Raw genomic sequence first — 41867 nt, 5'->3', positions numbered from 1 at the left:
CCTGTTCCCTGTTCCCTGTTCCCTGTTCCCTCCCTACGTAAATAATTTCAGTAATCAAATTGGATTGCTATATATATACTGCTTTATCCTTCATCCTTTCTATAAAGAACGTCGCCAACCTAATTTATTCTGAACAGACATCTGGATATTACATGCAGCTGGACTGATATTAAAATTACAGGTATAGGTTCCTAATAGTTCTTGCTGATAATTAAATACTCGAACGTTATAATTGTCTCTCCGAGCAGCAGTACCCAAGCGATTTATAAAGTCGTAGCGTTCTAGATAATCTAATAAGCTCCAAATTTGCTGATTCACTAATAAGTCTACCCGCGCAGGTTCTTCCTTAGAAGCTGGATATGCTATCCAGTTATCTAACAGCTTTTTCTCAGCGCTGTCTTGTGCCCACCATAATCTAGGAATGGTCAAGTTTCCTTGGTTAATAGTAGTAGCTGTAATCACTGAGCTTTTTGGCTTGGTTAACAAACTGAGTTCCAAAAGCGCATCAGACGGCTGTGGTATAGAGGAAGTTTGCGCTAATAAAGGTTTGAATGGCACTAGAGAAATCGTCACCACGCTAATAGTTAGTAATAGTGAAAGCGATGTCTTACGACAAGATGTTTTTTTGTTAAGCATAAATTTTATGAATTTGAATTATTAATCTATTCTCTGTTTACAGTAAGTTTCACCTATTTAGGTTAGTGGTCTATTGGATTAACCTTGCTTGGTTGTCAGATTCCCGACTTTTTCAAAAAGTCGGGAATCTGAATTTTTAGCAAATTCTCAGAACCAATGTGCCCTAAAACAAGGATTGGGCTAATAGCTTAATTGCATTTAAACGCAGTTAAGCTCAAGGAATAATTCTACTACCCAAAGCTTAAGCGTGCATCTACAAATACCTATGTTTCAAACAATTGAAAACCTCTGTAAGTAATGAGACATAATTCAAGGCAAATATGTTCTAATCGTGCCAGATTTTGATGATTGAAATTTATCTAAACTTTGATAGCTAAGATGCGAATTCGTCGATAGTCTGCTATCCAAGTTCCATCTTGATAGAGAGTTGGCTTCAGGCACTCTTCTACATTGCGAATTACTTGGATTTTTTGCTCAGCAGTCATTCCTACTAGGAAAGCACCGGCAAACATCTTAATCCAGTTGGCTATGCCTGCTTCTTTCTCAGCCAGAGGAGTGGGACGCGCAAACAGGGTGGCATAGATGACTTCAAAACCTTGCTGTTCCAGTAGAGTAGCATACTCACCAATACTAGGAAAGTACCAAGGATTTAGTGTTTGTGGTTGAGAAATCCCAATAGACTCCATTGCGCTGAACAAAGCTTGAGATAGCACCTGTATATTCCCCTTACCACCAAATTCTGCAACAATTCGCCCACCGGGTTTGAGTGCTTGATGTATACAGGCGATCGCTTTATCTGCTTCTTTAACCCAATGCAATACGGCGTTGGAAAACACCGCATCTAATGGCTGTTCTACTTGAAAGTTCTTAGCATCAGCAACATCAAATCGAATATGGGGATAGTTTTGTCTAGCCTTCTCGATCATCGTGGCGGCGCTATCAATTCCCATCACCTTAGCGCCAGTTTGGGCTATTTTTTCTGTGAGTTGCCCAGTACCACAACCAAGATCTAAAATTAACTCCCCTGCCTTGGGGTTGAGTAATTGCAACAAATCCTCGCCATATTGCCACACGAAAGCGTGTTTGTTCTGATACAAACTACTATCCCAATTATGCTTGGGAATCGAAATACTATTCATAAACAGTGAAATTACAAAATATGGGCTTGTCAGTCCTCAACCTTGCGCTTTTAGTTAATGACCGCTTAATCATCACAGTAAAAGAGATTTTTAATCGTGTCCAATATATTTTTATGCTGTAACTAATATTTAAAATATATTAGTTGCTGTACACGATGGAACTACGACACCTGCGCTACTTTGTTACCTTGGCAGAAGAACTGCATTTTGGAAAAGCAGCAGAAAAATTGCATATTGCTCAACCTCCCCTTAGTCAACAAATTCGCCAACTAGAGCAAGAATTAGGCTTTGAACTATTTCACCGCACAAAACGCAATGTGCAGTTAACAGAAGCGGGGCAAGTATTTCTGGGTGAAGTGCAGCAAATTCTTCAGCAATTACAGCAAGCAATTCAAATTGGGCAACAAACAAATCGGGGTGAAATTGGACAGTTAGTGGTTGGCTTCGTTAGTACAGCAGCGTATAACATTCTGCCAATAATTTTAAAAGATTTTCGCAGCCGTGTTCCTGGGGTAAGTCTAGAGTTGCATGAACTAACGACAGATCAGCAGCTAGAGTGGTTGCAGGAAGGACGTATGGATGTAGGCTTCATCCGTCCGCCTATTGAAGATAATACATTTAGCTGGGAAATCATTTTTCAAGAGTCGCTAATAGTAGCGCTTCCTGAGACACATTGGCTAGTAAATAAATCTGATGTGAGTTTGACATCCCTAGCCAATGAACCGTTCATTTTATTTCCCAGAAAATTAGCACCCGGACTCTACGATTTAATTATCAGTCTTTGCCAGCAAGCAGGTTTTAGTCCATACGTTGCTCAAGAAGCAATCCAAATGCAGACTATTGTCAGTTTAGTGGCTGGAGAAATGGGAGTGGCGATCGCCCCTGAATCTTTGCAAAACTTACAACGAACTGGTGTAGTTTACAAAAATATCCAAGAATCTACCCCAAAAGCGGCCATTGCTATGATTTGCCGCAGAAATGAGAAATCCCCAATTGTGCAGAGATTTTTAGAGACAGTTAGACAAACTGCTCAGTTATAGTCAATTTAGCTTAAAAATATTAGTTTACCAACACTAATTTCAAAGCTTGTAATTACCGCTTTAACGCTTTTAAAAACACTAAACTCATGACTGTATGAATTAGTCTTTGAAGAGTTGACAGAAAAGATAAACTCATTGATTTTTACTTGGATTATTAAGTTTGAGCCTCACGCATTACTTAATCCAATTGATGTATGAATTGTATTTGTAAACTTCACATAACAATATACAAAGTTTTCTATCCAATATTACGAACTTTTGTGTCAAATATTACAAATTAAAAACTACACGGGAATATTAAAAATACTTAGTTAGCAAAAGAAAATAATGATACCTACTTTAACTGGTTACCAACTCCTGGAAACCATTCATTCCGGCAATAAAACCGTCATTTATCGGGGACGGCGAGAAACCGATAACGCCTCCGTAATTGTCAAAACCCTCTTAGACGAACATCCACTCTTGGAAGACATTGCACGACTGCGCCACGAATATCAAATCATTGAGCCTCTACAAATTCCTGGAATTGTTAAACCTTATGAGTTAAAGAATTATCAGCATGGATTGGCTTTAGTTTTGGAAGACATTCCGGGTTGCTTGCTCAAAGAAGTGATTGCGGCTCAAACAACGACCTTGATTACTTTCCTCAAGGTGGCGATTAATCTGGCACACACTTTAGGAGAATTGCACGCCCAACAGATTATTCATAAAGATATTAAGCCGCACAATATTCTAATTGACCCAAACTCTGGGGAAGTTAAACTGATTGACTTTAGTATCTCCTCGCGGCTTGATAAAGAAAATCTCACTCTAAGCAATCCTAATTTGCTCGAAGGTACACTTGCCTATATGTCACCTGAGCAAACGGGCAGAATGAACCGAGCGATCGACTATCGCACCGATTTCTACTCGTTAGGTGTCACCTTGTATGAAATGCTGACGGGTACTTTGCCATTTCGTAGTACCGACCCGATGGAGTTGGTACACTGTCACATTGCCAAAACCCCAGCTACACCCTGTAAAGAAACTGTATGTAGCATCTTGGAAGATATTCCAGAGGCGATTAGTGCGATTATTTTGAAGCTGTTAGCGAAAACAGCAGAGGAGCGGTATCAAAGTGCTTGGGGGCTAAAAGCAGATTTAGAGGAATGCTTGTTTCAATTGCAAGCGACTGGAAAGATTGAAAACTTTGTACCGGGAAGACAAGATAAATCTGGACATTTTTTGATTCCACAAAGGCTATACGGACGCGAAGCAGAAGTAGCAACATTGATGGCTGCGTTTGAGCGTGTGGCAGGTGGTAGCAGCGAAATGATGCTTGTTTCCGGTTATTCAGGGATTGGCAAGACAAGTGTCGTCAATGAAGTTCATAAACCGATTGTCAGAGCAAGGGGTTATTTTATTGCAGGCAAGTTTGACCAATTCAAGCGCAATATTCCCCATGCATCGTTGATTCAGGCGTTCCAATCCTTAATTCAGCAATTACTCACCGAAAGCGAAGCCCAAATCCAAGCATGGAAAGAAAAACTATTAACTGCGTTGGGGGAGAATGGGCAAGTCATTATTGATGTGATTCCGGAGGTCGAATTAATTATTGGGACTCAGCCACCTGTGACACAACTGGGTGCTACCGAATCTCAAAATCGTTTTAATCGCGTCTTTGGGCAATTCATTAGCGTATTTACCAACCAAGACCATCCTTTGGTAGTCTTTCTTGATGATTTACAGTGGGCAGATTCGGCATCGCTGAACTTAATTGACCTATTGATGACGGATAGCGATGCCTACGGCGGCAAGCCACGCCAATATTTATTATTAATTGGAGCATACCGTGATAACGAAGTTTCGCCCACCCATCCACTGATGATGAGTTTGGAGAAAATTCAAAAAGCAGATGCAGTGGTAAATAATATTGTTCTGTCACCGTTGCAGTTAACAGATGTGGCAGTTTTAATTAGCGATACATTAAATGATACAGAACGCTGCCAGCAACTTGCAGAATTACTATTCTACAAAACTGGCGGAAATCCATTCTTCTTAACGCAACTGCTGAAAACTCTGTATCAAGAAGACTTATTAACATACAATTTCCATTCAGGGATCTGGGAGTGGGATATTCAAGATATTCAAGTGATTGGTATTACTGACTTGAATGTTGTTGAACTCACTGCAAGAAACATTCGCAAACTATCAATAGAGACCCAGGAAATACTTAAATTAGCCGCTTGTATTGGTAATACGTTTAATTTAGATGTCTTGGCGATCGTCAATCAAGCATCACCTCTAACAACGGCAGCACAATTATGGTCGGCGCTGCAAGCTGGATTAATTCTGCCATTAAGTCAAGATTACAAAATTCCTTTAGTATTTGGTCAGGAAGAATCAAGCAGTATTACCTTAACCGATGTCAAGGTTGATTACAAATTTTTACATGACAGAGTACAGCAAGCAGCTTATTCTTTAATTCCCGATGGCAAGAAGAAAGAAACTCACTTAAAAATCGGTCAATTACTGCTACAAAGTACTACTCCAGAAGAACGAAAAGAAAATGTCTTTGCTCTAGTTAACCAATTCAATTACGGTACAGAATTACTAACAACTGAAACAGAAAGATATGAACTAGCCCAACTTAACCTCATAGCAGGCCAGAAAGCTAAAGCAGCAACAGCGCACGATGCCGCTATTAAATATTTGCAAGTAGGTTTAGAACTGTTAGCAGTTGATAGCTGGGAAAGTCATTATGAACTGACATTAGCACTGTATGAGGAAGCAGCAGAGGCAGCTTTTCTGAGCGTTGACTTTGAGCGAATGCAGAGATTCGTTAAATTAGTGCAAAACCGCGCTAAAACCCTACTGGACAAAGTGAAAGTTTATGAAGTTCAGATGCAAGCTTACATGGGCCAGAACAAGCTAATTGATGCGCTCTCTACGGGGCTGCAAGTCTTAAAGCTGTTGGGCGTAGAATTTCCCTCCCAGCCTACAGGGTCAGATATTGAACGGGGGCTAGAGGAAACGGCATCAATTTTGAGTGGGAAGGAAGTTTCGGACTTACTCGACTTACCTCAAATGACTGACCCAAATAAACTGGCAGCTTTGAGGCTGATGTCAAATCTATTTGCTGTTGCCTACTTTGTTTCACCAGAACTGGTTCCCATACTTGTGTGCAAACAGGTTAATTTATGCGTCCTATATGGTAATGCTTCTGGGTCTCCCTTGGCTTATACCAATTATGGTTTTCTTCTATGCGGAGTAGTAGGAGATATCGAGCGAGGCTACCAGTTCGGTCAATTAGCTTTGAGCCTCGGAGTGAAATTGAATGCCAAAGAAGTTAAAACCCGCCACCTAGCAAATGTCCTAGTCCTACCTTGGAAAGAACACATCAAAAATCTTTTAGAATCTTATGGTTTGGTTTATTTGAGTGGACTAGAAATTGGAGATTTAGAATATGCTGGCTACGGTGCATTTCAATACTCTTATCAGTCCTATATAGTTGGTAAGCAACTAACTTATCTGGAAGGAGAAATAGCAACTTATTGGGATGCCATTAATAAAATCAAGCAAGAAACAGCACTTCATCATCAAGAAATGGCTTGGCAAGCCGTCTTAAACCTGATGGGTCAAACCCAAAATCCATGCTTGCTTAAGGGTAAAGCCTATGATGAAGAACAAATGTTACCACTTCACAAGTCAAGCAATGACCTGTTGGCACTTGCATTCTTATACACGCACAAAATTCAGCTTTGTTATCGGTTTGATGATTACTCCCAAGCGCTGGAAAATCTCGCGCAGATGGAAAATTATCTGGCTACAACTACAGGACAAATAGAGTTTGTGCTATTCCATTTGTACGATTCTCTAGTGCGCTTGGCAGCGTATGACAATACTACACAATTAGAGCAACAGCAAATTCTCGATCGCGTCCAAGCTAATCAAGAAAAAATGCAAAAATGGGCGCATCATGCCCCAATGAATCATCTGCATAAATTCTATTTGGTAGAGGCAGAACGGCATCGAGTTTTAGGCGAAAAAGTAGAAGCAATCGAGATGTACGATCGCGCGATCGCACTTGCTAAAGAAAACGAGTACATCAACGAAGAAGCCATTGCCCACGAACTTGCTGCTAAATTTTATCAGTCATGGGGTAAACACAGCATTGCCCAAACTTACATGACCAATGCCTACTATGCCTATGTCCGTTGGGGGGCAACGGCTAAAGTTAAAGATTTAGAATCAAAATATCCACAATTAATTACGCGAGCATCAAACACACAAAACCTACAAACAAATTACAAAGAACTAACTCAAACCAGTTCCACAACCACCGGAGGCTCTCACCTTCTCGACTTGATGACAGTGATGAAAGCTTCACAAGTGCTGTCAGAAGAAATGGTGCTGAGCCGCTTGCTCGAAAAAATGATGAAAAATGTTATTGAAAATGCTGGCGCTCAAAAAGGTTACTTTATTGCCAAGCAGGATAATCAATGGATGCTAGAAGCAACGGGAACTGTTGAAGGTCAGGACGTTAGCGTTGTTGTCAACTCAGAGGATAAAACAGATTCACCCTTACTCCCGGTTGCCCTATTCAACTATGTCGAAAGAACCAGAGACAACTTGGTTTTAGAAAATGCTGTTAAAGACTCTCGCTTTGCGGCTGATAGTTATATCGTCGCTCACCAATCTAAGTCGATTTTGTGTCTACCGCTGATTTACTCGGGCAAGTTTACAGGTATTCTTTACCTAGAAAATAATCTTATTCCTGGTACTTTTACCTCAGAACGGGTGAACGTACTGAGTCTATTGAGCGCACAAATTTCGATTGCGATTGATAACGCCCGTCTCTATAGCAACCTGCAAATTTACTCACAAGAACTGGAAAATAAAAACGCAGCTTTGCAAGCATCTGAAATGCGAGAGCGAGAAAAAGCCGAACAACTTCAACAATCCCTACACAAACTACAACAAGCCCAGTCTCAACTTGTGCAGACCGAAAAAATGTCGAGCTTAGGACAACTAGTAGCGGGTGTTGCTCACGAAATCAACAATCCGGTCAATTTTATCTATGGCAACCTCAACCATGCCAACGAGTATACCCAAGAGGTATTGGGGCTGCTGGAACTTTACCAGAAACATTATCCATCTCCCCATCCAGAGATTGAGGAAGAAGCTCTTGCTATTGATCTGGAATTTCTGCTAGAAGATTTGCCCAAGCTACTGTCTTCCATGCGAGTTGGAGCAGATCGGATTCGCAAAATTGTCGCTTCTCTGCGAATCTTCTCGCGTATGGACGAAGCTGAGAGAAAAGCGGTGAATATTCATGACGGCATTGATAGTACGTTGATGATTCTGCAACATCGCTTGAAAGCGAAGCCAGAGCATCCTGGTATTGAGGTCGTCAAACATTATGGCAACCTGCCCCAAGTGGAATGCTATGCAGGAGAACTCAATCAAGTGTTTATGAATGTGTTGAGTAATGCGATCGATGTTTTAGAAGACTCATTAGTGAATCATCAAGGACAAATCACTAATCCAATTATTACCATTCATACTCAACAGGTTGATGCTAATCAAGTCGAAATCCACATTGCAGATAATGGTTTGGGTATGCCAGAGTCAGTTAGACAACGCCTGTTCGATCCCTTCTTCACTACAAAACCTGTAGGCAAAGGGACGGGTATGGGGTTGTCGATTAGCTACCAAATTGTCACCGAAAAACATGGTGGTTCACTTTCTTGCATCTCAGCACTGGGAGAGGGAGCGGAGTTTATCATCCGCCTTCCAGTTCGCCAGTAACTCAGTAAAAACGTTACTGTTGTTACCTAGAGGCAGTTTCCGCCTGCCTCTACCTGATTACCTGACTGGAGACAGCCCCATAGGACCACGAGTTACACCTAGCTGATTTTGCAGTTTTAACTCGCGCCAGAGTTGGGAACCTGTAATCTCGCCTTGCAGTAGTTGTTGGTAGCAATGTATCGTTTTACTCACTTGCTCTGGTGACTCATTCACAAATTCGATGCGGAAGTTTCTCAATCCCAAAGCTATTAGGCGCTGTACGTATTCTGCTCCTGTTTGGGCAGTGCCGTTAAATACAGTATTGCGACAACCTACATCTGCTTTGAGGACGTGTTCGCTACCAACGCGATCGCGCAATTTTACTTCCTGTTTTTCACAGGGTCTTCCACAGTTAGTGTAGTCTGTCCCAGTAGAGAGAAAGGCACAAAATACACAATGCAGCATGTGGAACATTGGCATATGTTGGTGGATGGTCACTTCAAACCACTGGGGTGGACAACTGGTGAGCAGGTCTTCCAGTTGGGTAATATTTAGGTCGTAGGATGCAGTTAATCGTTCTAAACCATAGCGCTGTTGAAAGTAATCTGCGGTTAAAGCGTTAGCAACATTGAGTGAAAAATCTCCGATACAGGGGTCTGAAGAAAAGAATTGTAGCTGATCGTAGTTCCGCACCAGATAACCATCTGCATTACAGTCACGCACTTGTTGCAATATCCAGTTTTCCCCTGGTTTGGTAATCCGAGGAGGTGCAACCCAGATAGTTTGATTAGCAATAGTTTGCCCTTGACGTACCATCTGGACTGCTTCTCGATAGAAGCGGGGGTCTTCAAATTCACAGTACAGTGTTTGGATTCTCGCTTTGATTGCAGCTTGGAGTTGCTTGAGGTTGCGTACTAGGACGATGAGTAAGGGGGATGAGGTAGATGAGGTAGATAAGGTAGATGGCGAAGGGAGTAAGTCTTGGAAAGAAACTTCAGAACGTAGTTCCCAGCGTTGTGGTTGACTGCGTAACTCTGCTAACTGAGATACTATATCTCGCCGCATTTTATTCAACTCACTCACGGGTATCATCACCGCGCCACTGAGTTGATTGGTTAGCTTTCCTAAACAGAAGGGAGTATTACCCAGACGACCAAATTGTTCTTGTAACCGTTCTGTAGTTAAGGGTTTGGTGTGTGCTTCCACCAGGGATATTGTAGAATCCACCTGGACGACATGACCTTGTTGATCGCGAGCGATCGCAGTTAGTGGTTGATCAACTTCGCCATAAATTTCAAGATCAATGGGACGCTGAAATTGGGGATTATCTCCAGCAAAACTCTGACGCAATTGCTTATCAAGTTCTGGATCGCTAGTTTTCCAAACGCGATCGCCCACATGCACCCGACGGAAATTGAGGTCACTGCGACCAAAAGTCAGTAATGTTTCCCTACCCTTGGGCGTGACAGCATAAACTCGACCACCTTCTTCCTTCGCTTCTGGATGACCGCAATCAAAGACAATTCCATCCCCTGGTTTAACTGGTGCTTCTAATTTAATTGCTACCTGTTCATTATTAATGCGGGTAACTTCGCCCAGGTAGACTCCGCGCTTCTTCCCAAACCGCGCATGAACCAATTCCTGATTGTTAATACCTTGAAACCAGCCCGTGTAAATCCCCCGCGAAAACGCCATTTCCAAGTTGTAGCGTTCCTCAGAAACCTCTGAGTGTGTTGTCGCCTTCCCCTTGTCCCCTTCTCCCTCCATCACCCGATCTAAAGCTTCCCGGTAAACGCGGGTAACATTAGCAACATACTCTGGGGTTTTTAGACGACCTTCAATCTTGAGAGAAATTACCCCTGACTTCACTAAATCGGGGAGAACTTCTAACCCTGCTAAGTCTTGGGGGCTGAGCAGATATTTGCGCTCGCCTAAATTTACAACTTCCCCATCAGCGATTAACTCGTAGGGCATTCGGCAAGCTTGGGCACATTCACCCCGGTTGGCAGAACGCCCGCCTAAAGCTTCACTAGTCAAACACTGACCGGAATAAGCCACGCACAAAGCACCGTGAACAAATACTTCTAAGGGCAAAGAAGTTTCCTTCTGTCCAATCTGCTGCTGAATTTTATTGATTTCCTTCAAGGAACATTCACGGGCAAGTACCACCAACTGGCAGCCGAGAGATTTCGCGAATTCCACTCCAGCGGCACTAGTGATAGTCATCTGAGTAGAAGCATGGATGGGAAAATCGGGAGATAGGTGACGGATGAGACGACAGATAACCACATCCTGAACAATCACCGCATCCACACCTGCGGCAATAATTGACCGCAGATATTGTTCTACTTCTGCTAATTCCTTGGGAAAGATGAGTGTATTAACGGTGACGTAGCCCTTCACACCCCGCAGGTGTAAAAATGCCATCAATTCGGGTAAATCCGCCTCAGTAAAATTTTGTGCCCGCATTCTGGCATTAAACCGATCCAAACCAAAGTAAATTGCATCTGCCCCATTTTCGACAGCAGCTTTGGCACATTCCCAATTACCTGCTGGTGCGAGGATTTCAGGACGTTGCAGAGTGGATGAGGTGGTTTGAGGAGAGCGATCGCTTTTCATCAGGCTTGGGAAGGTTGAAGTAGCACCATAGTGATTTTATCGAAGTTAGTTGGGGATTGTGGGTGAAAAGAGCGATCGCTTTTTTTAATAAAGATTCATTCTTCTGAGTCTTCTTTGTCGCTTTCAGCCGCTTGACGTAGTGCTAAGAAGGCTTCTTTTAACGGTTGGTTCACCGCACTTGCAGGTTCATCAAGTACTAACTGTTGATACGCCTCAAGAAAATCCATTCGTAATCTATGAAATAGATGTAAAAAATGACGGAGAAAACTGATACAGTCCAGCACTACAAATTCAATTCCACCTGTGCGTTCATAAATTCCTGCGGCATAGTCTTGAACAGATTGCTCAATCTGCTCTGTGGTGATGAATATATAGTTATCAATTTTTTGAGCAGAATCTCTAATTTTTTGTATAGCACGGTTAATATCATCCACCGTAACCTTCTTCGTTTTCATTTCGTAGCTAGTTATTACATTGTCATCGTTGAAAAGCGTAATCTCAATATCTCCCAACGCCCCTGTCTGTGCATCGGCTGCATTATGAGTTGCAAGAGGCAGAGCAAGTTGCCCTAAGTAACCTGAAGCGGCTGTATAGGCAGCAGCTACAATTAGGACTGGCAACCGACTGGAATTAGGACAATTTAAGTGCTGCTCAATCAACTTCACAATTGCTTCAGTAGAAAGAGGAATAGCACCTTTAAGAGTTTTCAAATTTGCAATCAGACTAGTAATTCGCTGACGATTTTCATTTCTAATTATTAAAAGATATCTAATAGTTTCAGCCAGCATATCTTCAGCCAAAACTTGACCTTGATAAATATTATCAAGTAGTTGCAGGACAGTCTTGTAAAGAATCGGCGGCTTACCAACTAAGTTAACTTCTGGTGTAAGAATAATATTTCTGTTACGGAGCGCTGGTGTGAGAAAAGCCGTTGTTGGGTTACACGGTAATTCATGTTTATTTATAAAGCCTGTTATATATGCTTCATCATATGTACGACCTGAATAACAGTCCGAGCCACTAATTTCGGTATAGGGTTTGCGAATATCCATATTTGCTCTGTGAGATTTTGCCAAACAACAAGCTAAAAGTAACCGAATACCTGCTCGATTTTGAGGGTTACGACACACAAATTCTACATTTCTAGAAATGACAGCATCATTTATAACTGGTTGTGTTAAATCAGCAACAACCTTTTCAAAAGCTAAATCAAGGATAGCTGCTGGGGTTGACATGGAGATTCGGCCTTTTCTAGATTTTTATCCACAAATTTTTTTTCAGCATTCTCAATGTCGTAATTGATCCATAGCACTTCTGTTCTTAATCCTTTTGTAGAATGGCAAGCCTTAGTTGGTGCTACGATCGCTTTCCAATCACCATAAAGTTCTTGCATAAGGTCGCATTGATAACCAGAGATAGCAACTTTGCCTTGAATATTGTGAAGAACATAACTTAGTTCTCGATGCTCATCATCTTTCATTTCGTAAGCATAAGCTTGACTATCTCCTCTTGAAGCGTGTGGATAGGGAGGATCGCAGTAAAACAAAGTCTCTTCAGAGTCGTAACGTTTAATCACTTTAATTGCTGAGTCATGCTCAATCTGCACTCGTAAAAGCCTTTGAACAATCTCAGACAAATCCTCTACACTTCCTAACCATCTTGAGACTGCACCAGCCATACCCGCACGGCTTGTTAGTTTACAATGTGCCCATCTCCCAGAACTTGCCTTTTGTGCTAAACCAGTTCTCACCTGTCTAGCTCTGATAAAAAATCTTCTAGCTCGTTCAAACTCAGATAAATCTGGGGTAGGCTCAGATATTGCTATCTCGAATTCTTCACGAGAGAAAGGAGTTAGACCAATAGCCTCAATTAAACTTTCTTTTTGTTCTCGTAATATACGAAAAAAATTTACTACTTCACCGTCTAAGTCATTATATGTTTCAACGGGTGAAGGATTGCGATTGAGCAAAACTGCCGCCGAACCTCCAAATGGTTCACAGTAATGTTGAGTATTTGGCAACAGAGGTAAAAGCCAATCAAGATGGCTGAACTTGCCACCATACCAGCCAAAAGCTATCAGCTTACTTTTGCCCATTTTTTTATCCTTGTAGGCTTTGCGTTTCGGAATAAAGGTCTAAAATACTATGGCATAAAAGCATAAAATCAGCGATCGCTTTACCTTATCCCTCTATATCAACGCTTTCGGCTTCCGACTCTACAAGCTCAAACTGCACTTTGTTGTATAAATCTTGCAAGGAAATGTTAAAAGGTAAAGTTACAAGTGCGATCGCTTCATCTTCTTCATCGTATTCACGCAATGCCCATTGCTTTTTACCAGTTTTGGAATATTGCTCTACATAAATGCGGTTTTGGTCAATTAATAAATATTCTTGGAAGGTGGGAATTGACCGATAAGCCTCAAATTTATCGTCGCGGTCATAGGCTTTGGTAGATTTAGACAATACTTCAATAATTACCTGTGGATTCAGTATTACATCTGTGCGGTTTTTGTAGCACTCTACTTTACCTGCCACAATCATCACATCTGGATATGTATAGATCTGCTTTTGAGGTATCCACAAACGCAACTGAAAAATAAAAACTTCGTAATCTAGTTTTTTAAATGCAAAATTTAGCGCAGCCGCAAAATTTCCACCAATCAAATTATGATTGACAGATTCATGCGCCATTGGAATTATGTGCCCATCAATATATTCACTTTTGTAATCAGCAGCTTCCTCTAGTTCTAAATATTCCTCTGGCGTGTAGTATCGCTGTTGTGTAACTTGCATAGTTTTTGTGGGGTAGCGATCGCATTCAACGAACAGTTTAACGTGGTTATCCCCACAGTCTCCTTCCGGCTTTGCCATTTAATCTTTCGTGGCTATCTTCCAATAAAGCTGGAATATTTAACTCTTCAGGACACCTGGGTAAACAATCACCGCATTCTGTACAACGGTTGGCTTTCATTCCCGGAAACCAGTGACCGGCATTTTCAAACATTCCATAGCGATATTTGCCGTAGTCTGTCATGTCATAAGCCACAGCTAGATTACGTAACCGCAATACCTCTGGAATATTAATATTTTCTGGACAAGGTAAACAAGCATAGCACTGGCTACACTTATCAGTTTCCAAGGTAATTTGTTGTTGATTTACTAAACCTTGGAAAGCAGCAATTTCTTCTGGTGTAAGTTCATCAACATAATCAGCAAGTCGCACAGGTTCAATTAATTCTTCTGGATTGGCTGGCCCTACACTCAAGGTAGTAATGCGGCGATCGCTCAATAAAAATCGATAATTTAACTCTAAGGGTGAAAATGGATGACACAAATCTTTCAAGGTTTGGGGTGGTGTGTAAAGGCGTCCTCCTTTATCAGCCGGGGAAATGATAAAAATCCCCATGTCTTTCTCAGCCGCTAGCTGAATTGCTGCTGCATTGCGTTGGAAAAAATAGTAATAATGCAGATTGACAAATTCAAATAAATCTGTCTTGATTGCTGCCAGAATTAGATCTAACGATCCGTGGGTGGAAAAGCCAACATGTCGCACCTTACCAGCTGCGATCGCTTCCTGTACAGCTTGCATACAACCAGCTTGCAACAATTCCAGATGTTCCCAAGTGTTTAAGCCATGAATTCCTAAGCAATCTAGATAATCTAGCTGCAATCTTTCTAGGGATTCATCAATGTAGCGACGCATGGTATCAGCATCGGCTGTAGGTGGAATTTTGGTAGTGATATGAAGTTGGGAACGGGGTACAGATAACCCAGCTTTGAGTGCTTTGCCAAAAAACTCCTCACTTTTGCCGTAACCTCTGGCAGTTTCTATATGATTAATTCCTAACGCCAAGGCTTTTTCGATGGTTTGCTGAGCATTTTCTGCATCAGCCAGGTAGCGCATTGTTCCCAAAGAAAAAACTGACAGGTGTAGATTAGTTTTGCCAAAGCGTCGATATTGCATAACTTATACCGTTTCACTTGAAGTTTGATACAAATAGGCAATAGGAGAGCAGAAAGAAAATTATTTGTATCTATATATTGAGTGAAATGATATTACTATAAATATCAAAATATACTTTCTTTCCTTCTACCTTCTGCCTCCTGCCTCTGCCTTTCCTCTGTGAAAATTTAAGAAGAAAAAATCAAGAAATTGTGTGCTTTTCTGAATTCTTTCTTCTTATTTCTTTATTATTTATTCTGTTGTTTCTTTTTAGCTCAGTAATTAGCAGTTCGGTAATTTTCTAACTTTCGCCATTACCAAACCGCTTGATTAAATCTTCAGGACGGAGATTAGAAATAAATTCGCGGAAGGCTTGTTGTTCTGCTTCATCGGCGTCGCGATCAACAGGGATCGAAGCATCGGCAATGACTTCTTCCATTACCCAAATGGGGGCATTGGTACGAAGCGCAATGGCGATCGCATCGCTAGGACGCGCGTCAATTTCTTTTGTAGTCTCACCCTGCTTGACAACTAACGCTGCATAAAAGGTATCCTTTTGCAGGGAATGAATAATTACCTTCTCTAGAGTCAAGTTCCATGTCTCTAAAATATTCACAATTAAATCGTGAGTTAAAGGCCGTGGAGGCTTTTGACTCTCTATTGCTCCCGCAATAGCCCTAGCCTGTTCCTGACCGATATAAATTGGCAAAGCACGGCGATCAGAAGCATCTTTCAAAAGAACAATTGGGCTGCGGGTTATGGCATCTAATGCTATACCAGCGACTCTCATTTCAATCATTGGCTAAGCCTCTACGCTCCTTGGAGTACTTGGTTAATATGTAAAAAATAATACCCTTTATGGGTTAACTTAGGGACAGGAATAAACATAGGCATTTGTTCTCTATAATTGCTTCTATTAAACTCCGAACTTGATGTGAACACCAGAGTAAGTCAAAGTGGTCTACTTAGACAATATCCTTCTTACCCAAGTATGCCTTGTTCATGATGCTAATGTGATAATATCCCTATCTTAAATAACGTCAGAAAATATACTCGAATTTTGCTACATTTATGGAGGAAATTACGAGTGGATTTTAGGCAAAATTAGGCAATAAATAGAGTTACTTTGGCAAAAAAGCTGTGTTTACAGGATTGATCCAGGCGTTAGGAACCATGAAACCCTTAGGGGGAGATTCTTGGCAAATTACTTGTGTAAGTCAGTCATCTGATTTAATTATGCAGGATCTGGCTTATGGCGACAGTATTGCAGTCGATGGCGTTTGCCTGACAGTGGAAGAAGTTTTAAAGGATGGTTTTATCGCCACTGCATCACCGGAAACTTTGCGCCGCACGACTTTAGGCGATCAAGAAACAGCACAGAAATATGTCAACCTAGAGGCTTCGTTGCGGGTAGGAAGCAAAGTCGGCGGTCATTTTGTCATGGGCCATGTAGACGGCGTTGGTCGGATGGTGACAGCAGAACAAACAGCTACTTCTTGGGAAATGACCTTTACAGCATCTGAGGCGATCGCACGGTACATTGTTCCCAAGGGTAGCATTGCCATCAATGGTATTAGCCTCACAGTAGCCGCCTACGAGCCAGAAATTTCCCGGTTCAAAGTGTCAGTTATTCCCCTCACCTATGCCGAGACCAATCTCCGCTATTTGGTTTCTGGCAGTTTGGTGAATCTTGAAGGAGATATTCTCGGCAAATATGTCGAAAAATTTCTTTATTCTGGCAAAGCAAACCCCAACGCTGGGGATGATCCTAGTTCTGATGAAATTACACCTGCATTTCTAGCAGAACATGGCTATGCGTAATTGAGATTGGGGCATGGGGGATTGGGCATTGGTTATTTCCCTTTGTCCCATAATCCCCATTCCCCAATTTAACTGCCTGGTTGCTTGGTTAACTGAGCTGTCTGTAAGCCTTGAACCAACTGGCTCAGTCCGGTATTTAATTCTACACCTGGGTCAACTGCTACCCAGCCGTTTGTTGTTAGGTGGCGGACTTCAAAGTGTAGATGAGGTCCTGTAGAGTTACCAGTGCTACCAACTTGTCCAATCACAGTTCCCGGTTCTACCCACTGGCCGGGTCGGACAAAGATTTGTGACATATGACCGTAGAGAGTTTGTTGAGCAGAACTGTGGTTAATGGTTACGGCTAAACCATAGCCACCCATCCAGTCAGCACTTTCTACTTGACCTTTGGCGGCTGCCAAAATTGGTGTACCCATAGGCGCACCTAAATCTGTACCAGCATGGAAACGGCGATCGCCTGTGATGGGATGAACTCGCCAGCCAAACAATGAGGTGATTGATGCGGGAACGGACAGAGGAAACATCATTCCCTGTCCACTATAGGCAACTCTGCCTACACCAGGAATTTGCGGTAATGTTGATGCGAGTGGGAAGTCGTAAGCAACAGTACTGGGTCGGGGTGCAAAATTACCATCTGCCATTGGTGGTGGTAAAGTACCAGCACTCGGTGCGATCGGAGTAGCACTTACTTTTGTAGTGGAAAAATCGGTGGGGTTAGGAATAAACCGATTCGGATGATATTCGCTCTTAGTGACACTAGCAGCAATGCGAGTAGCAACGTTATTAGAAGCAACTTGAGGAGTACGCCATCTGCTGGTATTACCAGTATTTGCTATCGGTCTAACCACTGGAACGGTTGCTAACCTAGCTGTTTGGCTTCTTCTCAACCAACTGGGTGATGTTTTGCTATTACTACCAGCTACACGCTGATTACCAGCAGGTTTGGCACAAAGACTACCTGATATAGCTTGTCCTGTTGGCAACGTCGCTCGACAACCACTAGAGCGCTCTGTGATGATTACAGAATTGGGTGCTTGATAGGTGCCACCAAGTTTGTAATCGTTGGGGTCAATGTAGGCGTTATTGTAATCCTTCGGTTTTACTTCTGTGCTACCGACAGGACTGTTAGAGTTATTGGCTGGTTGGGCAACTTCTGGGAGTTTTTCAGGTAAAGTGCGTAACCGCGCAGGTGTGGCTATTGCCGCTTTGGGTTTTTCTTGGTTGATCCTAGCTGGTGCAACCCGCGAAGTTTCTACTTGAGGTTTTGAGCGTCTGATCACAACAGGCTCAGCAGCTTCAATTTTTGGTTTCGACTGCCTGAGTGGCTGTGATGATTGGGATACATCTTCCCTATGTAATCTCTTTTTGAGTCTGGTTCGCCGTTCGGAAAACTCTACCTGTGGTCGAGTTACTTCTGGTATTACAGTATCTTTTTTAACTGGATTTGTGACTGCGGTCGGTTGAGAATTTTCAATAGTAGGAACGATGTTATCTATAGATGTTTCCGTTTGAGCTAACACTAAGCCGTTGCCCAGGAGGCTAAAGCTACTGAGCCAACAGAGGCTCTGTGCTGGTAGCGTAGAAGCAAAGCGTTTTGTTGGCACTGGCAAACGTTTATGGGCAGAGTTATTGGGCTGCGTCATTTGTTCTCTCAGTTTTGTATAAATAGTCTAAACAGAATGATGCCGGTGGTTTGTCTTGCCCAAAGAGCGAAATTGTGAACAAACCTAAAAGTTAAACCGAAGATTTTTGGTAACCCAAACTGATTGTACCGGGTTCAATGTAAATTTCTGGTGTTATTACTTCCTTTGTATTATAAGCTTCTAGATTAACTCGTAAATTACCCTGAGGGGTTACCCCAACTACAGTGCCCGCCAGATTATTAACGTGTATGCGATCGCCCATATTCGTGAGTAAATCTAGATAGTGAGATAAGAGTATGTTTACTCCTTCTTTAAAAAGGCACTCAATACCGGATTCTATTCCCAATAAAACCTTCGAGGTTAACATTTCTAGACAAGAAATCGGTTTTGCGCTTTGGGATGCTTGCCAACATTCCAAGTTGATTCCAGTTTCTGGTACTGGGTTTGCCCAGTTAATGCCAACGCCAATGACTGCTTGGGTGATTTTTCCTTGATTTACTTTGGTTTCAGTCAAAATACCGCCTAGCTTGCGACCATCTAAAACTAAATCGTTCGGCCATTTAATCCCAACGTTGACACCACAGTTTCGCAATTGTGAGGCAATTCCCCAAGCACTAGCCAAAGTTAGTTGGTAACTGTCAGTAGCTTCTAGTTTGGGATTAACCGCCACCGAAACATATAATCCCCCAGCAGCAGAAATCCACTGACGACCCCATTGACCGCGCCCAGCCGTCTGCTGAGTGGCAATAACTACACATCCTGGTTGAGCACCCTGGTTCAGCAAGCTCCAGAGAGTTTGATTCGTTGAAGCTACACTATCAAAAATGTGTAAAGAAAATGGTAAACATGAATACTGACGCCCTGCTTTCAGGGCTGTTTCCAAATATTGCAGATCAAATCCCACGCAGTTAACCCAAATCCCGTTGTTCAAGTTAGCATTAATTGGCTAATTCTGATTTTCTGTTTAGGTTTGGTTCACGATGCACACTTGGCACTGGCGCAATTGGCAAGGTATGCCCTACCTTACTTGTAGTCTTTTAGAACCTTGGCAACACGGTTTCTTTACCCATCCGTTTTGGCCACGTTCACCACAAGAGTTAACAAAGGTGCTGCACCCAGAGGCATCAGTTTATCGCTTGAAACAGGTTCATGGCAATACTGTTCTCACCCCACAAGAAATTGATAGCAAGTTCAGCACAGGCGGGGATGATGATTCTGCTTTAGCATCAGCAGATGGTTTAGTCAGCGAGAAGGCTTTGCAAGCAGTGTGGGTCGCCAGCGCTGATTGTACACCTGTGCTGATTGGCGATATCAAAACCGGACAGGTAGCAGCAATTCATGCAGGATGGCGGGGTACTGCTAAAAAAATTGTCCCGCAAGCGATCGCCCGCTTGAAAGCACAAGGTAGCAAGCTGGAGGATTTGCGGATTGCGATGGGTCCCGCAATCGCTGGGGAGGTTTACCAAGTCTCAGTAGATGTGGCTGCGGAAATTGGCTACAGCATCGTTCCCCATGAAGACGAACACAAGATTGTCGATGCTTTGCATGAACTACCCAATTCTCCCCTAATTACCGACCCTGACCCTGGTAAAGTCCGGGTGGATGTGCGACGGGTAAATGCCTTACAGATAGAAAGCCTGGGAATTAGCGACGAACAAGTTGCGATCGCTCCTTATTGTACTTACCAAACTCCAGAGCATTTCTTTTCCTACCGCCGGGAACAACAGAAAAAAGTTCAGTGGTCTGGGATTGTGAGTTTTAATTACTAGTCTATTTATTACGTAGTAAGCACTTTAGTGCTAAAACTCAAGAACTGAAGTCCTTACTACTAACTTTCAAGATGCGATCGCAAAAGTAATACGCTTGAGAACTTGCAAAATTTTATACAGTTCTCTTTTTGATGTAAACAAGGCAAAAACCCGCGACAAGTCGTATTGTGGTGTATCTGCTTGTGTCAATTTAATAAATAAAACATCGTCCCCATTAGTCACCATGCCAAACACAGGTTTATTGGGATGGGGATTAGCCATCAGGTAAGCTAGTGCTTGCGGTACAGCCGACCAAGCTGAAAGCGTAGTTTTTTTGGACTCTAATACTACAACCCAAAACTGGTTTTGCAGCACCAAAACATCAATCCGTCCGCGCAGCACCTCCTCGCCGTCATCTAGCACCAGTTCTACAGATGATTCTGCTTGAATCTTAAAAGGCGGATCGTAAAATCCTGCTAGTGCTAGCAAAGGGGACACCACTAGTAACATTACTGTCCCCTCTAATAAATCACCTTCACCACGGTGATAAAGATATCTACGTCGCAGAACATCCAAAGAGGTTTTTTCAGCTTCAGTAATTTCTGGTAATCCCTCAAACCATTCTGTAAAGAAATGTTCGGACTCAATACGGATTAGCCCAAATCTGGTTTCAGCATCTTTTAAGGTGGCGATCGCTTCTGTAATTGCTACTGTTTGGGTCATCGCTTTTTTCCAAGCACTAAAATGCTGACTACGTAACCTTTAAAGTTGAGTTAGGGAAGAAATAATTCCGAGAATGGTATGGCAATTTCGGGAAAAGCTAACGGTGTTATGGCTGCGTCAGGCGATCGCACAATTATGTCTTGGTAGCCTGACTCTGTTGGGTGACGCAAAATATAAACTTGGCATTCAAGAATATTTAAAATCCAGTAATCTCCAATACCTGCTCTGGCATAAATAAGAGCTTTTTCGTTAAAGTCAATATCAAAAGTACTATAGGAAACTTCAATTAACAGTAATATTTCTGAGGATGTAGGATGATGGTCGCCGTAGGCTGCTGGATCAATGCGAACTACGGCAATATCTGGTTCTGGTTCGGAAGTAGACAGTGTAATAGGTAGCTGGACGCGAATTTCTGCCCTATCTCTAACTATATTTTGTAGATAGCGGTCAATGCGTTGAGTTGTAGCAGCATGGGGTGGTGTTTGTGGACTCATTTGAATGATGCGACCATCTAAGAGTTCAACTTTATCATCAGGAGTTAGAATACCAACGTCGATCATCCGGTGATATTCTTCTACCGTCCACAAGCGGTTTTGGATGGCGATCATGGTTGTTATGCCCTTTTCGTGCAGCCTACTACTTTCTATTTTATTTTGTCTTAATCGCCTGATAGGTATTTTTATAACTAACAAGTTTGTCTTGCACTTGTTTAGAGACAAACGTACCTTCTGGAATAGCTTGTAATAAGTTGATTGCCTGTTTTAGCTTATCTTTTCCTTGCTGCAAAATTACTGATTCTTCAGGTGCATTTTTAACTATAAAAGCCGCTTCTACTGCTAATTTTTCCGCAGCTTCTAAGTTTGACGCTGCATTCTTTTCCAAAATAACTTTTTTACTAATAGTGGTATAGTTGGCACGATATTTAACTAGTTGCTTCTTGGCTTGTTCAGAAACAGATGTGCCTTTAGGTACATCCTCCAGTAGGCTTACTGCCTTTTGCCATCTACTCTCGGCTTCCTGCCAACTTGCTAAAGGTAATGGTGATTTTTGAACCATAACAGCAGCTTCCATGCCTAGCTTTTGAGCAGATTTTAAGTTAGACTTAGCAACTTTCTCATGTTTGATATGTTGATTTTTTTGCACAGTAACAATTTTATCTTTAACTGTTAAAGTAGCAAAACTCAATATTAGTAAACTTGAGCCGATCAATAAAGCCGCATGTACTGGTTTTTTTAGCAAAAATTGTGTTATTACTTCCAGTTTATGACTTTGAGGAAGATTGCTCAAGGCTGTTTCTGCTTTCTCTAACAAATTCTTGGTATCTCCAACTAAAGCTGCAATTTTTCCTTGAAATAATTCACAATCATAGATAATATCAGCTAAGGCTTGACACTTATTCCCACTAGATATAATGAAGCCATATTCATCATCAAACCATTCTAATTCCAAACCAGAATTGCCACAGAAAGCTGATAAATTGAGTAATATTAATAAAATATTCTGAGTGTTTTTAATATTATCGAATACTTCTGTAGATTTTTGCTGTACTTGCAACAATTCCGCTTGAAAATTGCTAAGTTGCTGAATTTGCTGCTGTAAAACTTTAGCTTTACAAGCTAAATCAAGCTTGAGTTTTTCCTCAAGCTCTTGGAACTTACTTGGTAAGCTTGGATAGTTAATATTAGAATTTAGTTGGTGAATAAATTGGGAATTACTTAAAATATCCTCGGCTATTGTCTGGAGCAGTTCACCCCATTCAAGCCAACGGGAAATTTGCAATTCTAAATCATTTAAAGATAGTTTGGTTGGTTCATTACCAAATTTTTCGGCAATAAATCTTTCTCCAGTAGTTAACAATCGATTTGCTAACTGACTGTAAGAGTTAGATACAGCACTTTCTGCACCCAAAGAAAGTACGCCAACAGCCGCATGATTCATTTTTGCATCATCTAATTCTTGAGCAATCGCGGCTTGTAGATTGCGGAGTTTTTCTTGAACGAAATTTAGCCGAATAATTTCTTGCTTAATTGCATGAGAATCACCGACACTCAGCTTAAGACTCTCAACAAGTTTTGTCAGTTCATGTAGAAGCTTTTCTAGGTTAGCCATAAATATCCCTGGGTGATTGGTCGAAAGTTTATGCCAAACAATTAAAATGGCTATGAAGCGAGGTTAGAACTTAACTCAGAACATAACCGCGCCTCTTGCCGCCTAGTATCCTAGTTGATTGAAAAATCTCAGGAGCTATCAAGCTAGAGTTCCCAGAAACCCTGCTAAAGTAACAACTTAAGTTTAAATATTTCAATAAAATATCAAACTACCCAAGCTAAGGCATGAATGAAACTGATTTAGCTTTTACCCCTGCACTGGAGTTGGCGCAATTAATCCGTCGCCGGGAAGTATCGCCACTAGAGTTGGTGAACGTATATTTAGGACGGATTGAGCGGTTAAATCCCCAACTAGGAAGTTATTTTACGGTGATGGCAGATTTGGCGATCGCAGATGCTAAAGCCAAAACAGAAATACTCGCAACTACAAGAGAACTACCACCATTTTTTGGCGTACCGATTTCGATTAAAGACCTCAACGCTGTAGCAGGTGTGCCTTGTACTTATGGCAATCCAGCATTACTGAACAATATCCTTAACTATGATGATGGGGTCGTAACTCAGATTAAACAAGCTGGATTTGTGTTGCTGGGTAAAACTGCAACTTCAGAATTAGGTTCTTTTCCTTACAGCGAACCTACAGGATTTCCCCCAGCCAGAAATCCGTGGAATTTGGATTACACTCCTGGCGGTTCTAGTGGTGGTGCAGCCGCATCAGTAGCAGCAGGATTGTGTGCGATCGCCCAAGGTTCTGATGGGGGTGGTTCAATTCGCGGGCCTGCGGCTTGTTGTGGCGTAGTTGGAATTAAACCATCACGGGGAAGGGTGACTAATGCACCTGTAGGCGATCGCCTTTCTGGACTTGCCACTAATGGGCCGCTTGGCCGTACTGTTGCGGATGCAGCTGCTCTTTTAGATACAATATCTGGTTATTTCCCTGGCGATCCTTACTGGTTACCCGATCCACAGCCATCATTTTTCGCTGCTACTCAAAAACAACTTGGGGAATTGCGTATTGCTTTTAGCACTATCGTTCCTCCCTTAGGTGAAGCAGACGCTAACTGTGAACAAGGGGTTTTGCAAACAGTCAAGTTATTAGAACAACTTGGTCATACAGTTGAAGAGAAATGCCCAGATTTTAGCGGCTTAGTCGAACCGTTTCAAATTGTCTGGCAAGCTGGGGTAGGTGCTGCGGGAATTCCGGCGGAAGTGTTGCAACCAGTAAATCGTTTGCTATTGGCGCGATCGAGTTCTGCGGCTGAATACCTGCAAGCAGTAGCGCAAATGCAGATGGTAGCACGGCAAATCGTGGCGTTTTTCAATACCGTTGATGTGTTGGTATTGCCAGTGTATCTGCATTCACCAATTCGGGTGGGAGAATGGGCTGACTTAAGCCCAGAAGAGACATTCCAAAACATTATCAACTGGGTAGCACCATGTCCCCCAGCAAATGCGACGGGACAACCAGCGATCGCACTTCCTGTAGGTTTTGACAGTAATGGTTTACCTATTAGCGTGCAGTTAGTTGGTAAACCTGGTGCAGAAGAAACACTGATTAGCCTAGCTGCACAACTAGAAGCCGCTAATCCTTGGCTTCAGCATCGTCCAGCCTTGGCGACATAATGTCATGCAGGCCTCTTTAGAACAACTCTCTCAAATTACCGTGTTTGCAGATTTAGAAACAGCAGACAAGGTAAGTTTGCAATCGCAAACTCAGGTGCAACGCTATAGCAAAGGAGAGATTATTCTACATGAAGGCGATCGCTTACCAGCCAAGTTATATGCTGTTGTCAGTGGTTCCATTCAAGTTACCAAAACAGCAACCACAGGTAAAGAAACAATTCTTCGTACCTTAGCTAATGGGGAAATTTTTGCTGCACCTGCTTTGTTAGGAAACGGAATTTCTCCTGCAACTGTAACTGCTGAATCTGATTGCGAAGTTCTGACTGTAGAACGAGATGCTTTATTAAAAGCTATCCAACAAAATCCTGAGATTGCCCTCAGGATGTTAATGGTTTTTAACAATCGGATTCAGCAATTGCATGAAACAGTTCATGGCTTAGTTTCCGAAAGAGCAATTGTCAGGCTTGCTAGGTTAATTCAATATTTTGCCGCCGAATCTGGGACTGAGACAACTCCCCAAGGCGAGTGTTTAAAAGTTAAATTATCGTACTATCGCATGGCTCGGAGTGTTGGTATTTCTTATGAGGAATGCGTGCGTTTAATTAAAAGCCTGAAGCCAATAATTGCTTATAGTCGCGGAGGTAAGATGACGATAATTGATATGAAGAAACTAGATGCGATCACCTCTGGTGCATTATTACCGGAAGAGTAATTTTAATTTTAACTCTATCTAGCCAAAAATTTTGAGTAAAAATTAGTATTTGTAGGTGGGCATTGCCCACTCTACGGTTATTGAGAATGGTGCAAATATCAATATAGATATTAAGCAGTTACAGCCAATTGATCTTGTTCGTGAGCAGCGACTACTAAAACTAGACATAAAGCTGCGATCGCCTTTTGCCATTCTTGTTGTACCTTTTCATTTTCTACCCCATCAAATAACCCTATTAACCGCGGAACAGAAGCCTCTAAAGCAGCACGTGGTACAGGACGGTGTAAATCTACTAAGCTAATTAAACTTTCGCGATTATTAAGAAATCCAATTACCCAAGCTGTTGTATGCTCCGGTCCATCAGGAACGCGCTTAACTCCTAATTGATTTTTTAGCCAGTTGTAAAAAGGTGGTAATTCTTGAGCTAAAACTGCTCCTGCGGTTGGTAATGTTTCTTTCAGCAAATTACTATCTAAGCTACCTAGCTCTTGATTTAATTCTGAGGATTTGAGAACTTCGTCCAGCGGCTTTGCGAGTATTGCCTCTAACTGAGGTTGAGAAAAGTCTAAGTATTGGCTGAAAGTTGAAATGAGCGATCGCATAATTTATTCCTCAATAAATAACTAATTTATTTCCACTGCTTTTTCAGAAAGTATGAGCAAGAATGTAAGATTATCTTCAGCTTGTAAAGCATGAGGCGCATTAGCAGGCAGAAAAACTAAAACACCAGGTTCAAGGACAATATTTTTACCAGATAAAGTTAATAAACCCTTGCCCTCAACTACATTGATAGTGGCATTGCGAGTTGAAGTATGTTCAGAAATTTCAGTATTAGCTGCTAGGCAAAATAGAGTGTATTGACAAACTTGATCTTTGAGTAATGCTTTACTGAGAACTCCGCTATGGGGATATTCAATTTGTTCTCGGAGTTGGGTAACAAAAGATTGGTCGGTTGTAATTGTAGAACTCATATTTTTACAGGATAATCAACGCCAATAAACACATCGCAAAATGGATGTTGCTGTGAATGTTGTTACTCAGCAACAGCGCACATAATGATGTAGCCTAATTCATGGCGATATTTATGAAAAACATGGCGCATTTCTAAAACACGCTTGCGGATAGATTGCTGCGTCAAGATATTCCACAAAATCTGCATTGTGTTCAAAAGACCTTCCTCTTGCAAGATTCGTTTCAAATTCAATAAATTCATGGAGCCAGTAAGATGCTCTTGCACTTGTAATTTTGCTGTTGATAAAGCATCTATCCAATTAGCTTCGGAAAGTGGTGTAGAATTAACTCGAATTACCTTTGCTAAATCAGCACGAATTTCTGCTTCTTTGTTACGAGCTAATAGCTCATGAGAGAGGAATTTTCCTCCAGGTTTGAGCCGATTACGAATTTCCGCCAAAACTTTAGCTTTCCCCTGTGGAGATTGCATAGTGAGAATGGCTTCTGCTAAAACATAATTAAACTTACCTGGTATTTTATCCAGGTGAAATATATCGCCTTCAATAATTTCGATTTGATTTTCTAAGCCAGCAGCGCGGATATTGGCACGCGCACAAGCAACACTCTCCGGATCTTTTTCTATTCCTAATACTTTTACATGGTAGCGTTGTGCCAGAGATATGGCACTATAACCAAAGCTAGAAGCTAGCTCTAAAACTGTCTCTCCAGGGTTGAAACTTGCCCACTGAAATAATTGCTCTGTAGCTATCTTTCCACCAGGACGCAGATATTTTTTGCCTGCTGCTGCTAAAACTTGGTGTCCGGAGGCGGTTGGGAAATTAAGGGTAGGGTTGGTCATCTGTGCGACCCTCTGAATTCATCTTATCCCCACTCTGCCAGGAATTTCTCATGCTGTCTTTGAGGTAGCTCAGAGAAGAAAAAAGATATGGCTATTTCCGAAAAAGGTCGATTAGACTATGAATCAAATGTTGCTTGGTATAAAAAAATGAATCGCAAGGCAGCTACCACATGGTTAATTTTGTTATTCTTGATATTTGTGGGTTTTGGGGATAGCTTTTTACCCAAACCCTTAAGTTCTGCTAGCTTACACACTCGCACAACAATTAATCAATTTTTTGTTGGCTTATTTCCAAGTTGGCAACCTAAAACTCGTCCAAATGCACGTACAGAAAGGGCTGTAGAAGAAATCGAAAACGGCGGTTCCAAGAAATAGAAAAATTCTCAAGTTTAGAAGCAACTGACAAAACCATAAAGCATTTCCTAATCTGCGTCCATCCTCTTACATCGGTGGTTAATTCTTTCTTGGTCTCACGAATGCGGGAATCGTTATAAATTTGACAACTCTATTTAGTTTTAACAACAAGCTTAAGTTGGAGCTTAACTTCTCATCTTGACTGGTGCATAGTATTCAGGTGTAACAGACTTTAGTACACAACCACCGCCATACAATCCACGCTTATCTAGCGAGGTCTGAGGCAGGTTACATCCCCAGTGCAAGCCTGACGATTAACCCTGGGTGAACCCTGGGTTCAACACTTAACTGCTGTATGTGTAGCGAAATGTAAAAATCGTTATCCGCCCTAAGGCTGTATAGGTAGATAATCTAGCAAGCATATGCAATCTCATATTACACAAATCAAAAGGGTGGAGTACAAACCATGTTCAAACGATCTGCTAAGTTCTCTGTTGTACTGGTCATACTTACGACGTTAGTACTGCTATGTTTGCAGTTCTTTGAGACAAAGTTTGTTCTATCTGAAAAGGTAGATATACAGTCTGTTAACCAGCCAACAATTGTTGCAACTGCCCCCCTTCCCCCTAGCCTTGTACCTGGCGTACTAGGGGGAAAACCAGTTTATATTCTGTACGTGACCCGATCGCAAGATACTGTCTTGGTGCGTTGTTACCCTGGCTATGAACCAACGATAACAGTTCGAGCGATGGGCAGTAATCCTAATGCTAAAACTCAGAGAGAAGGGGTCATGACCTGCCGTCCTTCTGCATAGAAGTTATGCCGTGCGATCAATTCTGGTTAATCTGGGAATAGGACAGGCGCGATCGCAACCATAATCCCTGTTCAGTTACGTCCGTTTCCTCGGCGATCGCAGACCTATGAGTAAAAGGCTGGCTATGAAGGGAATACTCTACTTGTAGTATAAGATTCTGTACATCCGTACTGATGAAAATTGTAGAAGAAACCCGCACCAGATTGCAGCTAAAGCACCGGCCAATAAGACATTGGCTCACCGGTTGGCCTATTTTGATTGCCAGTCTGAGTTTTTTTATTTATTGCATATTTTTTGAATCTGCTTCAGCTAATCTAACTTGCAAGCGCCCCTCATCTACTCAAATTAACTGTGAGTTAAGGCGGTTTAATTTGCTTGGAATTATGGAGAAGCGGAAAATTCTCGATCCTCAAGAAGCATACATTAAGACACATACCGGCAGCAAAGGGGGGCGCACTTATGAAATTATCATTTTGACACCCTTTGGGGATTATGCTCTTTTATCACATCTTAGCTATCAAGAAAATCAGGAATTTGCTTTTGAAATCAATAAATTTATTAGCTCTGGTGAGACTTATCTCTCGGTGTACCAAAATCAGCGGAACTATGTATTTTTCTTCGGCTTATTTATGTTAATTACTATGGCTATTGGTGCTTTTGTTGCGACAACACCTGTAACCAATTGTACTTTCTACAAAAGCCTTAATAAGGTATTTATAGAGCGCAAAGGATTGCGTAGTCATGAAATTATTGAATTTCCCTTAGAATCTATTTTGCGTTTTGATATTCAAGACAAGCAATTTAAATACTCTAAACTTTATCGAGCTGTGATTGTGCTGCAATTCTACCAAGAAATCCCAATCAATCTAGAATATACACATGAAAAAAGCGTGAAATATGCAATTTCTAGGATAAGCTACTTTTTGAATATAGATAATAGTTAATTGTTAGTTAACGCATTAACTATTACCTATTACTAATTACAATTAAGCCTTTTTCAACCAGCTAAACATGGCGCGTAAATCTTTGCCAACTTCCTCAATGCGGTGTTCAGCTTCTTGACGACGCATAGCGGTAAATCCAGGTTTGCCAGATTGATTTTCTAACACAAATTCCCGTGCAAATTGTCCAGATTGAATTTCGCTGAGAATCTTGCGCATTTCCGCCTTGGTTTGCTCATTCACAATCCGAGGACCGCGGGTATAATCTCCATATTCAGCAGTATTGGAAATGCTGTCGCGCATTTTGGCTAAGCCACCTTCCACAACTAAGTCAACAATCAGTTTAACTTCATGCAGACATTCAAAGTAAGCCAATTCTGGTTGATAACCAGCTTCTACTAAAGTTTCAAATCCAGCTTTAATCAACGCACTCAAACCACCGCACAATACGGCTTGTTCGCCAAACAAATCAGTTTCGGTTTCTTCGCGGAAGGTAGTTTCCAGAACACCAGCACGAGTACCACCGATACCTCTAGCATATGCCAACGCGCGATCGCGTGCCCGACCACTGGCATCTTGATAAACAGCAAACAGTGCTGGTACGCCTTGTCCTTGTTCGTAAGTCCGGCGGACTAAATGCCCCGGTCCTTTGGGTGCTACCATGACCACATCTACGTTAGCAGGTGGTACGACTTGACCAAAGTGAATATTAAAGCCGTGGGCAAAGGCTAAAACATTTCCTTCTTGTAAATTAGGTTCAATTTCGTTTTTATAAACTGCTTTTTGGACTTCATCAGGCAACAAAATCATGATAAAGTCAGCAGCATTAGCTGCATCTGCGACATTTTTCACAGTTAAACCAGCCTCTTGGGCTTTGGCAGCTGACTTACTACCCGGATATAATCCTACAATCACGTCCAAACCGCTATCTTTAAGATTAAGAGCGTGAGCATGACCTTGGGAACCATAGCCAATAATCGCAACGGTTTTTCCAGCCAAAAGGTCTAAATTGGCATCTTCGTCATAATACATCCGGGTCATAGCGCATCTCCTGTCAGCAAGCATGATCATTTATTGGCAGGCTTTTGATTTTACCCCAAATTGAGTAACCACAACTAAGCAATTCAAAATTCAAAATAGAGAATTGCAATCAAGCCAAGCATTTTGCTTATCAGTTTTATGCAATTTAAACACCCCTCAACGCATGGGATATTGAATTTATCTGTTTCGGCTGATAGGAAAACAAAGCAAAGAGTAAAACAAAGAATTCTTGCTGACGATTGACTAATGATTACGTTGCTTGATCAATTTTTTGGACTTCTGCTTCAGATAGTTGCACATTCAGAGCCTGTACTGAGTCCTCAATACTGGAAACCTTACTAGCACCAGGTATGGGCAAAATAACAGGTGATTTAGAACGCAACCACGCCAACACAATACAATAAACTGATACGCCTTTTGCTTGAGCTAACTGTGCGATCGCGGGAATATCTTGCAAGTTTTGATGGCGACGACTACCACCAAATGGACTCCAAGGCAAAAAGGTTAATCCTTCTTGTTCGCAATACTTCAAAACGCCGTCAATTTCTGGCTGTCGTTCCCAAGGGCTATATTGATTTTGCACGGAGACAATATCAACCACATTTCGTGCTTGCTTAATTTGTTCTACAGAAAAGTTAGAAACTCCCACAAACCGAATTAAACCAGTTTCTACCGCTTCTTTCACTGGTGCGAGGGATTCTTCAATAGTGTATTTAGGATCGGGGGCGTGATATTGCCAAACATCTATAGGTTTACTACCCCCTAATGCTTGAAAACTTTCACGAATTGTTTGGCGTAAATGTTTGGGGTTACCGTTGCGTACCCAGTTTCCATGAGGACGCATCAAACCGCCTTTGGTTGCAACAACCACATGGCTAACATCGCCTTTATAACTGCCAAGTGCTGTATAAATCAGACGTTCGTTGTGGTGCTTATCTGATTCATCTAGACAGTAAGAGTCGGCCGTGTCAATGAATGTGATCCCCAAATCCAAAGCACGATGGATAACTGGGATTGATTGCGATTCGGGAGTGCGATTCGATATCGACATTGGCATTCCACCCAAACCGATCGCACTTACAGATACACCCGTTTTTCCTAACTGTTTGCTTTCCATGCTTCTAGCTCTTGTTTGCAGCGCCATTAATGTATTAACTGTTCAAACATCTTTTGACAATTAATCTCTAGACAGGGTTATAAAGAAGCTTACTGTGATAGCAATTTTACCTTGGCATTAAAAGTCTTTAATTATGCTGCACTAGACTTCTAGCAGAACTACTTTCTTCGTACCTTTACACCACAGAAAACGAAAAGTACTCTGCATCTATTGCATCTATAGGGTTTCTCGATGGAGTGCATTACAGTTTTTTATTGTACTATGGGAGTTTTGCCCGTCTCAGCTATCAAATAAAATTTCGTATTGTTTTGGTGGGCAATATACACCCTACAAAAATAAAATTCCTGACTTCTAAAATAAGCCAAGAATTTCAACCTTTCATTATTACAAATCAGCCATTGACGCCAGGTTTTGGCACAACCAAGGATGAAAATATTAATCCTTCCTTCTGCCCTTCGGGTTCGCCACTTGCTTTATGCCGGGGAACCCGTCCACCGCAGTGGCTCACCTTCTGCCCTCTGCCTCCTGCCTTATTTTCAAGCTAGATAGGATTACTAGATGAAATTGCCATCACTTTGATGTATTCCTAGCCGTTACAGGATTAAACTGTTGCCATAATCCCAAACGCTTATTTTTTGCATTGGCTTCTGCGATTAAAAATTGAGTTTTGTTTTCCTCGCAGTAATATAAAGATTCTCGATCAACAACAGCATTACCCTCTTCAACCAAATGGAGATTTACTGAGCGATTATCTATATATACTTCACCCAGTATGCGCCCAGTTCTATCTCGATCTACACTTTTGATCACCACTGGGCTACCTGATGGTAGCAGTTGTTTAAGTTTGTTGGTGGCTGCTGAAACATACTTTTGTTTAGTTTCTTTAGGTGTATCAATACAAACTAATTTAACTGTAGTTGTTTGACCAGCATCATCTTTAACACGAATTGTATTGCTATCCGTTACACCCATTACTGTAGCTAGTACTAACATTAACTGTATTAAAGTCATTTAGTTTTAAGTATTATTTTATGCTTTAGCCTTAATTTTATCTAAGTAATTAGCAGGTAATTGTGAGTTAAATCACAAGCTGTTGTCAGGGGTAAAACTAATCTTAGTGACACTCTCTGTTACATAAATCGCAACAATGCCAACTTTCAGTTTTGCTCTCAGCGATACTGAGATTAACTTCATCTATCCTGGGGTCTAAATTATGAAAGTCTCGATTAAATTACCTAATAAATCTGCTTTAGTTATGAGTGCGCTGCTGGGAGGTGTAATTTTTACTAGTTGCGCCTCTGTTCCACAACAATCAAAACAGCAATTATCACAAAGTACAGGCGGGCGCGCCCTCAACAACCAAGCAGCACCTGCTGATAGTGCTGGGAGTGTTGCGCTAAAATCCGAAGCAGCACCAGTTCCACAATCCCGTCCGCAACTGATTAAAAAAGCAGCAATGACTGTAATTGTTAACTCTGTAGATCAGAGTATCAATGCAGTCTCCAAAATTATCAATAACAAACAAGGTGATTTGATTGGGTTAAACGAACGTCAACCCACACAAGACAACGCACGTCATACTGCATCTATAATGCTGCGGGTACCGCAAAATCAACTGGACTCAACGCTCGATGAACTGGCTAAATTGGGTACAGTAGAAAATCGCAATATCACGGCGGAAGATGTTAGCAATCAACTGGTAGATTTCCAAGCTAGATTAACCAATCTGCGCAGAACAGAAGCCAATTTGCAAAAAATTATGGATCGCTCTGGTTCTGTGAGAGATGTATTAAGTGTTGCCAAAGAACTTAGTAATGTCCGTCAATCAATTGAGCAAATAAATGCCCAACTGAAAAACTTACAAAATCAAGTTGCATACTCTAGTATCACATTGAACCTAGAAGCAGCAGTTTCTAGCAGCAGCCCGCAACGGGGTTTAGGTTTACAAATTCAAGAAACTTGGAACAACTCTAGCCACTCTGTTGGAGAATTCACAGTTGGCTTACTCAAGTTGGCTATTTGGTTAATGGTTTACAGCCCTTACTTTTTGATTTTGGCGGCGGCTATTTATGGATTGAACCGTTGGCGACGCAATTCCCAGCCTGTAAGACCAATACCACCAGTAGAGAATTATGATGGATAAAAAAAATAATATTTTCTCAGTTTTGGTTACTGACAGTAAAACTAGTACAGCTGCGCGGAATTCAAAATCAAAACCTATGGCTACGGAGTATATAAAACTTTAATATGTGACAGCCTATTGTTTGAGATAACTACAACAGTATTTTGGATTGTAGAGACTTTGCATCTCAGGTTTCTGCAATCTTAAATGCTGAGCAAGCTCCAATCAGCTAATGATTAGGAAATTACACACTAGTAGTTACTCAGTATCATATTGTAATTATTAAGATTGTACCAATTAAGACGAAATAATCAGGCGCAGGAATGCCAAGATCAAAAAAGGACGCCCAATGCTATTGAAAGTACTATGCCTGAAATACACCAATCAATTGCTCAGCACTACCACGAACGGACTAAATATGACCCTGAAACGCTGGCCTCGAAAAGTCAGAGGTTAGATTGGGCTAAGCAACCAGTACCGTTCAAAGAGTACAGAATTGGCTCGTCTTTCGACCTCAAACCCTACCTTCAAGAAAATTCCGCAGCTTCTGTTGATAGTGCAGATACTCAATGGTGGCAGAGACTTTCACGGCTGTTGTTTCGTAGTTATGGGCTGACAGCGAGAATGCCTTCTATGGGGAGTGCGGTATATTTACGATCTGCCCCGAGTGCAGGTGGGTTATACCCGGCTGAGGTGTATGTAGTTTCTAGGGGGACGCAGTTGTTACCAGCTGGGCTATATAACTACCAAAGTCGGACTCATTCCCTAATGCAGTATTGGGAAAATGACGTTTGGCAAGCTTTACAAGCAGCTTGTTTTTGGCATCCGTCTCTTGAAAGTACTCAACTGGCGATTGTGATCACTGCGGTATTCTATCGTTCTGCTTGGCGGTATGAAGATCGGGCTTACCGCCGAATTTTTTTGGATACAGGGCACCTGTTGGGTAATATCGAGTTAGCTGCGGCGATTAATGACTATCGCCCCCACTTAATCGGTGGCTTTATTGATGAAGCTGTTAACGATCTGCTTTATATTGAGCCGCAGCAAGAAGGAGCGATCGCAGTTTTGCCTTTGGCAGACTTATTAGACATCAAACAAAATTTACCACTGGGACGAACTGCTTTACCTTCTGCCACCGAAACCGATTACCCCATAATCCCCGATGGCGAACTGCTGAAATATTTTCATCGCCAGACGCAGATCCAATCTGGTACAACTGGCAAACTCAATTTACCAGAGGTAAAACAAGACAGATCCTTAGAGGATAAATATAACTTCCCTTTCTGTCTGAAAATTCCTACAGCTACAACACCCATCAATTGGGGAGAACATCTGGTAGAACTGGAAAATACCATGCACAAACGCCGTTCTACCCGTGCTTATAGTGGTGAAGATTTGACCTTTGATGAACTCAAAGCCTTACTTGATTTCACCTACCAACCCCAAAATTACATTTACCAAAATTTAGATCGTTCTCCAGACTACTTTGACCTGAATCTGATCGAAACATTCATTGCGGTTTGCGGAGTCAAAGGATTGGAAGCAGGCTGTTATTATTACGCACCTAAAGCCCAAGAATTGCGGCAAATTCGCTTTAAAAACTTCCGGCGAGAATTACACTTCCTCTGCTTGGGGCAAGATTTAGGGCGAGATGCAGCAGCAGTGCTATTTCATACGGCAGATCTAAAATCTGCGATCGCTCAGTACGGCGATCGGGTTTACCGCTATTTACACATGGATGCTGGGCATTTAGGGCAACGGCTGAATTTAGCGGCAACTCAACTCAATTTGGGCGTCAGCGGTATTGGTGGCTTTTTTGACGATCAAGTAAATGAAGTTTTGGGTATTCCTATAGATGAAGCAGTTCTCTACATCACTACTTTGGGACGACCGAGATAAAAGAAAACACTTAGGACACAAAGATTTTTTGTGTCCTTTGCGCTCTTTTTGGTTCGTTTTTTGATCTAAACCTCTAAAGGCAAATCTACAATTTTCATCCCACCCCGCTCTGGATTATTTTCCCAATCTTAACTAGCAAAGAAGATATTGCGATCGCTGTGCAGATCTGTTCGCAAATATCCAGTATCAGCTTGCTGAAAAATGAGGCGGTATAATATCTCTTAACCTTGGACTAAACCAGTTTTTAACAACAACTTTGCTACAATAAGACCATTAAGAGTTATAGCCGAGCGTAGCAAGAACTGGCGACGATTCAGCCCCTGTAAATGCTTTGGTTTTATGAACTGAAGCCTTGAAGCAAAAGTACTGCCAAGCAGCCAAGGAGGACAAGAACCTTAGTAGAGCTTGAGGAAAAGTTTGTTTAGCGATCGCACATATTACCCAACACCCGCGATTGTAGTTTCTTTAAGCCTCTGTCTGCATTAGTTATATTGCAAAAATTGCATAAATTATGTTGCAAAGAGTAACTTTATTCTGTTAAAAGGATTGATGGGGGAGTATTATTTTTATTAAACAATATTTATAAATGAACACCATTATTCAGTTCAATTTGGTGAAGATTCGCAGCAACAAAATTAGGTCTCAATAAGCTCGTTAATGTGGAGCATCTGTTGACAAAAAACTCATTAATTCAGAGATGAGCTTTAGTTAATTTTAGATAGCATAGCGAAGGTTCATAGGAGAGAACCCAAATTACGTAAAACGTTTGAGTATTTTAATAAAAAAAATTTTCCATCCGACCAGTGATACCATTACCTAAAAATGAAATTCAACGACTGGAATTACTTCATCAATATCAAATTTTAGATACACCACCAGAAGAAATTTTTGATGAACTTACTCAGTTGGCTGCCGATCTGTTTGACATGCCAATGGCAATGATTAGTTTAGTCGATGCTGAACGAGAATGGTTTAAGTCTAAAATTGGCATTAATCAAACAGAAATTCCTCGGAGCGTTTCCTTTGGTGCTTACACGATTCTTGAAAGTGAAATATTAATCATCCCAGATATCTTGCAGGATGAACGATTTGCTGCCAATCCCTTGGTGATTTTAGAACCTTACTGCCGTTGCTATGCAGGAGTTCCTCTAATTACTGCAAGCGGCTTTGCTATAGGTAGTCTTTGTATATTTGATTCTGCTCCTCGTGATTTCAGTGCCAAAGAGCAAGCAATATTACAAAAATTAGCGAGACAAGTAACTAGGTGTTTAGATTTACATCAAGAAAAAATTATTAATAATACTCAAAAGAGTTTTAATCTCCTTTTTCAGAATCATCCCAATCCTATGTGGGTGATTGATTGCCATAACCTGAAATTTTTAGATGTCAATAATGCTGCTATTATTCATTATGGCTATTCTCGAGCAGAGTTCTTGCAAATGTGTGTGACTGACCTGCTCATCCCAGAAGATATGCCTAGTCTAGAGCAACATTGTGCACAAAAAATTAGTAATGCCAACTGCTCTAAAGAATGGAAACATCTCCGCAAAGATGGGCAGATTATTGATGTTGAAGTTGTTGCCCATTCGATAGAATATCCTAGTTATAACGCTTGCTTAGGAGTAATCAGAGATATTACCAATCGCAAACAAAAAGAACAAACGCTTCATGAAAGCGAAGCCAGATTACGGGCAATTTCACAAGCAATTCCCATCCCCTTGTTTATCTCACGCTTGACTGATGGTCTAATTTTACATGCCAACCAAAAGTTTATAGAAATATTTCGCTTAACTCCAGAAGATTCAATTAATTCTCGACAAGCTTCAGAATTTTATCACAACCCAGACGAACGAGAATTAATATTAAAAGCTCTTGCCCAACACGGCTATGTTCATAACCATGAATTCCAATTTAAAAGACCAGATGGCACTTCTTTCTGGGCAATTGCTTCCGTTCAGTTTCTAACATTTAATGGAGAAGCTGCTATTTTAAAAGTTTTTTATGATATCACCGATCGCAAAAATGCAGAAACAAGTCTCCAAGAGCAAAATGAATTTCTCCGGAATATCTTTGAAAATATTCCGTTGATGATTGCACTCATCGGTGTTAACGGTAAACCCGAATGGGTAAACCAAGAGTGGGAACGTACTTTAGGTTGGAATTTTCAGGATTTCCAAACTCGTGATGTTCTGGAAGCTTCATATCCTAATCCTAAAGATTATCAATATGCTGTTAATTTTATTAAGTCTGCACAAAAAATTTGGGGCGACTTTAGAACTCAAACTCAAGAAGGTCGTGTAATTGATACCTCTTGGACTAATGTTCACCTAGCAAATGGGCAAATCATCGGTATCGGGCAAAATATTACAGAACGCAAGCAAACTGAACGGGCTTTAAAAACTCAGCTAGAACGGGAGCAGTTGATGCGAACCGTTACTGGGCGAATTCGTCAATCTTTAAATCTCCAAGATATTCTTAATGCTACGGTGAGAGAAGTACGAGATTTACTTCAGGTTGATCGGGTGATAGTTTTGCGGTTTGCTTCAGATATGAGCGCTACAGTTGTGGCTGAATCAGTGGTTAATGGCTGGACAGCTTCGATAGATGCACAGATAGTAGATACCTGTTTTCAAACAGGTGCGGGTAAGGAGTATTATCAAGGTCGTAAAAGAGCGATCGCTAACATTTACCAAGCTGGATTATCTGAATGCCATATTAACTTGTTAGAACAGTTTGAGGTCAAAGCAAATTTAGTAGTACCCATTCTTTTGCAAGTAAGTGAAGAAAATCCTTGCTCTGGACTGTGGGGTTTATTAATTGCACACCAATGTTCTCGGACTCGGGAGTGGGAGGAAAATCAATTAGATTTACTCGATCAACTATCGGTGCCAATAGCGATCGCTATTCAACAATCTAGCATCCTTCAGCAAGCCCAAATCGAAATTACCCAAAGACAGACAGCTGAAGCAGAATTAAGAAGTGCATTAGCAGAAAAAGAAGTTTTGTTAAAGGAGATTCATCATCGAGTTAAAAATAACTTGCAAATTGTCTCTAGTCTCTTGCAACTCCAGTCCCAAACCCTCAGCGATCCTGAAGTGATCAAAGTGCTGAGAGACAGTCAAAATCGGATTGATTCAATCTCACTAATTCACAGAAATTTATACACCGCTCCTAATATTGGACAACTTGATGTTGCTGACTATATCCAGAATTTAGCAACAAGTTTATTAATTTCTTATCAAGTATCACCTGCTGAGATCGGTCTAGAAACTTATATAGATTCTGTCAGCTTGAATGTTGACCAAGCCATTGCCTGTGGTTTAATTATCAACGAATTAATCTCAAATGCTCTCAAACATGCTTTTCCCAACCAAAAAGTAGGCACTATTATTATTAGATTATGCAATCTCGGTGATAGGATTGAAATGACTATTCGAGATAACGGTATTGGTTTTTCAAAAGAGATTAATTGGAAAGATACTAATTCATTAGGTCTTTCGTTAGTTTATGACTTAGTTACAGAACAACTAGAAGGAACCATTATTTTAGAAACTCATCACGCAACAGTATTTAAAATTACGTTTCCCCAGTTAACTTTATAGCAGTAAACATCAAATGGTTCAGGTGAGGGTTTTAGTTGTAGAAGATGAAGTGATTGTGGCCAGAACTATTGCTAGCCAACTTAATCAACTAGGTTATATTGTAACGGGTACAGCTTCTTCAGGAAAAGTTGCCATTGCCAAGGCGCTAGAAACTAAACCAGAAATAGTGTTAATGGATATTATCCTGAAAGGAGATATGGATGGTATTGCTGCTGCTAGTTATATTCGTGAGCAATTAGATATTCCCGTAATTTTTCTTACAGCCTACGGTGATGCTAATACTTTAGAACGAGCAAAAATTACTCAACCTTTTGGATATATTGTTAAACCGTTTACTATCAAAGATTTACAAATAGCTATAGAAATAGCTCTGTTAAAATATCGGCTTGAATATGAGCTACGGGAAAATCGAGATCAATTAGAAACCCTTTTAAACTCGATGAGCGATGCTGTGATTGCCACAGATGAGCGGGGAATTATAACATTTATGAATCCGGCATCTGAAGCCTTGACAGGCTGGCATAGAGAAGAAGCTTTAGGAATTGAGGTATCGAAGGTTTTTCATCTTGTTGATGAAGTTACAAATTCTGCAATAGAAAACCCTGTAACCAAAGTGCTGCGAGAGCATAATGTTGTTTATTTAGGAGATTACATCTCTTTAATTTCCAAGGATGGCAGAAGGGTGCCAATTGGCGATAGTGCTTCACCACTAATGCGACGACCAGATCAAGTAAGTGGTGCTGTAGTTGTTTTTTGGGATATGAGTGAAAGGCGTCAAACAGAATTGCTCAAGCAAGCCTTGGAAAAAGAGCAAGAAGTTAACCGTCTGAAGTCTTTATTTATCTCTACTGTTTCTCATGAATTTCGTAATCCCCTGACTGTAATTCAAACTGCAATTGAGCTAATTGAAATTCAGGGAGCAAATTTGTCAGATGTAAAAAAAACCACTTACATCAAGCGAATTCAAAGTGCTGTACAAACCATGAAACACCTCATGGAAGATGTGCTATTTATGGGTCGTTCTGAGGCTGGAAAACTTGGGTTTAATCCGGCTCCCATCAACATAGACGCATTCTGTCGAGATCTAATTGAAGAATTTTCTCTTATTGAAAGTAACTTGTATGAATTTGTATTTACCTCTAATTGTGAGATTACCGAGGCTTGGATGGATGAACGTCTCTTACATTACATGCTAGGAAACCTACTTTCAAACGCAGTCAAGTATTCTCCTAAGGGTGGAACAATTCAACTTGAACTCAGCTACAATCCTGCTGAGAGCTTAGTAACTTTTCAGATTCAAGATCAAGGAATTGGTATTCCGGAAGCAGACCAAAGTCGCCTTTTTGAATCATTCTATCGAGCCTCAAATGTTAAATTAATTCAGGGTAACGGACTGGGTTTAGTTATTGTCAAAAGGTGTGTCGAAGCCCACAATGGTCAAATCAGCGTTACTAGCCAAGTAGGAGTCGGTACAATTTTTACAATAATTTTGCCCCTAACTTCAGAATTTTCTACTACTGAAATTGTTGAATGAAAATGGTATTTGTCATTTGTCATTTGTCATTAGTCCTCTTGCATAAGTCAATATTTTGAATATCAAACCACAGATAAACACAGATGAACACCGATATTTATCTGTGTTCATCTGTGTTCATCTGTGGTTCCTTTTTTGCTGATTAGCATTTTTGCAAGAAGTCTATTGGTTATTTCTCCCTTGTATCCCTTGTCCCATTTCTCCCTTCCCAATTGCTATTAGCGTTCCTGGCGCACACCACCAACAACTGGCCTAACTTGTTCTCCAGAGAAGGGATCTGTACCACCAATCCAGTTAAAGTCACTTATTCGGAAGCTAATACCGCCTAATTCCAGCACTGGATTGTAACGTAAAGTAAGCCCATAGGTGCGACGGCTATATTCCACAATATAGTCGGTGCTAGTTTCTCTACCTGTATCTAAGTTAACGGATGTCTGAAAACCTAAGCGAAATGGTCCATAGATTTGCTGTGTAATTCCAGCGCTCAGCACTCTATTGTCAACAGCGCGATCAAACAAAAAAGGCGATAATCCACTGGTGAAACCTTGGGAATAGGTAACATTAAAGGCAGTATAGTCGAAATACGGTCGCGAGAAATGACCAATCTGCCCTTCTAAGCCAATTGTGCCAATGAGGGTGCTTTGATTGTCACCATTTGTGTAATAAGTACTAGTACCAGTAACACCAGCGATCGCGCGCAAGTAGGGAACTACTTGGTTGGGTGTGTATCGTAATCCCCCAGTAGCGGTAGGTGGTAAGGGTTGTCCTTGCCAGAGTAACAAACCACCACTGAGAGCAGCACTACCTTGGAGGCGACCTAATGAGATGCGATCGTTTTCTCTATTAGGTTCTAGGAGGTCAAGGCGATCGGTGTTGGCATTAATATACTGAGCACCAGCCTGATAGCTGAGGTTAATGCCGCTGTTCCCTAGGGGAATGATAGGAGAAATGAGTACACCACCAAGACTACTTTGAACTGTTTGGTAGCCAAGAGTACCGTTATAGAGGCGATCGCGGTAGCTGTATTCTAGATTCAATAAATGAGGATTTTGATCGCCTAATGTCTGGCGCAACCGCAAACTCGCTTTGAGGTTGTTTTCAACTTCACCT

33 protein-coding genes (1 of these 33 only partly in view) are annotated in these 41867 nt (G+C 41.3%); 13 read left to right on the top strand and 20 right to left on the bottom strand.

The window, feature by feature from the left end; all coding sequences use genetic code 11:
- Window positions 1–99: 99 nt before the first annotated feature.
- Together BV372_RS00400 and BV372_RS00395 are read right to left on the bottom strand one after the other, a co-directional pair.
- Window positions 100–636, bottom strand: a complete 537-nt coding sequence (locus tag BV372_RS00400) for a hypothetical protein (protein ID WP_086681536.1) — start codon at window positions 634–636, stop codon at window positions 100–102.
- A 359-nt stretch (window positions 637–995) separates the two neighbouring features.
- Window positions 996–1775, bottom strand: a complete 780-nt coding sequence (locus BV372_RS00395; RefSeq protein ID WP_086681533.1) for a trans-aconitate 2-methyltransferase — start codon at window positions 1773–1775, stop codon at window positions 996–998.
- A gap of 155 nt (window positions 1776–1930) precedes the next feature.
- Here BV372_RS00395 and BV372_RS00390 point away from each other — a divergent pair, with 155 nt between their 5' ends.
- Window positions 1931–2815: a LysR family transcriptional regulator gene (locus BV372_RS00390; RefSeq protein WP_086681530.1), complete on the top strand. Its 885-nt coding sequence runs from the start codon at window positions 1931–1933 to the stop codon at window positions 2813–2815.
- Window positions 2816–3142: 327 nt separating this feature from the next.
- On the top strand, window positions 3143–8605 hold the full coding sequence (locus tag BV372_RS00385) for an ATP-binding sensor histidine kinase (RefSeq protein WP_086681526.1): 5463 nt from the start codon (window positions 3143–3145) through the stop codon (window positions 8603–8605).
- 57 nt (window positions 8606–8662) lie between these two features.
- Here BV372_RS00385 and BV372_RS00380 read toward each other — a convergent pair whose 3' ends face one another.
- The 6 genes from BV372_RS00380 to BV372_RS00355 all read right to left on the bottom strand — a co-directional run bounded on the left by BV372_RS00380 (window position 8663) and on the right by BV372_RS00355 (window position 15944).
- Entirely contained in the window at window positions 8663–11203 is a 2541-nt protein-coding gene (locus tag BV372_RS00380; protein WP_086681523.1) for a U32 family peptidase, read from the bottom strand.
- Window positions 11204–11298: 95 nt separating this feature from the next.
- Window positions 11299–12438, bottom strand: coding sequence for a restriction endonuclease, SacI family (locus tag BV372_RS00375; protein ID WP_143844921.1), 1140 nt, complete (start codon window positions 12436–12438; stop codon window positions 11299–11301).
- Window positions 12408–13298 carry a DNA adenine methylase gene (locus BV372_RS00370; protein ID WP_086681520.1) on the bottom strand — a complete coding sequence of 297 codons (891 nt, stop codon included), beginning with the start codon at window positions 13296–13298 and terminating at the stop codon, window positions 12408–12410. Before BV372_RS00370 ends, BV372_RS00375 begins: the two co-directional genes overlap by 31 nt.
- Window positions 13299–13383: 85 nt before the next feature.
- Entirely contained in the window at window positions 13384–13995 is a 612-nt protein-coding gene (locus tag BV372_RS00365) for a Uma2 family endonuclease (RefSeq protein WP_086681517.1), read from the bottom strand.
- 46 nt (window positions 13996–14041) lie between these two features.
- Window positions 14042–15166, bottom strand: coding sequence for an aldo/keto reductase (locus tag BV372_RS00360; protein ID WP_086681514.1), 1125 nt, complete (start codon window positions 15164–15166; stop codon window positions 14042–14044).
- Between the two features lie 280 nt (window positions 15167–15446).
- Window positions 15447–15944: a bifunctional nuclease family protein gene (locus BV372_RS00355; RefSeq protein WP_086681509.1), complete on the bottom strand. Its 498-nt coding sequence runs from the start codon at window positions 15942–15944 to the stop codon at window positions 15447–15449.
- 341 nt (window positions 15945–16285) lie between these two features.
- Here BV372_RS00355 and BV372_RS00350 point away from each other — a divergent pair, with 341 nt between their 5' ends.
- Entirely contained in the window at window positions 16286–16966 is a 681-nt protein-coding gene (locus tag BV372_RS00350; RefSeq protein WP_086681506.1) for a riboflavin synthase, read from the top strand.
- Between the two features lie 68 nt (window positions 16967–17034).
- Here BV372_RS00350 and BV372_RS00345 read toward each other — a convergent pair whose 3' ends face one another.
- Window positions 17035–18609 (bottom strand): M23 family metallopeptidase, encoded by a 1575-nt coding sequence (locus BV372_RS00345; protein WP_086681503.1) that lies wholly within the window; start codon window positions 18607–18609, stop codon window positions 17035–17037.
- Window positions 18610–18700: 91 nt separating this feature from the next.
- Window positions 18701–19513 carry a biotin--[acetyl-CoA-carboxylase] ligase gene (locus BV372_RS00340; RefSeq protein WP_086681499.1) on the bottom strand — a complete coding sequence of 271 codons (813 nt, stop codon included), beginning with the start codon at window positions 19511–19513 and terminating at the stop codon, window positions 18701–18703.
- Window positions 19514–19589: 76 nt separating this feature from the next.
- Between BV372_RS00340 and pgeF the strand changes: the two genes are divergently transcribed.
- A complete protein-coding gene (pgeF, locus tag BV372_RS00335; protein ID WP_086681496.1) occupies window positions 19590–20378 on the top strand; it encodes a peptidoglycan editing factor PgeF in 789 nt (262 codons plus the stop codon).
- A 66-nt stretch (window positions 20379–20444) separates the two neighbouring features.
- On the opposite strand, the gene BV372_RS00330 is transcribed toward pgeF, so the two are convergent.
- From BV372_RS00330 to BV372_RS00320, 3 genes are read right to left on the bottom strand one after another with little or no spacing between them, the layout of a single operon-like run.
- Complete coding sequence (locus tag BV372_RS00330) at window positions 20445–21080, bottom strand: type I restriction enzyme HsdR N-terminal domain-containing protein (RefSeq protein ID WP_086681493.1); 636 nt, start codon at window positions 21078–21080, stop codon at window positions 20445–20447.
- Between the two features lie 50 nt (window positions 21081–21130).
- Complete coding sequence (locus BV372_RS00325) at window positions 21131–21688, bottom strand: Uma2 family endonuclease (RefSeq protein WP_086681490.1); 558 nt, start codon at window positions 21686–21688, stop codon at window positions 21131–21133.
- A 40-nt stretch (window positions 21689–21728) separates the two neighbouring features.
- Window positions 21729–23189: a hypothetical protein gene (locus BV372_RS00320; protein ID WP_086681487.1), complete on the bottom strand. Its 1461-nt coding sequence runs from the start codon at window positions 23187–23189 to the stop codon at window positions 21729–21731.
- Window positions 23190–23413: 224 nt separating this feature from the next.
- Between BV372_RS00320 and BV372_RS00315 the strand changes: the two genes are divergently transcribed.
- Complete coding sequence (locus BV372_RS00315; protein WP_086681484.1) at window positions 23414–24811, top strand: amidase; 1398 nt, start codon at window positions 23414–23416, stop codon at window positions 24809–24811.
- A 4-nt stretch (window positions 24812–24815) separates the two neighbouring features.
- On the top strand, window positions 24816–25523 hold the full coding sequence (locus BV372_RS00310) for a Crp/Fnr family transcriptional regulator (protein ID WP_086681481.1): 708 nt from the start codon (window positions 24816–24818) through the stop codon (window positions 25521–25523).
- A 110-nt stretch (window positions 25524–25633) separates the two neighbouring features.
- On the opposite strand, the gene BV372_RS00305 is transcribed toward BV372_RS00310, so the two are convergent.
- The 3 genes from BV372_RS00305 to BV372_RS00295 all read right to left on the bottom strand — a co-directional run bounded on the left by BV372_RS00305 (window position 25634) and on the right by BV372_RS00295 (window position 27333).
- Window positions 25634–26125 carry a hypothetical protein gene (locus BV372_RS00305; protein ID WP_086681478.1) on the bottom strand — a complete coding sequence of 164 codons (492 nt, stop codon included), beginning with the start codon at window positions 26123–26125 and terminating at the stop codon, window positions 25634–25636.
- Between the two features lie 21 nt (window positions 26126–26146).
- The gene (locus BV372_RS00300) at window positions 26147–26494 is read right to left on the bottom strand and encodes a cupin domain-containing protein (RefSeq protein WP_086681475.1); all 348 of its coding nucleotides are present in this window, start codon (window positions 26492–26494) and stop codon (window positions 26147–26149) included.
- Between the two features lie 62 nt (window positions 26495–26556).
- Window positions 26557–27333, bottom strand: coding sequence for a class I SAM-dependent methyltransferase (locus tag BV372_RS00295; protein WP_086681472.1), 777 nt, complete (start codon window positions 27331–27333; stop codon window positions 26557–26559).
- Between the two features lie 87 nt (window positions 27334–27420).
- Here BV372_RS00295 and BV372_RS00290 point away from each other — a divergent pair, with 87 nt between their 5' ends.
- From BV372_RS00290 to BV372_RS37305, 3 genes are all read left to right on the top strand, one after another.
- Window positions 27421–27708, top strand: a complete 288-nt coding sequence (locus BV372_RS00290; RefSeq protein ID WP_256973044.1) for a hypothetical protein — start codon at window positions 27421–27423, stop codon at window positions 27706–27708.
- Window positions 27709–28153: 445 nt separating this feature from the next.
- On the top strand, window positions 28154–28501 hold the full coding sequence (locus BV372_RS00285; RefSeq protein ID WP_086681469.1) for a hypothetical protein: 348 nt from the start codon (window positions 28154–28156) through the stop codon (window positions 28499–28501).
- Between the two features lie 173 nt (window positions 28502–28674).
- Entirely contained in the window at window positions 28675–29445 is a 771-nt protein-coding gene (locus tag BV372_RS37305) for a hypothetical protein (protein WP_256973043.1), read from the top strand.
- Between the two features lie 42 nt (window positions 29446–29487).
- Here the strand turns inward: BV372_RS37305 and ilvC are convergent, their stop codons facing one another.
- From ilvC to BV372_RS00265, 3 genes are all read right to left on the bottom strand, one after another.
- Window positions 29488–30483, bottom strand: coding sequence for a ketol-acid reductoisomerase (ilvC, locus tag BV372_RS00275; protein ID WP_086681466.1), 996 nt, complete (start codon window positions 30481–30483; stop codon window positions 29488–29490).
- Between the two features lie 250 nt (window positions 30484–30733).
- Complete coding sequence (locus BV372_RS00270) at window positions 30734–31600, bottom strand: aldo/keto reductase (RefSeq protein WP_086681545.1); 867 nt, start codon at window positions 31598–31600, stop codon at window positions 30734–30736.
- Between the two features lie 570 nt (window positions 31601–32170).
- The gene (locus tag BV372_RS00265) at window positions 32171–32611 is read right to left on the bottom strand and encodes a thermonuclease family protein (RefSeq protein WP_086681463.1); all 441 of its coding nucleotides are present in this window, start codon (window positions 32609–32611) and stop codon (window positions 32171–32173) included.
- A gap of 202 nt (window positions 32612–32813) precedes the next feature.
- On the opposite strand from BV372_RS00265, the gene BV372_RS00260 reads away from it, so the two are divergent.
- The 4 genes from BV372_RS00260 to BV372_RS00245 all read left to right on the top strand — a co-directional run bounded on the left by BV372_RS00260 (window position 32814) and on the right by BV372_RS00245 (window position 40757).
- On the top strand, window positions 32814–33743 hold the full coding sequence (locus BV372_RS00260) for a DUF4349 domain-containing protein (protein ID WP_086681462.1): 930 nt from the start codon (window positions 32814–32816) through the stop codon (window positions 33741–33743).
- A gap of 345 nt (window positions 33744–34088) precedes the next feature.
- Window positions 34089–35621: a SagB/ThcOx family dehydrogenase gene (locus BV372_RS00255; protein ID WP_086681459.1), complete on the top strand. Its 1533-nt coding sequence runs from the start codon at window positions 34089–34091 to the stop codon at window positions 35619–35621.
- An 806-nt stretch (window positions 35622–36427) separates the two neighbouring features.
- Entirely contained in the window at window positions 36428–39223 is a 2796-nt protein-coding gene (locus BV372_RS00250) for a PAS domain S-box protein (protein ID WP_086681542.1), read from the top strand.
- Between the two features lie 13 nt (window positions 39224–39236).
- Complete coding sequence (locus tag BV372_RS00245) at window positions 39237–40757, top strand: hybrid sensor histidine kinase/response regulator (protein WP_086681456.1); 1521 nt, start codon at window positions 39237–39239, stop codon at window positions 40755–40757.
- Window positions 40758–40975: 218 nt separating this feature from the next.
- On the opposite strand, the gene BV372_RS00240 is transcribed toward BV372_RS00245, so the two are convergent.
- Window positions 40976–41867, bottom strand: the end of a protein-coding gene (locus tag BV372_RS00240; protein ID WP_086681453.1) for a DUF3769 domain-containing protein. 1715 nt of this gene lie beyond the right edge of the window; 892 of the gene's 2607 nt are visible here — the last part of the coding sequence; the start codon falls outside the window, past its right edge; the stop codon is at window positions 40976–40978.

The organism is Nostoc sp. T09 (genome assembly GCF_002154695.1).
In the GTDB taxonomy this organism is placed as follows: Bacteria; Cyanobacteriota; Cyanobacteriia; order Cyanobacteriales; family Nostocaceae; genus Aulosira.
The sequence above is the reverse complement of the archived record's forward strand: the minus strand, read 5'-3'. Positions and strand labels throughout refer to the sequence as shown.

Coding starts and splice junctions, on each gene's coding strand:
- BV372_RS00400 (WP_086681536.1), bottom strand. CDS start 636: ATGCTTAACAAAAAAACATCTTGTCGTAAGACATCGCTTTCACTATTA.
- BV372_RS00395 (WP_086681533.1), bottom strand. CDS start 1,775: ATGAATAGTATTTCGATTCCCAAGCATAATTGGGATAGTAGTTTGTAT.
- BV372_RS00390 (WP_086681530.1), top strand. CDS start 1,931: ATGGAACTACGACACCTGCGCTACTTTGTTACCTTGGCAGAAGAACTG.
- BV372_RS00385 (WP_086681526.1), top strand. CDS start 3,143: ATGATACCTACTTTAACTGGTTACCAACTCCTGGAAACCATTCATTCC.
- BV372_RS00380 (WP_086681523.1), bottom strand. CDS start 11,203: ATGAAAAGCGATCGCTCTCCTCAAACCACCTCATCCACTCTGCAACGT.
- BV372_RS00375 (WP_143844921.1), bottom strand. CDS start 12,438: ATGTCAACCCCAGCAGCTATCCTTGATTTAGCTTTTGAAAAGGTTGTT.
- BV372_RS00370 (WP_086681520.1), bottom strand. CDS start 13,298: ATGGGCAAAAGTAAGCTGATAGCTTTTGGCTGGTATGGTGGCAAGTTC.
- BV372_RS00365 (WP_086681517.1), bottom strand. CDS start 13,995: ATGCAAGTTACACAACAGCGATACTACACGCCAGAGGAATATTTAGAA.
- BV372_RS00360 (WP_086681514.1), bottom strand. CDS start 15,166: ATGCAATATCGACGCTTTGGCAAAACTAATCTACACCTGTCAGTTTTT.
- BV372_RS00355 (WP_086681509.1), bottom strand. CDS start 15,944: ATGATTGAAATGAGAGTCGCTGGTATAGCATTAGATGCCATAACCCGC.
- BV372_RS00345 (WP_086681503.1), bottom strand. CDS start 18,609: ATGACGCAGCCCAATAACTCTGCCCATAAACGTTTGCCAGTGCCAACA.
- pgeF (WP_086681496.1), top strand. CDS start 19,590: ATGCACACTTGGCACTGGCGCAATTGGCAAGGTATGCCCTACCTTACT.
- BV372_RS00330 (WP_086681493.1), bottom strand. CDS start 21,080: ATGACCCAAACAGTAGCAATTACAGAAGCGATCGCCACCTTAAAAGAT.
- BV372_RS00325 (WP_086681490.1), bottom strand. CDS start 21,688: ATGATCGCCATCCAAAACCGCTTGTGGACGGTAGAAGAATATCACCGG.
- BV372_RS00320 (WP_086681487.1), bottom strand. CDS start 23,189: ATGGCTAACCTAGAAAAGCTTCTACATGAACTGACAAAACTTGTTGAG.
- BV372_RS00315 (WP_086681484.1), top strand. CDS start 23,414: ATGAATGAAACTGATTTAGCTTTTACCCCTGCACTGGAGTTGGCGCAA.
- BV372_RS00310 (WP_086681481.1), top strand. CDS start 24,816: ATGCAGGCCTCTTTAGAACAACTCTCTCAAATTACCGTGTTTGCAGAT.
- BV372_RS00305 (WP_086681478.1), bottom strand. CDS start 26,125: ATGCGATCGCTCATTTCAACTTTCAGCCAATACTTAGACTTTTCTCAA.
- BV372_RS00300 (WP_086681475.1), bottom strand. CDS start 26,494: ATGAGTTCTACAATTACAACCGACCAATCTTTTGTTACCCAACTCCGA.
- BV372_RS00295 (WP_086681472.1), bottom strand. CDS start 27,333: ATGACCAACCCTACCCTTAATTTCCCAACCGCCTCCGGACACCAAGTT.
- BV372_RS00290 (WP_256973044.1), top strand. CDS start 27,421: ATGGCTATTTCCGAAAAAGGTCGATTAGACTATGAATCAAATGTTGCT.
- BV372_RS00285 (WP_086681469.1), top strand. CDS start 28,154: ATGTTCAAACGATCTGCTAAGTTCTCTGTTGTACTGGTCATACTTACG.
- BV372_RS37305 (WP_256973043.1), top strand. CDS start 28,675: ATGAAAATTGTAGAAGAAACCCGCACCAGATTGCAGCTAAAGCACCGG.
- ilvC (WP_086681466.1), bottom strand. CDS start 30,483: ATGACCCGGATGTATTATGACGAAGATGCCAATTTAGACCTTTTGGCT.
- BV372_RS00270 (WP_086681545.1), bottom strand. CDS start 31,600: ATGGAAAGCAAACAGTTAGGAAAAACGGGTGTATCTGTAAGTGCGATC.
- BV372_RS00265 (WP_086681463.1), bottom strand. CDS start 32,611: ATGACTTTAATACAGTTAATGTTAGTACTAGCTACAGTAATGGGTGTA.
- BV372_RS00260 (WP_086681462.1), top strand. CDS start 32,814: ATGAAAGTCTCGATTAAATTACCTAATAAATCTGCTTTAGTTATGAGT.
- BV372_RS00255 (WP_086681459.1), top strand. CDS start 34,089: ATGCCTGAAATACACCAATCAATTGCTCAGCACTACCACGAACGGACT.
- BV372_RS00245 (WP_086681456.1), top strand. CDS start 39,237: ATGGTTCAGGTGAGGGTTTTAGTTGTAGAAGATGAAGTGATTGTGGCC.